Origin of the sequence: Massilia pseudoviolaceinigra, assembly GCF_030846505.1 — a bacterium.
Lineage (GTDB): Bacteria > Pseudomonadota > Gammaproteobacteria > Burkholderiales > Burkholderiaceae_D > Telluria_A > Telluria_A violaceinigra.
The window spans coordinates 1-57671 of record NZ_JAVCWL010000039.1 but is presented as its reverse complement, the minus strand read 5'-3'; the positions used below and the strand labels follow the sequence as shown (position 1 = coordinate 57671).

General features: G+C 64.6%; 42 protein-coding genes and 1 pseudogene (1 of these 43 running past the window's edge). 24 read left to right on the top strand and 19 right to left on the bottom strand.

The annotated features are described in order from the left end of the window. Nucleotides 1-397: the 5' portion of a porin gene (locus RBA40_RS28635; RefSeq protein WP_306651893.1), read on the bottom strand. It extends 668 nt beyond the left edge of the window; 397 of the gene's 1065 nt are visible here — the first part of the coding sequence; its start codon is at nucleotides 395-397; its stop codon lies off the left edge, out of view. Nucleotides 398-550: 153 nt separating this feature from the next. Here RBA40_RS28635 and RBA40_RS28630 point away from each other — a divergent pair, with 153 nt between their 5' ends. The 3 genes from RBA40_RS28630 to RBA40_RS28620 all read left to right on the top strand — a co-directional run bounded on the left by RBA40_RS28630 (nucleotide 551) and on the right by RBA40_RS28620 (nucleotide 3989). Continuing rightward, nucleotides 551-1246, top strand: a complete 696-nt coding sequence (locus tag RBA40_RS28630) for a response regulator (RefSeq protein ID WP_306651891.1) — start codon at nucleotides 551-553, stop codon at nucleotides 1244-1246. 1 nt (nucleotide 1247) lies between these two features. Further along, nucleotides 1248-2690 (top strand): sensor histidine kinase, encoded by a 1443-nt coding sequence (locus RBA40_RS28625; protein ID WP_306651890.1) that lies wholly within the window; start codon nucleotides 1248-1250, stop codon nucleotides 2688-2690. Nucleotides 2691-2804: 114 nt separating this feature from the next. After that, nucleotides 2805-3989 (top strand): DUF3103 family protein, encoded by a 1185-nt coding sequence (locus RBA40_RS28620; RefSeq protein ID WP_306651889.1) that lies wholly within the window; start codon nucleotides 2805-2807, stop codon nucleotides 3987-3989. A 9-nt stretch (nucleotides 3990-3998) separates the two neighbouring features. Here the strand turns inward: RBA40_RS28620 and RBA40_RS28615 are convergent, their stop codons facing one another. Continuing rightward, nucleotides 3999-7319: a two-component regulator propeller domain-containing protein gene (locus RBA40_RS28615; protein WP_306651887.1), complete on the bottom strand. Its 3321-nt coding sequence runs from the start codon at nucleotides 7317-7319 to the stop codon at nucleotides 3999-4001. A 260-nt stretch (nucleotides 7320-7579) separates the two neighbouring features. Here RBA40_RS28615 and RBA40_RS28610 point away from each other — a divergent pair, with 260 nt between their 5' ends. Beyond that, nucleotides 7580-9055 carry a hypothetical protein gene (locus RBA40_RS28610; protein WP_306651885.1) on the top strand — a complete coding sequence of 492 codons (1476 nt, stop codon included), beginning with the start codon at nucleotides 7580-7582 and terminating at the stop codon, nucleotides 9053-9055. A 61-nt stretch (nucleotides 9056-9116) separates the two neighbouring features. Here the strand turns inward: RBA40_RS28610 and RBA40_RS28605 are convergent, their stop codons facing one another. Then, entirely contained in the window at nucleotides 9117-10076 is a 960-nt protein-coding gene (locus RBA40_RS28605; RefSeq protein ID WP_306651884.1) for a GlxA family transcriptional regulator, read from the bottom strand. A 110-nt stretch (nucleotides 10077-10186) separates the two neighbouring features. Here RBA40_RS28605 and RBA40_RS28600 point away from each other — a divergent pair, with 110 nt between their 5' ends. Beyond that, entirely contained in the window at nucleotides 10187-10498 is a 312-nt protein-coding gene (locus RBA40_RS28600; RefSeq protein WP_306651882.1) for a putative quinol monooxygenase, read from the top strand. Between the two features lie 59 nt (nucleotides 10499-10557). Then, nucleotides 10558-11004, top strand: a complete 447-nt coding sequence (locus RBA40_RS28595) for a thioesterase family protein (protein ID WP_306651880.1) — start codon at nucleotides 10558-10560, stop codon at nucleotides 11002-11004. A 71-nt stretch (nucleotides 11005-11075) separates the two neighbouring features. Here the strand turns inward: RBA40_RS28595 and RBA40_RS28590 are convergent, their stop codons facing one another. The 3 genes from RBA40_RS28590 to RBA40_RS28580 all read right to left on the bottom strand — a co-directional run bounded on the left by RBA40_RS28590 (nucleotide 11076) and on the right by RBA40_RS28580 (nucleotide 17894). Next, on the bottom strand, nucleotides 11076-12452 hold the full coding sequence (locus tag RBA40_RS28590) for a DUF1501 domain-containing protein (protein ID WP_306651878.1): 1377 nt from the start codon (nucleotides 12450-12452) through the stop codon (nucleotides 11076-11078). A gap of 28 nt (nucleotides 12453-12480) precedes the next feature. After that, nucleotides 12481-14340 carry a DUF1800 domain-containing protein gene (locus tag RBA40_RS28585; protein WP_306651876.1) on the bottom strand — a complete coding sequence of 620 codons (1860 nt, stop codon included), beginning with the start codon at nucleotides 14338-14340 and terminating at the stop codon, nucleotides 12481-12483. 371 nt (nucleotides 14341-14711) lie between these two features. Next, nucleotides 14712-17894: an AfsR/SARP family transcriptional regulator gene (locus RBA40_RS28580; protein WP_306651874.1), complete on the bottom strand. Its 3183-nt coding sequence runs from the start codon at nucleotides 17892-17894 to the stop codon at nucleotides 14712-14714. A gap of 116 nt (nucleotides 17895-18010) precedes the next feature. Here RBA40_RS28580 and RBA40_RS28575 point away from each other — a divergent pair, with 116 nt between their 5' ends. Next, nucleotides 18011-18598, top strand: a complete 588-nt coding sequence (locus tag RBA40_RS28575; protein WP_306651872.1) for a response regulator — start codon at nucleotides 18011-18013, stop codon at nucleotides 18596-18598. Nucleotides 18599-18661: 63 nt separating this feature from the next. Beyond that, on the top strand, nucleotides 18662-21160 hold the full coding sequence (locus tag RBA40_RS28570; RefSeq protein WP_306651871.1) for a glycoside hydrolase family 9 protein: 2499 nt from the start codon (nucleotides 18662-18664) through the stop codon (nucleotides 21158-21160). A 63-nt stretch (nucleotides 21161-21223) separates the two neighbouring features. Here RBA40_RS28570 and RBA40_RS28565 read toward each other — a convergent pair whose 3' ends face one another. Continuing rightward, on the bottom strand, nucleotides 21224-22546 hold the full coding sequence (locus RBA40_RS28565) for a homoserine dehydrogenase (protein WP_306651870.1): 1323 nt from the start codon (nucleotides 22544-22546) through the stop codon (nucleotides 21224-21226). A gap of 22 nt (nucleotides 22547-22568) precedes the next feature. After that, nucleotides 22569-23798: a pyridoxal phosphate-dependent aminotransferase gene (locus RBA40_RS28560; RefSeq protein WP_306651868.1), complete on the bottom strand. Its 1230-nt coding sequence runs from the start codon at nucleotides 23796-23798 to the stop codon at nucleotides 22569-22571. 226 nt (nucleotides 23799-24024) lie between these two features. Here RBA40_RS28560 and RBA40_RS28555 point away from each other — a divergent pair, with 226 nt between their 5' ends. The 4 genes from RBA40_RS28555 to RBA40_RS28540 all read left to right on the top strand — a co-directional run bounded on the left by RBA40_RS28555 (nucleotide 24025) and on the right by RBA40_RS28540 (nucleotide 30556). Then, entirely contained in the window at nucleotides 24025-24405 is a 381-nt protein-coding gene (locus tag RBA40_RS28555) for an Mth938-like domain-containing protein (protein ID WP_306651867.1), read from the top strand. 229 nt (nucleotides 24406-24634) lie between these two features. Next, nucleotides 24635-25105, top strand: a complete 471-nt coding sequence (locus RBA40_RS28550; protein WP_306651865.1) for a peroxiredoxin — start codon at nucleotides 24635-24637, stop codon at nucleotides 25103-25105. A gap of 248 nt (nucleotides 25106-25353) precedes the next feature. Next, entirely contained in the window at nucleotides 25354-27159 is a 1806-nt protein-coding gene (locus RBA40_RS28545) for a PhoH family protein (RefSeq protein WP_306651864.1), read from the top strand. A gap of 100 nt (nucleotides 27160-27259) precedes the next feature. Next, complete coding sequence (locus RBA40_RS28540; protein WP_306651862.1) at nucleotides 27260-30556, top strand: ATP-binding protein; 3297 nt, start codon at nucleotides 27260-27262, stop codon at nucleotides 30554-30556. Here the strand turns inward: RBA40_RS28540 and RBA40_RS28535 are convergent. Further along, nucleotides 30553-31536 (bottom strand): AraC family transcriptional regulator, encoded by a 984-nt coding sequence (locus RBA40_RS28535; protein ID WP_306651860.1) that lies wholly within the window; start codon nucleotides 31534-31536, stop codon nucleotides 30553-30555. The genes RBA40_RS28540 and RBA40_RS28535 overlap by 4 nt on opposite strands. Nucleotides 31537-31908: 372 nt before the next feature. On the opposite strand from RBA40_RS28535, the gene RBA40_RS28530 reads away from it, so the two are divergent. From RBA40_RS28530 to RBA40_RS28520, 3 genes are read left to right on the top strand one after another with little or no spacing between them, the layout of a single operon-like run. Further along, a complete protein-coding gene (locus tag RBA40_RS28530; protein WP_306651858.1) occupies nucleotides 31909-32556 on the top strand; it encodes an esterase/lipase family protein in 648 nt (215 codons plus the stop codon). 27 nt (nucleotides 32557-32583) lie between these two features. Then, nucleotides 32584-33474 carry a peptidylprolyl isomerase gene (locus RBA40_RS28525; protein WP_306651856.1) on the top strand — a complete coding sequence of 297 codons (891 nt, stop codon included), beginning with the start codon at nucleotides 32584-32586 and terminating at the stop codon, nucleotides 33472-33474. Next, on the top strand, nucleotides 33471-34394 hold the full coding sequence (locus tag RBA40_RS28520; RefSeq protein WP_306651855.1) for a lipase secretion chaperone: 924 nt from the start codon (nucleotides 33471-33473) through the stop codon (nucleotides 34392-34394). The genes RBA40_RS28525 and RBA40_RS28520 overlap by 4 nt, the downstream gene beginning before the upstream one ends. A gap of 22 nt (nucleotides 34395-34416) precedes the next feature. Here RBA40_RS28520 and RBA40_RS28515 read toward each other — a convergent pair whose 3' ends face one another. The 4 genes from RBA40_RS28515 to RBA40_RS28500 form a co-directional block, all read right to left on the bottom strand. Next, nucleotides 34417-35166, bottom strand: coding sequence for a FecR family protein (locus RBA40_RS28515; RefSeq protein ID WP_306651853.1), 750 nt, complete (start codon nucleotides 35164-35166; stop codon nucleotides 34417-34419). Continuing rightward, complete coding sequence (locus RBA40_RS28510) at nucleotides 35135-39709, bottom strand: two-partner secretion domain-containing protein (protein WP_306651852.1); 4575 nt, start codon at nucleotides 39707-39709, stop codon at nucleotides 35135-35137. Before RBA40_RS28510 ends, RBA40_RS28515 begins: the two co-directional genes overlap by 32 nt. 11 nt (nucleotides 39710-39720) lie before the next feature. Beyond that, on the bottom strand, nucleotides 39721-41304 hold the full coding sequence (locus tag RBA40_RS28505; RefSeq protein WP_306651850.1) for a ShlB/FhaC/HecB family hemolysin secretion/activation protein: 1584 nt from the start codon (nucleotides 41302-41304) through the stop codon (nucleotides 39721-39723). A 221-nt stretch (nucleotides 41305-41525) separates the two neighbouring features. Further along, nucleotides 41526-43790, bottom strand: a complete 2265-nt coding sequence (locus RBA40_RS28500; RefSeq protein WP_306651849.1) for a CHASE2 domain-containing protein — start codon at nucleotides 43788-43790, stop codon at nucleotides 41526-41528. Between the two features lie 249 nt (nucleotides 43791-44039). Here RBA40_RS28500 and RBA40_RS28495 point away from each other — a divergent pair, with 249 nt between their 5' ends. Next, nucleotides 44040-44930: an MBL fold metallo-hydrolase gene (locus RBA40_RS28495; protein ID WP_306651912.1), complete on the top strand. Its 891-nt coding sequence runs from the start codon at nucleotides 44040-44042 to the stop codon at nucleotides 44928-44930. Between the two features lie 34 nt (nucleotides 44931-44964). After that, the gene (locus RBA40_RS28490; protein ID WP_306651847.1) at nucleotides 44965-47334 is read left to right on the top strand and encodes a GspE/PulE family protein; all 2370 of its coding nucleotides are present in this window, start codon (nucleotides 44965-44967) and stop codon (nucleotides 47332-47334) included. Nucleotides 47335-47354: 20 nt separating this feature from the next. Here the strand turns inward: RBA40_RS28490 and lepB are convergent, their stop codons facing one another. Beyond that, on the bottom strand, nucleotides 47355-48275 hold the full coding sequence (gene lepB / locus RBA40_RS28485; RefSeq protein ID WP_306651845.1) for a signal peptidase I: 921 nt from the start codon (nucleotides 48273-48275) through the stop codon (nucleotides 47355-47357). A 108-nt stretch (nucleotides 48276-48383) separates the two neighbouring features. On the opposite strand from lepB, the gene RBA40_RS28480 reads away from it, so the two are divergent. From RBA40_RS28480 to RBA40_RS28465, 4 genes are all read left to right on the top strand, one after another. Beyond that, a complete protein-coding gene (locus RBA40_RS28480; protein WP_306651844.1) occupies nucleotides 48384-48716 on the top strand; it encodes an antibiotic biosynthesis monooxygenase family protein in 333 nt (110 codons plus the stop codon). 280 nt (nucleotides 48717-48996) lie between these two features. Next, the gene (locus RBA40_RS28475; protein WP_306651842.1) at nucleotides 48997-49386 is read left to right on the top strand and encodes a hypothetical protein; all 390 of its coding nucleotides are present in this window, start codon (nucleotides 48997-48999) and stop codon (nucleotides 49384-49386) included. Nucleotides 49387-49669: 283 nt separating this feature from the next. Continuing rightward, on the top strand, nucleotides 49670-50023 hold the full coding sequence (locus RBA40_RS28470) for a hypothetical protein (protein WP_306651840.1): 354 nt from the start codon (nucleotides 49670-49672) through the stop codon (nucleotides 50021-50023). A gap of 134 nt (nucleotides 50024-50157) precedes the next feature. Further along, a complete protein-coding gene (locus RBA40_RS28465) occupies nucleotides 50158-50286 on the top strand; it encodes a hypothetical protein (RefSeq protein WP_306651839.1) in 129 nt (42 codons plus the stop codon). 220 nt (nucleotides 50287-50506) lie between these two features. Here RBA40_RS28465 and RBA40_RS28460 read toward each other — a convergent pair whose 3' ends face one another. Then, complete coding sequence (locus tag RBA40_RS28460; RefSeq protein ID WP_306651837.1) at nucleotides 50507-51427, bottom strand: hypothetical protein; 921 nt, start codon at nucleotides 51425-51427, stop codon at nucleotides 50507-50509. Nucleotides 51428-52326: 899 nt separating this feature from the next. Here RBA40_RS28460 and tnpA point away from each other — a divergent pair. The 3 genes and pseudogenes from tnpA to tnpC all read left to right on the top strand — a co-directional run bounded on the left by tnpA (nucleotide 52327) and on the right by tnpC (nucleotide 54620). Further along, nucleotides 52327-52707: an IS66-like element accessory protein TnpA gene (tnpA, locus tag RBA40_RS28455; RefSeq protein WP_306651836.1), complete on the top strand. Its 381-nt coding sequence runs from the start codon at nucleotides 52327-52329 to the stop codon at nucleotides 52705-52707. Then, nucleotides 52704-53051: an IS66 family insertion sequence element accessory protein TnpB gene (gene tnpB / locus RBA40_RS28450; RefSeq protein WP_306651835.1), complete on the top strand. Its 348-nt coding sequence runs from the start codon at nucleotides 52704-52706 to the stop codon at nucleotides 53049-53051. The genes tnpA and tnpB overlap by 4 nt, the downstream gene beginning before the upstream one ends. Nucleotides 53052-53080: 29 nt before the next feature. After that, nucleotides 53081-54620, top strand: a pseudogene (gene tnpC, locus RBA40_RS28445) (IS66 family transposase). Between the two features lie 92 nt (nucleotides 54621-54712). On the opposite strand, the gene RBA40_RS28440 reads toward tnpC, so the two are convergent. From RBA40_RS28440 to RBA40_RS28425, 4 genes are all read right to left on the bottom strand, one after another. After that, nucleotides 54713-55318 carry a hypothetical protein gene (locus RBA40_RS28440; protein WP_306651834.1) on the bottom strand — a complete coding sequence of 202 codons (606 nt, stop codon included), beginning with the start codon at nucleotides 55316-55318 and terminating at the stop codon, nucleotides 54713-54715. A gap of 149 nt (nucleotides 55319-55467) precedes the next feature. After that, a complete protein-coding gene (locus RBA40_RS28435; protein WP_306651832.1) occupies nucleotides 55468-56625 on the bottom strand; it encodes a hypothetical protein in 1158 nt (385 codons plus the stop codon). 75 nt (nucleotides 56626-56700) lie between these two features. Beyond that, complete coding sequence (locus tag RBA40_RS28430) at nucleotides 56701-56859, bottom strand: hypothetical protein (protein ID WP_306651831.1); 159 nt, start codon at nucleotides 56857-56859, stop codon at nucleotides 56701-56703. 97 nt (nucleotides 56860-56956) lie between these two features. Then, nucleotides 56957-57268, bottom strand: coding sequence for a hypothetical protein (locus tag RBA40_RS28425; RefSeq protein ID WP_306651830.1), 312 nt, complete (start codon nucleotides 57266-57268; stop codon nucleotides 56957-56959). Between the last annotated feature and the right edge of the window lie 403 nt (nucleotides 57269-57671).

Below are 57671 nucleotides of genomic sequence, written 5' to 3'. Positions count from 1 at the left end.
CATAGCCGAGCGGGTCGAACAGGATCACGAAGTCGTAGGTGGTGGTGAACGAGCGTCCTACCACCACGCGTCCGAAGCTGCCGTCCAGGCCCACGAACGCCTGGCGCTTGAACAGCGCGCCGTCGGCCGCGCCGGTATCCATCAGGATTCCGCCTTCCAGGCCAAAAACGGCTTTCAGGCCGCCACCCAGGTCTTCGTTGCCACGCAAGCCCCAGCGCGAGGTGTTTTTGCCGCCCGAGATGACACGGGTGGCATTGTCACCGGCGGCGTTGGTGTTGGTGGTGTAATCGACGCCAGCGTCGATCAGGCCATAGATTTGCACGCTGGACTGGGCCTGGGCGGCGCCGGCTGCCGACAGGGCGGCCGCCAGCGCGAGCGTAAGCACGGATGGTTTCATTCTTGTCTCCTGAGTTTTTATGTTTTATGTATGACGGGTGCTTCGGGTCCCACTATATGTTCGCCATCCTTTCAATTGGCTTTCAGTGCTCATCTGTACCGGCCGGACCACACCGGCCGAGCTTTTTTGCGCGCTTAGGGCTACACTGCCCCGATGCGAATACTCCTGGTTGAAGACCACATCGAACTGTCGCACTGGCTCTCCAAGGCCCTGCGCGACGCCCACCTGAGCGTCGAATGCGCCGTCAACGGCGCCGACGCCGACGCCCTGCTGCACACGCAGGACTACGCGCTCGTCATCCTCGACCTGACCTTGCCCAAGATGGACGGCCTCGATGTGCTGCGCCGCCTGCGCGCCCGGGGCGGCGCGCGCGCCAAGACCCCGGTGATGATCCTCACCGCGCGCGGCGGCCTGGAAGAGCGGGTCCAGGGCCTGAACCTGGGCGCCGACGACTATCTGGCCAAGCCGTTCGAACTGACCGAACTCGAAGCGCGGGTCAAGGCCCTGCTGCGCCGCAGCCAGGGCAGCGAAGCTCTGGTGCACCAGTGCGGCGCGCTCAGTTTCGACACCGTGACGCGCATGTTTTCGTACGGCGGCGCGGCGCTGGCCCTCACCCCGCGCGAGCACGCGGTGCTCGAAGCCCTGATCACCCGGCCGGGCCGCGCGGTATCGAAGGAAAAACTGTTCGACGAAGTCTTTGCCCTCGAAGACGACGCCAATCTCGACGCCATCGAGCTGTACATCCACCGCGTGCGCAAGAAGCTCGAACGCGCCCACGACGGCGCCGCCGCCATCACCACCCTGCGCGGCATCGGCTACCTGCTGCAGCCACGCGACGCCGCCTCCTGAAATGGCCCCGCTGTACGCCACCATGCGCAGCAAGTTCGGCGCCGCGCCGCTGGGCAGCCTGCGCAGCCAGTTGCTGCGCTGGCTGCTCATTCCCCTGGCGCTGCTGGTCGCCCTGAACGCGGTATCGGTATACGACAACGCCCTCGACGCGGCCGACATGGCCTACGACCGCTCGCTGCTGGCGTCCACCCGCGCGCTGGCCGAGCGGGTCGCCATCAAGGATGGCAAGGTGGTGGCCGACGTGCCCTACGTCGCCCTCGACAGCTTCGAGACCGATACCCTGGGCCGCATCTATTACAAGGTCAGCGGCATCGACGGCGAAACCGTGTCCGGTTTCGACGACCTGCCGCCGGTGCCGGCCAATGTGCCGCGTTCGGAAGCCTATCCGGCATTGGTGCGCTTCTACCACGCCGACTACAACGGCGAGCAGGTTCGCATCGCCGCCCTGCTGCAGCCGGTGTACGACGATTCGATGCGCGGCATCGCCCTGATCCAGGTCGGCGAAACGCTCGACGCGCGCCGCGGCCTGTCGCGCAAGATCCTGCTCGACACCCTGCTGCGCCAGGCCGTGATGGTGCTGGCGGTCGCCTCGCTGGTGTGGTTTGCGGTACGCCTGGTCTTGCGGCCGCTTATGCGTCTGAAAATCGAAGTCGAGAACCGCGCCCTGAACGACCTGTCCGACGTCGACCAGGCGCTGGTGCACAAGGAAGTGCGCCCGCTGGTGGCTGCCATGAACGGCACCATGTCGCGCATGCACAACCTGATCGCCAGCCAGCGCCGCTTCATCGCCGACGCTTCGCACCAGTTGCGCACCCCGCTCACGGTGCTCAAGACCCAGGCCGAACTGGCCCTGCGCGAAAACGACCCGGCCGCCATGCGCGAGATCGTCCGCTCGATCGCCGCCACCACCGACGCCACCGTCCACCTGGCCAACCGCCTGCTCACGCTGGCGCGCGTCGAACATGGCAGCGAGGCGGCCGGCATGGCGCCGGTCTCGCTTACCGCCATCGTGCGCCAGGTCGGGCTGGAAATGGCGCTGCCGGCCGTGCAAAAACAGATCGACCTGTCGCTCGACGCCGCCGACGACGCGCTGGTCGACGGCCAGGAACTCATGCTGCATGAACTGGTGACCAATCTGGTCGACAATGCGATCCGCTACACGCCGGCGGGCGGCAAGGTAGCGCTGCGGGTCAGGGTCGATGGCGCCAGGGTGCAGCTCGACGTCGAGGACAGCGGCTGCGGCATCGCCGACGACGAGCGCGAAAAGGTCTTCACGCCCTTTTACCGCTCGTCTGGCGCGCTCGAAACCAACCCTGGGGGCACCGGCCTTGGCCTGTCCATCGTGCGCGAGGTAGCGGCCCAGCACCGCGCCGACGTTTCACTGGCAAGCGCCAGCGCTGGACCTGGCCTCAGGGTCGTGATTTGTTTCGATTCGGCCGCCTGAGCTTACGGATCAAATACAGACGGAAAAAACTGCGCGTCAGCCAGCGCGTCCGATGCTAATGTTGTCGATGCTGTATTTACAGCATCCTTCAACAACAAGAAACGGAGAGCAGGCATGCAGTTTATTCAAAAAGCATTACTCACCATCGTCCTGGCGGGAAGCGCAAGCGCGCCCGTCATCGCGGCCGACCGCTTGAGCGCGGACTACCACGAACCGCGCGGCGGCCAGACCGCACTGGTCGACCAGGCCAAGCGTTTCAGCGCCTGGAACGTGGCGCGCATGCTGGGCGACCCCCAGTTCGCGAGGGCATTGGACAAGCGTCTCGCCGGCGAAGACAAGGCGGTCATGCTCGACACCCTGCTCGACGACGTGCGCCAGCCGAGCGCACAGACCAGGGCCAGCGCCGACAAGCTGCGCTTTCTCGACCAGCGCGTGCGCGAGCACAAGGCCATCGCGCGCGACTCCAAAAACCTGCTCGAAGTGCGGCTCTACGTGCCACGCGGCCAGGACGCCGCCGCGCGGCCCGACATGAGCAAGCTGCTGGTCGCCTACGCGCCGGCAGGCAAGCGCTCCGAATGGAGCGACGTCGAAGCCTTCGACCAACTGGGCCAGGTGCAGCTGCTCGATGCGCGTACCCCGCCCGCCATGCCGGTCCTGATCGTCGGCATCAACGCGCGCGAAGACATGCGCGCCGGGATGGCCTACGTGAACCGCAGCCTGCGCGCCGCCGGCCTGCAATCGGCCCCGCCTAAAATCGCGCCCAAGACCGCTTCCAGCATGGCCACCGGCGATATCGACACCACCCGCCTCGACCGCGTCAGCCTGGCCAACAGCCAGGAGAGCTGGGTTTCGGGGGCGGCCGAAGTCTTTGCCATCGTCTCCGGCGTGCAGCCCGACCAGGCCAAGGCCGAATTGAGCGTGGTCGACATGCCCTACCTCGACTACGCCGGCACCGCCTACACGCCGAACCAGATCATGGTCTTCTGGAGCAGCTACCGCTACGGCGCGGCCAACATCCAGCTGTTCGAGCATGACGACAACACCAACTACAAGGACCTGGCGGTGGCCCTGTCGCAAAGCGTCAGTGCGATCCTCGGCGTGTTTGCACCTTCGTACGCGGTGATCGGCCAGGTCGCCACGGCGATCCTGCAAGCCATGCCCGCGGGCTGGTTCAGCAACGATGACGACTACGTCGACTCGTTCTACACCATCGAACGTGGCCGCATCTATGAAAACCATCGCGGCGCCGCCAACAATGCCACGGTGACGCTCTCGCCGTATCTGCTGCGCGCGCAGTAAGCGCCGGCATCACGCGGGCAGCGGCAGCCTGACCGTGAAGCAGCTGCCCTGTCCCGGCGTTGAGCGCACCGTCAAGCTGCCGCCATGGCGCTCCACGATGCCGAACGAAATCGACAGGCCAAGACCGGTGCCCTGCCCGGTCGGCTTGGTGGTGAAAAACGGCTCGTAGATATGGTCGATGACGGCCGGGTCGATGCCGCTGCCGCTATCGTCGAAGTCGACGTACAGCCACGCCGCGTCGGCCCGGCTGCTGATGGCCAGCACGCCGGGCGTGAAGTCGCCGCTGCGCTGCTGCTTGTCTTCGATGGCGTGGCAGGCGTTGACGATCAGGTTCATGAACACCTGGTTCAGCTGCGCCGGCCAGCACGCCAGCGGCGGGTCGGCCGCCAGCACGCAGGTAATATCGGCCACGCTGGCATACAGGGTGCGCACCAGGTGCACCGTTGCCAGCAGATTGGGGCCGACGGGCGCGGTCGTCATCGCCCCTTCGTCGGGCCGTGCGAACGTGCCAAGGTCGCGCACCAGGTCGCGGATGCGCGAGGTGCCTTCCAGGATGGTCGCGCTCTGGCGAATCAGCGCATCGACGCGGGCATTCAGGCTATCGGTCACCGCGGCGTCGGCGTCGGCCCCGGCCAGCGCCAGCAGGAACGCGCGGAAACGCTCCAGCTCCGTCGCCAGCACCTGCGCACCGGCATGGGCGAAGTTGCTGGGGTTATTGATTTCGTGCGCGATGCCGGCACTCAGGGTGCCCAGCGACGCCATTTTTTCATGCAGCACCAGCTGCTGCTGCGCGTTCTGCAAACCCTGCAGCGACGCGGCCACCTGGCGCGCCAGTTCACGTTTTTGTCCAAGCAGAACACGCACCCGGATGCGGTGCACCGCGTAGGCGCCCGCCAGCACGAACAAGCCTGCCGCCAGCCGGAACCACCAGGTTTTCCAGAACGGCGGCGTGATCGTGATCGCCAGCGCCACGCCGGCCTCGTTCCATACGCCGTCCTTGTTGCTGGCCTTGACCCGGAAAACGTAATTGCCCGGATCCAGATTGGTGTATGTGGCAAAGCGCTTGCCCGCGTCCGTCGCCACCCAGGAGCGGTCGACGCCTTCAAGCTGGTAGGCGTACCGGTTGCTCTGGGGGTCGGCGAAATGCAGGGCCGCGAACTCGAACGAAAACACCGACTGCGTGTGCGACAGCACCACCCGGCGCGCACGGTGGATGGGCGCATCGAGCACGAAGCCGTTTGGGGCCGGGCCGCTGCGCACCGACTGGTTATAGATCTGGATATCGGTAATCACGACCGGCGGCGCGCGGTCGTTGCCGCGTACCTCGCGCGGATCGAACATCGTGAAACCGTTATTGAAGCTGCCGAAGAACATGGTGCCATCCGGCTGGCGCCATGCCGCGCCGACGAAATAGTCGCCCTCGGCCATGCCGTCGCGGCTGGTGTAGTTGCGGAACGTCTCCTTGCGCGGAGCGAAGTCGGCAATGCCGCCGTCGTTGCTGATCCACAGATGGCCATTGTCGTCTTCCAGAATCCCGTCCACCGCCGGATTGGCCAGCCCTAGTTGCCGCGCGTAGGATTTGAACTGCAGCTTGCCGCCGCTGTCCGCCACCAGCCGGCTCAGGCCACCGCCGGTGCCGACCCACAGCGTGCCGTCGGCCGCTTCGTGCAGGAAGGAGACGCGATTGTGAATCAGGCTGGCCGCGTCACGGCTATCGTGGCGCGCATGGCGAAAGCGTCCGCTGGCCGGGTCGAACAGGTCAAGCCCGTTCGACGTTCCCACCCACAGGCGGCCGCGCGTGTCTTCGAGGATCGCCCAGATGAAGTTATCCGAGACACTGGTCTCGCTGGCGGCATCGTGGCGGAAGGTCGTGGCCCGGTTGGTACGCGGGTCTAGCCGGTGCAGGCCGCCGCGCGATGCAATCCAAAGCATGCCCGCGCGGTCCGGCACGATCGCCTGAATGAAGTCGCTCAAGGCATCCCCGGTTGCGAACGCGCGTGGCGTAAAGCGCCCGCTGGCTGGATCGAAGCGGCTCAAGCCGCCGTTGCGGGTACCGACCCATAACTGGCCCTGGTGGTCGCGTCCCAGCGCGGTGACCATGTTGTCGTTCAGGCTGTGCGACACGCGCGCATCGTGACGATACACCGTGGTCTGGCCGCTTTGCAGATCGTAGCGATTGACACCGCCGCCATGCGTGGCCAGCCACACCGAGCCCGGACCGTCCCCGAGGATGGCGCTGATCTTGTTATTGCTCAAAGCGCCCGAGAGTACATGGCGAAAGCCGCCTGCGTTCAGGTCGACCCGGCTGGCGCCGCCGAACCAGGTGCCGACCCACAGGATGCCGGCGCGGTCTTCGAACAGGCTGGCGACGTAGTTATCGGCCAGGCTGGCCGGGTTGCCGCTCTGGTGAACAAACGCGGCAAAGCGTCCGGCCCCGGCATCCCAGCGTTTCAGGCCGTCGGTCTGGGTCCCCGCCCACAAGGTCCCGTGGCTATCCTCGAACAGGGCGGTGACGGCGCCCGGGTTGATGCCCTCGGCGCTGCCGAAGCGGCGCCGCGCGGTGGGGGCGCCGGCCGCGATCCGCCAGGCTTCCAGGCCGAGTGCGGTGCCGACCCACAGCGTGCCGGCGCGGTCGATTCTCAGCGTACGCACCGCGTTGCGCTTGAGTGCATCCACGGCGCTGTCGTCGATGCGAAAGTGGGTGAAATGGCGCGTACCCGGCGCCAGATAGTCGACGCCCTGCTGGGTGCCGATCCACAGGCCGCCGCCGGCGTCGAACGCCAGACCGGTGACATCGTCCGCGCCCAGCGCGTGCGGATTGGCCGGATCGTGACGCTCGGTCGCAAGCTCGCCGGTGGCGCCGTCCAGGCGCACCAGCCCCGAACGCGTGGTGATCCACAGGATGCCCTTGCCATCGCTGGCGATGGTGCGCACGTCGAGATAATCGGCTTTGCTGCCGCGCGGTGGGTAGGCGCTGAAGTTTTCGCTGCGCGGATTGAAGCGCTGCAGGCCGTTGCGCGTGCCAACCCACAGCTGGCCGGCGCGGTCCTCGTGCAGCGCCTGCACCGAATTATCCGAGATGCTGGTCGCATCGGTCGGGTCGTGGCGAAAGGTGAGAAAACGGTAGCCGTCGTAGCGGGTCAGGCCGCCCTGCCCGGCAAACCACATGAAGCCGTCGCGGTCTTGCAGCATGGCGGTGACCGACGATTGCGGCAAGCCGAGCGCGGGGTTGAGCTGCTCGAAGCGCAGCCGCTCCGGCGCCGCCGCCCATGCAACGGGGCACAGCAGGCAAAGCAGGAAGGCTGCGAGCGACAAGCGCAACGAAGACATAAGGGGACCGGCAAGAGGGGCTAGCGCGCCAGTATCGCAGTCTTGCCCTGTTCTGTACAGGCAGTCAATAGGCGTGCCAAAACAACAACGAAATGGATATTGGTAATCGATACGTAATGACGCGTGAACTATCGTGGGCGCGCCCTCGCCGTTCCTACGCCCTCCTTATTCCCGCCTGCGCGGGCACGACGAAGGCGTTGGCCGGAATGGCGAGATTGGGCACGAGGACCTTGTGCCTTTACTTTTCAACTGGAGAATCCATGCAATTAACTCACACACTCGCCTGGGGCGGTCTTTGCAGCGTGCTGCTGGCCGCACCCGGCTTCGCTTCCACGGTCACCATTGAACACAATGGCAAAAACCCCTTCCCTCTCGGCGGCAAGGTCTGGTTCGTCGGTAAGCTCGATGGCGTCGGCAAGTCGATGGCCTTTTCGGTCAACGGCATCCCCGGCGGTAACGCGACGGTCGGCACCATCAACTCCCAGAACGGCGAATACCTCGCCCCGCTGGCAACGCCGCCGAACAACGCGGTGACCGTCACGGCCACCTACCGCAGCGATCCACCGGCATCGGCGAGCACCATGCTGACCTTCCGCAGCAGCACCACGCCAACGCCGACGCCGACGCCGACGCCGACCCCAACACCCACACCGACCCCAACGCCAACACCAACACCAACACCAACACCAACACCGACACCAACGGCCGGCCCCTCCATCGCCGGCTGCGAGATGTTCCCCGCCACCGCCGTCTTCAACACCCGCATCGACGACCTGGTACGCTACCCCACCCATGCCCGCAGCGACGCCTGGATCAACAGCGTCGGCAACACGCGCGCGCTGCACATGGATTTCGGCCGCAACGTCAACCAGGCCGACTATTCCACCTACTACGGCATTCCCTACAACGTGGTCGACGCCGGCACCACCACCTGGCCGCGCGTCTCGTTTGCGATCACCGATCCCAACTCGGGCAACGGCGACGGCGTGCCGGACGAAAGCGACTGCGCCGCGCCCGACGCCGCCCACACGCTCACGCGCGGCTGCAGCGCGCTACCCACCGCGAGCCAGCGCTTCCCCTACCCGAACGACAACGTGGTGAAGGCCGAATACGGCAACTGCAACGATCCGCAGCAGTGCGGCGACCGCCACGTGCTGGTGGTCGAAAAGAACGCCTGCCGCCTGTGGGAGAGCTACTTCACCTACAAGGTCAAGGGCCAGTGGCACGCCTACTCGACCGCCGCGTGGAACCTCAAATCGAATCAGATGCGCCCGCAAACCTGGACCTCGGCCGATGCCGCCGGCCTGCCGATCCTGCCGCTGCTGATGCGCGCCGATGAAGCGTCGAGCGGCGAGGTGCGCCACGCCCTGCGCGTCACCTTCGCCGACCGCGTGCTGGCCAGATCGTTCGTCTGGCCAGCCACCCACTACGCCGGTGGCGCGACCGCGAACGGCATTCCGTTCGGCGCGCTGATGCGCCTGCGCAGCGACTTCGTGATTCCGGCCAGCTGGAACACCCAGGCACGCGCGATCGCCACGGCGATGAAGCGGTATGGCGTGTACGTGGCCGACATCGGCAGCAATGCCTTCGTCACCGGTGAACCAAGCGCAAACTGGAGCCCGGACACCATTTCGCAGCTGCAGCGCATTCAAATGGGTTCCTTCGAATTCGTCGATACCCGCACCATCACGGGCAATCCGAAGTTCAACGTCAACTCCTTCCAGGCCAGCTGGTAAGGATGCCGCCCCGGCCACGCCGGGGCTCTTCACCACCGCGCATGCCGCAGCGCGCCACCGGTCAGGCCGCTCGCAGTTCCCGTATCCCCTTTCCCAACCGCCGCCTCAGCAAGGTGCGCAAGGTCACGCCGTCGGCGTAGCCGACCATCCCCGCGATCCGTTCGACACTGGTGCTGCTGGTCTTGAGCAGATGTACCGCGCTTTCGATGCGCAGGTCCTGCACATACGCCACCGGCGTCTTGCCCAGCACATCGTGCAGGCGACGCGCCAGCGTGCGCTTGCTGGTGGAAAGGTCGCTGGCCGCCAGCTCCAGGCTGAAGCGCTGGTCGAGGCGGGCGCGCACCCAGCGGTCGAAGCGCTCCACCAGCGGGTCGGCATGGGCCAGGTGGTCGGTGATGATGTAGGCCGACTGCGACGGACGGCTGTCGACGACCAGATAGCGCGCCACCAGCGCAGCCAGTTCGGGGCTGCTCTGGCGGATCAGCCAGAGCGCCATGTCGAGGTGGCTGAGGGCCGCGCCGGCGGTCAGGAACTGGCCGGAGCTGACGACCATGCGGCCGGTGTCGAGCCGCACGCCGGGATAGCGCTGGCGGAAGAACGGTGTCAGCCACCAGGTCGTCGTCGCTTCGTGGCCGTCCAGCAGGGCACTCTCGGCCAGCACGAAGGTGCCGATGCAGGCCGCCGCGATGCGCGCGCCGCCGCCCGCCCAGCGCCGCAGCGCGAGGCAGGCATCGGCCACGTCGGGACGTGCCAGTGCCGCCCCCAGCGGCTCGGGCATCTTGTATCCCAGCGCCGGCACGATCACCAGGTCCGGCACCGGGCAAGCGGCACTGGCCAGCACCGGAATGCCGAAACCCTGGGCGCTGGTCACCTGGGGCCGCATGCCGACCAGCGTGACCCGGAACGGCGGCGCCGCCACCGCCCGCAGGGCAGCGAGCTCGTTGGCGGTGGTGAAGGCGTCGAGCACGGTGGCAAGACCAGTATCGAAGACGCCTTCGAGAACAAGCACGCAAATATTCATGGCAGGATCGATACTAAAGATGTCAATCGAGCCAGTATCGCCGTGCCGGTCCCGTCTGTAAAGTCTGTTCATCGCACTTCGCGACCAACCTGACAAAAAGGAATTCCATTATGATCAAGCACGCGCTGTTGGCCCGTTTCGAAGCACGTCCGGGCAAGGAAGCGGAAGTCGCCCAATTTCTCAGCGCGGCCCTGGACATGGCAAATCAGGAGGCAAGTACGCCGCTCTGGTTTGCCCTGAAATTGTCGGAGCGCGTATTCGGCGTGTTCGACGCGTTCGAAACGGAAGCGGCGCGCCAGGCCCACCTGGGCGGCCCGATTGCCAAGGCCCTGATGGCGAACGCCGACGCACTGTTCGTGCGCCAGCCGCAGATTGAAGCGGTCGAGGTGCTCGGCCTGAAGATCGCGGCGCTGGCCAGCTAGCGCCCGAGCGGGCCGGCCCCGGCCGGCCCTGCAACGTAGATTCACACAAGGAGCATCGCATGTACCAAAAAACGCTGGTCGCCGGATGGGGCGACATGGACTTCAACGCCCACATGCGCAACACGGCCTACCTGGACAAATCGGCCGATGTGCGCATGATGTTCTTCGCCGACCACGGCTTTCCCATGGCCGAGTTCATGCGCCTGAAAATCGGCCCGGTGGTGATGAAGGATGAAGTCACCTACTTCCGCGAATTCCACCTGCTCGACGAGGTCGGCGTGACGATGGCGCTGGCCGGCCGGTCGGACGATGGCAGCCGCATGATCATCCGCAACGAGTTCTTCCGAAAAGGGACGCTGGCGGCCCGGGTCAGTTCAACAGTCGGCTGGCTCGACCTGGCATCGCGCAAGCTGGTGCGTCCGCCCGAGGCGCTGTTTCAGGTGATGCAGGGCCTGGATCGCTGCGACGACTTTGCCGACCTTCCCGACAGCCGTTCGCAGGGTTGAGCGCAGCAAAAAAAGCCGCGCGAACATCCGCGCGGCAAAGACAGAGCCGGTACTGACATCAACCCCTGCGATCAGCCCATGAAGCCCAGATCGCTGACCGCAAATTTCGCCAACTCGTCCTTGAATACTTTACTGGCGAGCATCTCCGGATTGGCCCCAAACCACCTGCCCAGCGTCGCGCCCACCTGCTGGTTCGAGAACTGCGGAATCCACACACCGCGCCCGGTCGCGTCATCCGGCCCGCCCAAGGTAAAGTCGGGGAATTTGCCGTACACGCCGCCCTTGACCGCCGCCCCGATCACCAGATGGTGGTTGCCCCAACCATGATCGGTGCCGCCGGAATTTGCCGTGAGCGTACGTCCGAAATCCGACATCGTGAAGGTCGTCACGCTCTGCTTGTGGCCGATTTCGCCGAGCGCCTGCTGGAACGCGGCCACCGACTGCGACACCTGGCGCAGCACGTTCCACTGCTGGTACACCTGCCCGCCGTGCGTATCGAAGCCGCCGATCGACACAAAGAACACTTGCCGTCCGGGTCCCTGCGCCGCGCGCTGGCGAATCAGCTGCGCCACCGTGTGCAGCTGCGTGGCCAGGGCAAAACCGGGGAACACCGTGTTCAACGGCGTGGCCGCATTCGCCTTGGCCAGGTCGTCCACCAAGACCATCCCCTGCAGCAGCGCCTTGTTGGCGGCGTTGGCCATCAGGTTCGGATTCTCGCTGGCCAGGATCTGGCGCAAGGCATCGCGCCGCGTATCGGCCTGGGCCTGCGGCCAGAAATTCATGCCGGCCAGGCCCAGTTCACCGGATTCGGGCAGCCGGTTGCCGTGCACGCTGGCGCCTTCCACGAACAGGCCGCCCGCGCCGACCGAGACCGCGTCAAGCCGTCCCGTGCTGCCCAGCACATCGAGCAGACGCCCGCCCCAGCCCGTGCCGGCGCCGGCCGGCGTGCCGGCCTGGTTCTGCAAGGTCTGGTCGGGATGCGAAAACAGCTGCGACGGATTGGCCGTGCCGGCCACGTACTGGGCCTTGGTCAGCGGCTGGCGCAAACTGCCGACGTTGAGTACCGCCGCCACTTCGCCCTGGCCGAACAGTGCATCGATTTCCGGCATGCCGTAGTGAAAGCCGAACGATTGCGCCAGCGCATCGGGCACCGCCTGCAGGGTCGCCGTGCGCGGCGACAGCAGGGTCTTGGCCGAGGTCGACAAGGCCAGCCCGGCCGCGCTGCGCGCCGCGGAATACTTGGCGTAGTGGGCCGCGTCGAGCGGCACGATCATATTGTTGCCGTCATTGCCGCCGAACATATACAGGCACACAAGGGCCTTGTAGTCGGTGACGGCGGCCTGTGCGGGTGCCGCGCCCAGCAAGCCCATGCCCGACAGGGTGCCCAGCAGGCTGGCCTGGGCGCTACCGCGCAAGAATCCCCGGCGCGAGGTCGAAACTGTATCCATCTTGAATCCTTTGTATGGTGAAGGCCGCTTACAGGTGCACGGCGAAATCGGAAACCGCGCTCAGATACAGCGCCGTGATCGCGCGCTGGCGCGGATCGCTGATGGCCTGGATCGTCACGCCGAGCTGGGTACGGGTAGCCGGACGCATGCGGCCGGCCAGCAGGTTGGTGTCCACCAGATTGATCAGCTTGGCCGGATCGGCCGCGACGTTCACGTATGGGGTGATATCGATTTTCACCATGCTGCTCAGGTTGCCCGCGATCAGGTTATAGGCCAGGTTGGCGCGCGTTACCGCCAGGCTCGGCGAATAGATCTGGAATTCCGGACCGTACAAGGCCGGCGAACCGGGCAGACGGGTCATCGGCGAGTAGAAATTGAACACGCTTGGCGACTTGAGCAGCTCCTGGCCGACGCCGTGGTAACTCCAGAACAGATTGGTCGGGTCCAGCACCTGCCCATTGAGCGCGCGCACCAGGCCGAGCGTGTGCATGATCGGATCCTTGAGCTGGCCGTGGGCGGCGCCCGGCGTGGCCGGACGCGCTTCGACATCGGTCAGCACCGCGCGCAAGGTGGCGGCCAGGTCGCCCCGGCCGGCCGGGCCTTGGGCGAACACATCGGCCACGCGCTTGATGTAGGCCGGGCTCGGATTACTCGTCACGAACGCGCGGATCAGGCGTGTGGCGATGAACGGCGGCAGGTTCGGATGCTGGAACAGGTTCTGCATCACCGCGTCGTAGTCCTGCACCGTGTTTTGCCCGGCGGGCAGATGCGTACCGTTGAGCAAGGTCTTGGCGCCCTTGTCGTGATAAGCGTCGCGCGGCTGCAAGGGGCCGGTGAAATTTTCCCAGTTGATGCCGGTGGCGTTGGTGCCGGCGTAGGTCCAGCCGCTCAGCGCGCGCGAGAATTCGCCGATGTCAGCCTGGGTGTAGGCGGGAATGGTGTCGCCGTTGCGGTCGAGCTGGGCGCTGCCATCCTGGTTCAGCATGGTTGTGCCGATGGTAAACAGCTGCATCACTTCGCGCGCGTAGTTTTCGTTGGGCGACGGCATGACGCTGTTGCCCAGGTCGAGATACTTGCCCATGGCCGGATTCAAGGTCATCTCGCGCAGCAGGCCGTTGAAGTTGCCGAAGGCGTGCTTCTGCAAGGTCATCAGCCAGGGTTGCATTTCGTTGGGGTAGGGATTCTTGTCCGCCGAAACGACGAAGATTTGCGACAGCGCGAAAATCATGCGCTGGCGCAGCTGGTCCTTGCCGGTTGCCATGTTGCGGTACCAGTTGGTGGCCAGCTGGTTCAGGCTGCTTGCGACCGGCATCGGGCTGGCGGGCGTGGCAAACTGCTGGGTCAGCCAAGCGTTCTGGCCGATGGTTTGCAACTGCGCTACCTCGGCTGCGGTGGCACCGAAGCTGGCCTGTTCCAGGAAGCGTACCGCGGCCACCTTGGCTGCGTCTGGAACCGGGATCGGAGTTGGCGTTGGCGTGGGCGTGGGCGTGGGCGTTGGCGTGGGCGTGGGCGTCGGAGTTGGGGTCGGCGTTGGCGTTGGCGTTGCGACAGCGGTACGCAACGGCAGCACGATCGATCCGGACACTGGCGCGGTCCCATACGTCTTTGCGGAAATGGTTACCGCTTTATTGGCCGGCATCACCATCGGTGCAACGTACTTGCCGTTTTGCGAATTGACCGTGCCCACGGCGGCGTTACCGCCCGGAACGCCGTTGACGGAAAACTCCATGCTGCGTCCCACGCCATCGAGCTTGCCGAGCAGCCACACCGTGCTACCCAGCGCAAACGGCGCCTTGCCGCTGTATTCGACCGTCACTGTCGCGGCAAACGCCGGCGCGGCCACCATCAGGCACACGGGCGCCCACATCCACACTCTGCTACCTTGCATTTCAACCTCCCTGTTGTCGTTGTCGTATCCGCGCCTTGGTCGAAGCGACAAAGACAGGCCGAACAGCGAACATCATCAGGGAGGGCGAATTACGAATGGATTACAGAAGACCAATTTACTGCATTTTTGACAAGAATCACACAGCGACGTTGCCTTATCGAGGTCTGCCCCTAATGCCGCTAACTTAAGCTCCGTCATTCCCGCGCAGGCGGGAATCCAATTCCGTAGCGCAGTCACAGGCGGCTCGACGAACTTGGATTCCCGCCTTCCCGGGAATGACGGTTTCGAAGTTGGTGATCAAATAACGGCCTGACTTAACGCCATTAAGGTCTGACCCCGGTCAGGAAATATTGCCGACTGGAAGTGATCCTTTATCTGAGGCCGAGCGCGACGGCCAGCTTTTCGGTGTCGTACGAGGGCGATACGCCAAGTACGATCGAGAGGGTGTCGCGGCAGCGCCTGTAGGCGCCGAAGGCGGCCGCTGCGCCATCCTGCGCGTGGGCGCAGCGCATCCAGCCGCGGTAGTTCGCCTCCGACAGCGGCTCGGCCGCCAGCGCGCGCTGGTACAGGCTCAGGGCGCAGCCCCATTCCTGCATCGCTTCGAGCAGCCGCCCAAGCTGGCCGACCGCGGCCAGGAAAAGGTTGCGCGCGCGCTCGCGCACCGGCAGTATCCAGGTGTCGTCGGCACCGTCGCAGAACGGGCCACGGTACAAATCGAGCAGCGCGGCGCTGCAGCGCCCCACTTCCGCCACCTCGGCGTGCGCCGGCAGGCTGGCAATGGACGCGCACAGGTCGGCCAGCGCGCTCACGTCGGTCCAGACACGCTGTTCGGCCAGGCGCGTCCTGCCGCCGGAAACGACCACCGCCTCGTCGCTGAGCAGCAGCTTGCGCAGGCGGTGCACCGTTACGTTCAGCGCCGATTTGGCGACGTCGGTGCTGCCCCACAGCTGCGCGACCAGCGCCGCCTGGGCCTTGCCGCCCTCGCCCGCCGCCACCAGATTCCTGAGCAGGGCCAGTGGGCGCTGCTGCGCCTTGCCGGTGGCAACCACCGGGGCGCCGTGCAAGGTCAGCTCGAATTTTCCGAGCGTGCGTACCGCGACCGGCCATGGCCAGCCTTGCACGCAGCGGGTCGGCGCGGCGAGCCGCTGACGCATGACGATGGCGCCGACATGGGCCGCATCGATGCCGTTTTCCAGCGCCAGCGCCGCCACCCGCGCGGCCAGCGCCGGCACCGTCGCAAACAGGGCGTTGGTCTGGCGCCGCCGGTGGCTGGCCATCGCCGCGTCCATCAGCGCTGCCGCGCGCGCGCCCTCGCCGCTCGCCGCGCTGGCGCAGGCGTCGATGAAGTCGCGTTCTTCGCCCAGCAGCAGCGCTTGCACGCCAAATGCGGCGGCCACCGCCTGGCCATAGCACTCCAGCGCCGGGGCATACGCGCCGGCCCACGCATGGCAGGCGCCGAGGAAAGCGTCGAAACGGGCCCGCTCGCGCGCCGGCACGCCGGCGTCGACGGCCAGGCGCAGCGTCTCCCGCGCGGCGTTCAGCGCGCCAGCCAGGTCGCCAGCCAGCGCCAGGCACTGCGCATCGAGGGCGTTCAGCTCGACCAGTTGCAAGGGGCTCGACGCCGGCAGCGTCGCGCGCATCTGGTCCAGCAGGCTGCGCGCCGCATCCACCGCGCCGGTGCCGAGCAGGTGATGCACTTCGAGCGACTGGAACAGCACCGGATCGAGGCCGGCATCGATGACGATGCGGCGGGCCTCGCCCGTGATGCGCTGCGCCTGCCCCAGGTCGCCCTCCTTGTTGTACCAGCGCGCCACCCGGCCGTACCAGCGCACCCGGTGCGATGCGCCGACAGCGGCATCGTCGGCGCACGCGCCAAGCTGCGCCACCAGCGCGTTGGCGCGGCCGGCGTTGTCCATCGAGTCGAAGTAGCGCAGCAGGCAGGCGCCCGCTTCCAACCGTGCGAGCGGATCGTCGACCTGGTCGAGCGCCAGCCGGGCGCGCTGCACGCACGCCGCCAGCAAAGGCGATTGCGGCGCCACGTACAGCAGCGCACAGGCCATGCGCGAATGCAGCCGCAGGTCGAGCGCGGGATCGAGCACCACCGGATCGAGCGCCTGCACCCCCTCGGTCAACACCGCCAGCCAGCGCGGCAAGGCGCTGAAGTCGGCCCATTCGGCGTCGTAGGTGTCGATGATGGCGCTCACCGCCTGCAGGCGCGCCGGCAGGTCGCCGGCCTGCTCAAAAGCGCGCTCGGCGCGGATCAGGATGCGCCGCGCGTGCAGCGGCTGCACATCGGCCAGCGAAACGCCGTGCCAGTAGGCGAGCCAGGGCCGGGTGTCGGCCATGTCCGCCGGCAGGCAGCTCATCCAGAGGCGCAACGACTGGCCGCGGCCACTGGCCACCATGCCGGCGGCGCGGCGCAGCAGGAAGGCCGCCAGAGCCTGATGCGCCTGCGCCTCGATGTACAGGCTTGCCGCTTCATCGATGCGGCCGTGCGCATCGGCGATGGCTGCGGCCTGGGCGGTCAACGCCAGGCGCTGCGCGGGATCGAGCAGTTCGCGGGCCTGCCGGCGCAGAAACGCGCCGAACAGCCCGTGGAAAGCGTAGCTGTCGCCGCGCCGCTCGACGAACAGGCGGCGCCGGTACAAGCGTTCGAGCAGCAGCGGCGCGCCAGGGTCGCCCGTGAGCGTGTGCGCATCGGCGCCGGACATGGCCGGCAAACAGGCCAGCATCAGCAGCAGGTGCTGCGATTGGGCGGGCAGGCGCCCGACAATCTCGCCTGCGAAATAGCGGAACAGCGCTTCGCGTCCTTCCGCCAGACCGGCGCGGGGCTGTCCAGGGACACTGCGCAGCAGCGCAACGCCCGCGGCCCAGCCATCGACCAGATCGAGCCACTGCGCCACCTCCTGATCGGCCAGGTCGTCTGCCTGCGCCAGCGCGCGCGTCTCGGCCGCGTCCAGGCGCAGCGCGTCCCAACCGATCATGCCCAGCCGCCCGTCGAGCTCCATGCGCGCCAGGCACGTGGGCGGTGCTTCGCGGCTGACGGCCAGCAGCGTCACCCCGGCCGGCACTTCCGCGCATGCCGCTTCGAGCAGGTAGCCGGCGTTGTTCCAGTCGACGTCGTGCACGTTGTCGAGTACGACAAGAGCGCCTTGCGGCAGGTGGGCATAGAACTGGCGGAAGAACAGTCGCGCGTGTTGTGCCGCGTCGCCCGCCACTTGCGGCACGTGCCAGGGCGAGTCGCCGTCGAGGGTGCGCAGGGCGTCGGCCAGGAAGAACAGCAGCGTGGCCGGATCGGCGTCGCCCTGATCGAGCTGGCACCACAGCACCGGCGCCTCGCACTGGAGCGCATAGCTGGCGGCCAGCGTGGTCTTGCCGGCGCCCGGCGGGGAGGAAATCCACAGCACCGCATGCCGGCCGCGCAAGCGGTCGATCAGCGAGAACAGACGCGTGCGCTGGAGCGGCTCGAAAAGGCGGGGAAGCGTCAGCTTGGCGTAGGCCGGAACAGCATGCGGCCGTGGGTGAGTGCGTGTTCCGATTGCGCGTGTAGCCATGGTCTCTCTGTCGTTCAGGGCCCGAAGGCGTATACAATACACGAGCGCACAGCGCCACTGCCGTATTTTTCCTTACCGCCCGGCCGGCCGGACCGGATGTCCATTCTCTCAAAACTATGGCAATTTTCAAAACAGAAAACCTGGCCCTGTTCGATCGGCAGCACGCTTTGTCGGACGCGCGCCACACCGTCATGCTGGTCGATGACATGGACGCCAACGTTTCCGTCATGGCCGCGATCCTGCGCCCGCACTTTCATCTGATCGAAGCGCGCGACGGCCAGGAAGCCCTGCGCCTGATCGGCGAACTGCCGCCATCGCAGGAGCTGGCGTGCATCGTGAGCGACCACCGCATGCCGCGCATGAGCGGCGTGCAGCTGTTCGAGCGCACCTCGCTCATGCTGCCCGATACGCTGCGCATCCTGGTGACGGCCTACCTCGATCTCGACGCCATCGTCGACGCGGTCAACGCCGGCCACATCTACCGCTTCATCGCCAAGCCGTTCGACGCCGGCGGTTTCCTGCTGGCGGTGCAGTGCGCGGTAGCCGCTTTCGAGCATCGCCGCCTGCTGGGCGCTTATCATCGGGCGCTGGAAGAGTCGCTGCCGGTGCTGCCGGCGGCAGCGGCGCTGCGCGAGCAGGCCCGAGCCGCCCATGCAAGCCTGACGGCGCTGGAAGCCCGGGTACGGGCCACGCTGCCCACATGACATATCGGTAATCGATCGGTAACTCCTGGCGGCCTAGAATCTGCCCACAACAAAAGGAGACCGATGAATACCGTTACTTTATCAATCGTGGCCGGCATTGGCGCGTCTGTGCTGGGTGTGTCCTTCGCCCAGACGGCGGGCGCCATCGTCAGCGTCCACGCGGCAGCGCCGCAGGTGATCGTGGTCGAACTGCAGACCGCCACCACCAACGAGGCCGGCGGAACAGCCACCAGACCCGATGCGCTCGACCTGGCCCTGACCAGATGGACGGTCAACGGCCAGGCACCGCTGGGGATCAGCCGCATGTCGACCCCGTACGACGAGCAAAAGGCGCTGGCCACGACGAGCCCCAACCTGTTCCCGGTGACGGTGCGCCACAAGATCTACCTGCGGCTTGACAAACCGCTGGCCCAGGGCCAGCCGTACACCATCGCCACGCCCTACGGCGCGACACGGCTGGCCTTCGACAACCGCGCCACCTGGTGCGAATCGATCAAGGTCAACCAGACCGGCTACAGCAAGCTTGCCAGCTCGCGCTTCGCCAACTTCGGCGCCTACCTGGGCAACGCCGGCTCGCTCAAGCTGCCGGCCGGATCTCGCTACGAGGTGATCGACGAGCGCAGCGGCAGGACGGTGCTCGGCGGCGAGCCGCAATATATCAAGGACGATACCGCAACCGCCAGCGCCAGCTCGGGCGAGCATGTGTACCGCCTGCGGCTCGACCAGTTGCCCGAGGGCGGTCCCTACTTCGTCTCCGTGCCGGGTTGCGGGCGTTCGCGCTCGTTCGCGGTGGGTAACGACGCCAGCCGCAAGATCGCCTATGTGTTGGCGCGCGGCCTGTATCACCAGCGCTGCGGCACGGCGCTCAAGCAGCCCTACACCCGCCACACGCGCGAAATGTGCCACGCCACCGTGGCCGATACGCGCACGCCATGGGTATCGACGCCAAAGCTGTCGGTGCCGGACAACGCGGTCATGCACCCGCTGATCGGCGGCCACCACGACGCGGGCGACTTCGACCGCCGCCCGATGCACACCATCATTCCGATCCTGATGCTGTCCTACTTCGATGCCTTTCCCACGCACTTCGTCGACCGTCAATACAATATTCCGGAGTCCGGCAACGGGATTCCCGATTTCGTCGATGAAGCCCTGTGGGCCGTCCTGTCGTGGGAGAACCTGCAGGTGATGGACTCGCACGATCCGCAGTTCGGCGGCGTGCGCGCCGGCACCGAGATGAACCGCCATCCAGCCTACGGCGTGCATAGCGCGGCCAGCGATCCGGGACGTTACGGCACCTGGGCTGTGAGCGAAGAAGTCACGGCGCTGTCGGCCGGGATCTTCGCCCACGCAGCGCGCGTGATCCGCCCGCACGACCCCGTACGCGCCAACGCCCTGGTGCAACGCGCCAGGCTGGCCTGGCGGTACCTCGAAAAGACCGCGACACCGGAGGCCACGAAAGCGCGCTTCATGTATGGCGCGCTGCAGCTGTACCTGGCCACCGGCGAGGCGCGCTATCACTCGCTGTTCAAGAATGCCGCGCAGGCCATCGTCATCAAGAACGGAACATGGCCCGAGCAGTATTTGCCGGGCAATGCCAGCGCCGCAGTGCAGAGCGCGCATTTTGTCAGCTACCTGACGGCGCACGGCCGCGCGGTCGATCCGGCATTGGCGCAGGCGCTCAAGGACCGCATCGTCTACTTCGCCGATCGCGGCGGCTATGTCGGGCCGCCTCCGGAAAGCCAGGCCTATCCGCAGGGCGCGACCGCGTTCCTGGCGTGGGGCGCCACCACCACGCAAGGGAAATACGCCGACGTGTATGCGTTCGCGTCGCTGTTCGCGGCGAACGCTGGCAAGAAGCAGGCTTACATCAATGCGGTCAGCCAGTATGCCGACTTCTCGCTGGGGCTCAATCCGTTGGGACGCTCATTCGTGACCGGACTGGGAACGGACACGCCGCAAAGCCCGGCCCATCTCGATTCGTACTTCACCAAGTACGGGCTCGCCGATGGCGCCGGCGCCAACCCGCACGTCAAGGCCATCGGCAATGTGCCGGGCATCGTGGTGTACGGACCGACCGAGGGACGCAGCGGCGCGGCCTACCAGACGGCGGTGAGCAACAAGCTGTATCCGGCGTGGGACAAGCTGCCCGGCCTGCGGCGCTGGGGCGACGGCTGGTCTCTCATTAACAGCAATGAGTTCAGTACCTGGGAGACGATGGTGTGGAACGCGGCGATGCACGGCTTTCTGTACAACGCCAGCCAGGACCCGGAGGCGACCAGCATTGCGCCCGATTGCGATGGCGCGACCTGTCCGCCAACCAAGCCGAATGCCTGCGTGATCGAGCCTACGACAGGCGCGCTGGTGTTGAGCGGCCTGGCGACCAATATCGTGTGCGTGCAGCGTACCGATAACTGGGCGCAGCAGCCTGTGGTGAACGGAAAGGCGCGATTTGCCACGCCAAGAGCTGTGCCGGGAACGCGCGTGTATGGCTTTAGCGGCATGAACAGCTATGGAGCATGCACCACGAAAGTGGTGCAGCTGACCTGCGAGACGCCGTAAGCATCAGCGCGAACCCCTCGCCCGCGCGCCGAGGCAATCCTCGGCGCGGGGGTAACGCTATCATCAGCTCAGGTTTTCAAGGCGGATCTTGACGACCTTGCCCACCACCGCACCAAGTGCTTCGATCTTGCCGATCGCCGCATCGATGTTCTTTTCCTGCGTCTGGTGCGTCAGCATGATGATGTCGGTGCGCGTTTCGCCCTCACCCGGTTCCTTCTGCAGCACCGCGTCGATCGAGATCCTGGCGTCGGCCAGAATGCGCGTCAGGTCGGCCATCACGCCCAGCTGATCCTTCACATACACCCGCAGGTAGTAGCTGGTGGTGATCTCGGACATCGGCAGAATGGCCACGTTGGTCATCTGATTCGGCTGGAACGCCAGATGCGGCACGCGGTATTCCGGATCGGCCGTCGCCAGGCGGGTGATGTCGACCAGATCGGCAATCACCGACGACGCCGTCGGCTCCGCGCCCGCGCCCTTGCCGTAATAAAGCGTGGCGCCAACCGCATCGGCCTGCACCAGCACCGCGTTCATCGCCCCTTCCACGTTGGCGATCAGGCGCTTGGCGGGAATCAGGGTCGGGTGCACGCGCAGCTCAATCCCTTCCACGCCATCGACCACGGTACGCTTGGTGATTCCCAGCAGCTTGATACGGTAGCCCAGCTGCTCGGCGTAGCGGATATCGATCGCCTGCAGGCTGCTGATGCCTTCCACGTGCGCTTTGTCGAACTGCACCGGGATGCCGAACGCAATCGCGGCGATGATGGTCGCCTTGTGCGCGGCGTCCACGCCTTCGATGTCGAAAGTCGGATCGGCTTCGGCGTAACCCAGCTCCTGCGCCTGTTTCAGCACGGTGGCGAAGTCCAGCCCCTTGTCGCGCATCTCGGACAAAATGAAGTTGGTGGTGCCGTTGATGATGCCGGCCACCGATTCGATACGGTTCGCGGTCAGGCCTTCGCGCAGCGCCTTGATGATCGGGATGCCGCCGGCTACCGCCGCCTCGAACGCCACCATCACGCCCTTGGCCTGGGCCGCGGCGAAGATCTCGTTACCGTGCAGCGCCAGCAGCGCCTTGTTGGCGGTGACGACGTGCTTGCCGTTGCCGATTGCCTTGAGCACCAGCTTCTTGGCCGTGTCGTAGCCGCCGATCAGTTCGACCACGATATCGATGTCGGGATGGTTGACCACCAGTTCAGGGTCGGTCACCAGCTCGCAGTCGGTGCCCACGATGGCGCGCGCGCGATCCAGGTTACGTACCGCGACCATCGCAATCTCGATGCCGCGGCCGGCGCGGCGCCGGATTTCTTCCTGGTTGCGTTTGAGGACGTTAAAGGTGCCGGCACCAACTACGCCGAGGCCGATCAGGCCGATTTTGATGGGTTTCATAGTTCTTTATCTGGTAGGGGTATCAGCCGCGCCCATGGCGGCGTCGGTAGCCGTCAAGGAAGCGCGCAATGCGGCCGCAAGCGTCGGTCAGGTCGTCGGAATTGGGCAGGAACACGAGACGGAAGTGATCCGGCGCGATCCAGTTGAAGCCCGTTCCCTGCACCACCAGGACTTTTTCTTCGGCCAGCAGGTCGTAGGCAAACTGCTGATCATCCGCGATCGGGTACATCACGGGGTCGAGGCGCGGGAACATGTACAGCGCAGCTTTTGGCTTCACGCAGGTCACGCCCGGAATGTCGGTTAAGAGTTTGTGCGCCATGTCGCGCTGGCGCAGCAGGCGTCCGCCCGGGCCAACCAGGTCGTTGATACTCTGGTAGCCGCCCAGCGCCGTCTGGATCGCGAACTGGCCCGGCGCATTGGCGCACAGGCGCATCGATGCCAGCATGTTCAGGCCATCGATGTAATCCCTGGCATGGCGTTTTTCGCCCGACACCACCATCCAGCCGGCGCGGTAGCCGCACGAACGGTAGTTTTTCGACAGGCCGTTCAGGGTAATGAACAGCACATCGTCGGCCAGCGACGCGATCGAGTCGTGCTGCTCGCCGTCGTACAGGACCTTGTCGTAGATTTCGTCGGCCAGGATGATCAGCTGGTGCTGGCGCGCCAATTCGATGATCTCGAGCAGGATTTCGCGCGGATACAACGCGCCGGTCGGGTTGTTCGGGTTGATCACCACGATCGCCTTGGTGTTGCTGGTGATCTTGCGGCGCATGTCGTCGATGTCGGGAAACCAGCCAGCCTGCTCGTCGCAGACGTAGTGCACGGGGTTACCGCCCGACAGGCTCACGGCCGCGGTCCACAGCGGGTAATCCGGGGCTGGAACCAGCACTTCGTCGCCGTTGTTCAACAGACCGTTCATGGCCATGACGATCAGTTCCGAGGCGCCATTGCCGAGGTAAATGTCTTCGATGGTCACGCCATTGATGCGCTTGCTCTGCGTGTAGTGCATGACGGCCTTGCGCGGCGCGAACATGCCTTTCGAATCGGTGTAGCCGGCGGCGCCGTGCATGTTGAGGATCATGTCTTGCACGATCTCGTCGGGCGGGTCGAAACCGAACACGGCCAGGTTGCCGATATTGAGTTTGATGATCTTGTGGCCTTCTTCCTCCATCTGCTTGGATTTTTCCAGCGCGGGGCCGCGGATTTCGTAGCAGACGTCGTCGAGCTTGTTCGATTTCAGAATCGGTCGCAAAATATTTCCCTGTTCAGTGGCTTTGTTGCAGTGCGAAAAATACCCATTCTGCCGAAAGGAGGCGATTTAATCAACCGGAGGTTTCGCCAACATTCGGCAAAAACACGCGAAATGATATCGCTTTGACGTCCGTTTCGCGAAAATTCGCGGTTTACTGGACTTTGTGGCATGCTAACGCCACGCGCAGCGCCGAAGTGCCCTGCATCACCTTTTCAGTGCCCATGCCATGAAGCTCCATTCCAGTACCACCCAACAATACCAGACCGTGACCGGTTACGACGAAACCGGGGTCGAAATCAACGCCCAGCGCTTCGACTACAGCCTGCTCGTGATGCCCGAAACGCCACCGCGCGCCTGGGACGTCCCCACTTTCGAGGCCCTGACGGCCGACCATTTCGAGAAAATCGAACAGGACAAGCCGGATGTGGTCATTCTCGGCACCGGCGACCGGCAACGGTTCGTCCATCCGAAGCTGATCGCCGCGCTGCTGGAGCGGCGTATCGGCTGCGAGTGCATGGATAACAAGGCGGCCTGCCGGACGTACAACATTCTGATGGGCGAGGGGCGCAGGGTGACGCTGGCGCTGATTTTGGGCGAGGCTCGATAGAGCGCGCATTTGCACAGACCACCAGCTTCACAACTGTCGTTCCCGCGCCAAGGCGGCACTCGGCGGGAACGACGGGTTATCGATTAACCGGAGTTTGGGTGGAAGCAAGAGAATTAACTTGCAATCCCGCACCGCGCCCCCATATCTGCTGCGCCCAAACACGTTTCCCCCTCCCCTGTTGCGCTGCGGGGTATAAAATCAGCGCTGACTCACCTTCAGGAGAGAACCTGTGGCTGATAGCCAAACTGCAGCACCTTATACCGACTTCTCCGCCGTCATGACGGGAGACAAGCCGTTCCAGCTGTCCGGCCGCCCTGCCCGCTACACCGTACTGTACTTTTATCCAAAAGACAATACGCCCGGCTGCACCACCGAAAGCATCGCTTTCCGCGACCTGCACGAGCAGTTCCAAGAGGCCGGCACCGAAATCTACGGCATCAGCCGCGATTCGCTGCGCTCGCACGAAGGCTTCAAATCCAAGCTCGGCCTGCCGTTCGAACTCATTTCCGACCCCGAGGAAGCCATGTGCCTTCAGTTCGGTGTGATGAAAATGAAGAATATGTACGGTAAGCAAGTGCGCGGGGTCGAACGCAGCACGTTTGTAATTGACGCTGATGGTAAATTGATGAAAGAATGGAGAGGCGTGAAAGTCCCTAATCACGCCGAGGACGTGCTGGAATTTGTAAAGAGCCAACCTTGAGCAGGACGGCTCGAAGCCAGGGGACCCTGTCGATCAACCCGCAGCAGAACCGATTGCACCAGCCATTTTGAGTCACACCTTCCGTATTCCGCATCATCCCAATCTGGCGGCCTGCCGGCCCGGCCACTATGCCGGGCCCGACCACCACCCCCTTAGTTCGCACAGCCGCATCGAGCCCGCCGCCACAAGCGCCGCCTGCGCCGACGCCACCGGGCTATCCTCCTGCACCTTTTTAGATTGAGACTCTGATGCCACTGCCAAAAATCCCCACCAAGCCAGCCACCCTGCTGCTGGCCGAAGATTATCCGAAAGCCGACCGCACCAAGCCCGCCTCCGTACAGGCGGTGCCGGTCGCCAAACCAAAACTGAGCGCGGTCGCCGAAATCGCGGCCGAACCGGTCGCCAAAGCGCCGGCCAAAACCACGCGCGCCAAGGCGCCAGCCAAGCAGGCTGCCCTGGTCGCTGCATCGCCGGCGCCCGCGCCACTGGTCTCCTCGCCGCTGGTGATGGAAACCCCGATTGCAAAACCTTCCGGCCGCGGCAAGGAAAAGCAGCCGGTCGACCTGGAAGCGCCGCACCCGGCCAAGCACAAGGCCGTCGAGATGACGGTCAAGTCGTCCACCAGCCGCAATGCCGACCAGACCGGCAAGACCAAGATGTTCGTGCTCGACACCAACGTGCTGATGCACGACCCTTCGTCGCTGTTCCGCTTCGAAGAGCACGATGTCTACCTGCCGATGATGACCTTGGAAGAGCTCGACGACCACAAGAAGGGCATGTCCGAAGTGGCGCGCAATGCACGCCAGGTTTCGCGCACGCTCGACGCGCTGGTCGGCAGCATCGACGATGGCGCGATCGAAAACGGCATCCCGCTGGCCAAGCTGGGCAACAAGGACGCCAAGGGCCGCCTGTTCTTCCAGACGCGCCTGCAAAACGGCCCGACCCTGCCTGAAGGCCTGCCGGTCGGCAAAGCCGACAACCAGATCCTGGGCGTCGTGCGCAACCTGGAAGCGGAGCAGCCGGGCCGTGCCATCGTGCTGGTGTCGAAGGACATCAACATGCGCATCAAGGCGCGCGCGCTGGGCTTGCCTGCCGAAGACTACTTCAACGACCACGTGCTGGAAGACAGCGACCTGCTGTACTCGGGCATCGTGCAGTTGCCGGACGACTTCTGGAACAAGAACGGCAAGGACATGGAGTCCTGGCAGGAAAACAAGAACGGCGTCTCGTCGACCTTCTACCGCGTCACCGGCCCGACCATGCTGACCTTGCTGGTGAACCAGTTCGTGTACCTGGAACCAAAGAATGGCGAAGCGCCGTTCTACGGCCAGGTCAAGCAGCTCAACGGCAAAACCGCCGTGATCCAGACCCTGCGCGACTTCAGCCACAACAAGAACAATGTGTGGGGGGTCACCGCGCGCAACCGCGAGCAGAACTTTGCGCTGAACCTGCTGATGAATCCGGAATGCGATTTCGTCACCCTGCTCGGCCAGGCCGGTACCGGCAAGACCCTGCTGGCCCTGGCGGCCGGCCTGGCGCAGGTGCTCGAGACCAAGCTGTACAACGAAATCATCGTCACCCGCGTCACGGTGCCGGTGGGCGAAGACATCGGCTTCCTGCCGGGTACCGAGGAAGAGAAGATGGGGCCGTGGATGGGCGCCTTCGACGACAACCTCGAAGTGCTCAACAAGTCCGATTCGGATGGCGGCGAGTGGGGTCGCGCGGCAACGCAAGACCTGATCCGCTCGCGCATCAAGATCAAGTCGCTCAACTTCATGCGCGGCCGCACCTTCGTGAACAAGTTCCTGATCATCGATGAAGCGCAGAACCTGACGCCGAAACAGATCAAGACCCTGGTCACGCGCGCTGGTCCCGGCACCAAGATTCTGTGCCTGGGCAATATCGCGCAGATCGACACGCCGTACCTGACCGAAGGTTCGAGCGGCCTGACCTACGTGGTGGACCGCTTCAAGGGCTGGTCGCACAGCGGCCACGTGACCCTGGCGCGCGGCGAGCGTTCGCGCCTGGCCGACCACGCGAGCGAAGTGCTGTAACACGCCGCGTTCCCACAGACTAGTACAGTCGAAACGGCCTCTCTCCAGTCATCTGGACAGAGGCCGTTTTCTTTTTGCCGCCCGCTTTGCGAAGGACAATATGGACACACTGCCGCATGGCCAATCCGCGCCGCTGACCGGCCGCGCCGCCGAGATCGGCGCGCTGCACAGCGCCTTTGCCGCAGGCGGCGGCTTGCTCGTTGCCGGTGCGGCCGGCGCCGGCAAGTCCGCCCTGCTCGCCCAGCTGGCAGGCATGGCGGCCGATCGGGGCGGCTGGTTCGTCAGCGGCAAGTTCGACCAGTACCGGCACGATGCGCCATCGGCCATCGTGCAGGCCATGCGCGCGCTCGGCCGCCTGCTGCTGGCCGAACCCGACGCGGCGCTGGTCCAGCAGCGCGAGCGCATCCTGGCGGCGCTCGACAGCAACGCCGGCCTGATCGCCGCCGCCCTGCCCGAATTCTCCCTGCTGCTTGGCTGCAACGACGCCACCTGCACCGACCCGGCCCTGCACCAGGCCAGGATGCGCAATGCCGTCCTCGACCTGCTGCGCGCCGTGGTGTCGCCCGCACGCCCGCTGGTGATCGTGATCGACGACTTGCAATGGGCCGGTCCCGCCGCGCTGGCCGCGTTCGACGTCCTGCTGCGGGACGCGACCCTGCAAGGCCTGTTCCTCGTGGGCGCCTACCGCAACGAGGAAGTCGACGACGCGCACCCGCTGCATCCCATGCTGGTGCGCTGGCGCGCGTGCGCGACGCTGGAGGTGAACAACCTGGCGGCGGCGGACCTGGCGGCCTTCCTGGGCGCCCTGCTGCACATGGAGCCGGCGTTCTGCGCCGGCCTGGCCGCGCTGATCGGCGAGCGCACGCACGGCAACCCCTTCGAAACGATCGAGCTGGTCGAGGCCCTGCGCAAGCAAGGGTTGCTTGGCGCCCCTGATGACACGGCCCGCGTCCGTGCCTTCATCGCCGCGCGCGACGTGACCGACCTGCTCGCGCTGCGGGTCGACAGCCTGCCAGCGGACGCGCGTCGCATGCTGCAAGTGCTTGCCTGCCTGGGCGGCGCGGTCGATGCGCAGGTGCTGGCGCTTGCCGCCGGTCTCGATGCGCGCAGCCTGGCACCGGCACTTGCCGATGGCCTGGTGCTGGAGGCGCAGCGCGGGCTGCGTTTATGCCACGACCGCGTGCAGGAAGTGATTTACGAAAGCATGCCGCCGGACGAGCGCCAGGCGCTGCACCTGGCAATCGGCCGCCGCCTGCTGGGGCGCGCGGGCCAGGAAGCCGGCGCGTCCGAACAATATCTTGCGCTCGGCGACAGCGTGCCGGACCCGCAAGAGCGCCTGCGTGTCGCCACGCTGTTCGGGCGGGCGGCAGCCGGTGCGAGAAGCCAGGCCGACTACACCCTGGAAGAGCGCTTCCTGGGCGCCGCCGTGCGCCTGCTGGACAGCGATGGCGCCCTGCCCGCGCTCATGCGCGCCTGGCACGCCTGCCTGTGCAGCCTCGGGCGCCATGCCGAGGCGGATGACGTCTACGCGCGCATCGCCGCGCAGGAAAGCGACTTGACCAGCCTGATCGAAGCGAGTTCGGTACAGATCGGCAGTTTGACCGGCCGCCGCCTGCTGCCCCAGGCGATCGATCTCGGCATGGCCCTGCTGGTCCGGGCCGGCATCGTGTTCGCCGACAGCGCGCCTGACAACGGCGCGCCCGGGCTCGACGCCATCACCGCATGGGCCTACAGCGGCGCGCTGGACGCCGATCTGCGGCGCGCCGCGCCGACCGATCCACACGTGCTCGCGGTCGGCACCCTGCTGCACCTGACCACCATGGCGACCTACTACGCCGACGACAGGCGCCTGCTCGGGCTGCTGGTGCGCTACCAGCAGATGTGGATCGAGCATGGCCCCTGCGCGGCGCTGCTCAAGACCTTCGGTACCCTGCCGATCCTGTTCAAGCAGCGCGGCGACTACCGCACCGGCCACGCGGTGCTGATCAAGGCCCAGGCGATCGGCAAGGCGCGCGGCTACGATTACGAGGCGGCGTGGCTGCAGCACGTGTTTGCGCTGGCCTCGCTGCACTGGGTCGAGCCGCTGGAAAACGCCGTCGCCCACGCGCGCCAGGCGCGCCAGGTGCTGCTGCAAAGCGGCGACCTGCAATATGCGGCCCACACCTATCACGTCGAGATCGTGGCGCAGCTCGAATGCGCGCCGACCCTGGCCATCGTCGCCGCGATCCTGGAGGAGGCGCAAGCGGGCACGCCGCGTGGCGGCAATGTCACCGCAAGCCGCATTCAGCGCAGCTATCGCTACCTGCTCGACGTGGCGCGCGGCGATATCGATATCCATTTCCCGGCGCTGGCGGGGGACCCGGACACGCTGACCGCACGCCTGGCGCGCGCCCATGCCGCCCTGCTGTTCGGCGACGACGACGCGCTCCTGCGCCACTCCGCGGCCGCCATGCCCTTGCTGGCCTCCTTTGCCGGAATCTATCCGGCCGCGCTGGGCTATCTGTTCCGGGCCCTGGCGCTGGCAGGCGGTGCGCATGCCGACGCGGGCGTCCTGCCCGAACTGGATGCCTGCCGCGACTGGATGGCGCTGCGCGCAGCCGACGCGCCGCGCAATTTCGCCCATCTGGTGACCTGGATCGACGCCGAACGCGCCTGGGCCACAGGCGACGGCGCCGCTGCGGCCAGCTTGTTCGACCAGGGCCTGCTGGCCATGCGCGCGCACCGGCGGCCATGGCACCGCGCACTGATGACCGAGCGCGCCGGCCTGTGTTATCTGGCGCAGGGCTTGCATTACGTGGGCTCGTCGCTGCTCGCCGAAGCGCTGCGCCATTACGAGGCGTGGGGCGCCCCGGCCAAGGCCCGCGCCATGCGCGCGAACCACGCCTTCCTGCGCACCGCCACCGCCCCGGCACGGCGCGCGGCCGATGCAGCCAACGCCCCGCTGGACAAGGTCGACCTGCTGGCCGTGCTGCGGGCGTCCCAAGCCCTGAGCGCGGAAACCACGCTGGCGCGCCTGCAGACGCGCGCCAGCGAGCTGCTTTGTTCGCTCGCGGGTGCTACCGGCGTCAAGCTGCCGATCCTGCCGATCGCCGACGCGCAGCGCGCCCCTGCCCTGCCCATGTCGGTCTTGCGCCACGTCGAACGCGCGCGCGACGTGCTGCTGCTCGACGACGCGCTGCAGGACGACCGTTTTGCACCCGATCCGTATTTTTCAGGCTGGAGTCAATGTTCGCTGCTGGCGGTGCCGATATTCACGCGCCACCTGCTGCACGCCGTGCTGCTGCTCGAGAACAGCGCCACCCGCAACGCTTTTACCGCCGACCGGGTCGAGACGGTGATGCTGATCGCCGGCCAGCTGACCATCTCGCTGGTCAACCTCGGCGAAGGAAGAGATTAACCAGTCTCCACCCCGGGCCGGTGGCGTTCGCGATAACGCCCCGGCGACACATTGAACCAGCGTTTGCATGCCCGGAACAAGGTGCCCTGGTTGGCGAAACCGAGCCGGTAGCTGATTTCGGTGAAGCACAAACTGGTTTGATCCAGATAATGCGCGGCCTGCTCGCGCCGCACCGCATCGACCAGCTGTACGTACGACGTGCCCTCGTCCTGCAGCCGGCGCTGCAAGGTCCGTTCGCTCATGCACAGTGCCCGGGCGACGTCGCCGCGCGCCGGTTCGCCGTCGGCCAGGCAATCGAGCACCAGTTCGCGCACGCGCCGGGTGGTGCGCGCGTCGCCCAGGCGCGCCAGGCGCTCGTTGGCGAAACGCTCGTGCAGTTCGGTCAGCAGGGGATTGCCGGTCATGAGCGGCAACCCCAGGTCGGCCGGCGAAAAACTCAGGCGGTACCGCCTGGCGCCGAAATGGCAGGGACAGCCGAAGGCCGCCAGGTAGGGCAACAGGTTGGCCGGCCGCGCGTGGGCCAGTTCCACCGACTGCGGCCGCAGATCGCGTCCGGTCAGCCAGCGGCACAGGTTGGCGATCATCAGCAGCGCGAAGTCATGGCGGTCGCCCGGCGCGCCGTCGCCCAGCGTGAGCGTCAGGCCGCAGCCCTGGCTGTCTTGCGTCAGGATGAAGCGGGCGGCGCTGCTGATAATGGGGACGTACTGCGCCATGCGGCGCAGTGCGGTTCCCAGGTCGGGACTGGACATCATCACGTGCAGCACCACGCCGAAGCAGGCCGGCTTGGCGGCGCCTCCGAGCGCCACGCCCGGATGCGGGTGGCCGGACTGCTGCGCCGCCAGCGACCACAAGGCAGAGACGGCGGCGCTGTCGAAGCGGCCGTCGGCGTCGTCGAGTTCGTCCAGCGGCATGCCGGCTTCCTCGAGCAGGGCCAGCGGCTCAAGACCGAGCTCGCCGATCAGCTCGACGATCCCTTTCACCCATGCTGCTGACACGGTCGGTCTGGATATCGTCACGGTAATGGGAACCTCGTCTTTCTGGCCTGCGGAAACGGCTGCGGCGCGCCTTGGCGCTGTGCCGCCTTGCCAACATGATACTACGGATTCATTGTCACGAAAACAACTCTTTTGGTTTGTTGTCATCGGTACCACAGCCGCGCCGCATGGCCGCTAAAGCGAGCGAATTGGCCTGTCCGGAGTATGCGTGGTCTGACCACCCCGCTTATAGTGGGCAACAACGTTGTCGGAAGAACAGCGCAAAGTCAACCAGGTTCCTCCCCGGGTGAAAGCGCGTACCGGTCTTCGCAAGCGCGACAAGCCCCATTTACTGATCTACAACAAACGGAGATATACATGCGACATTCATTCCGCCAGGCCGCCAAATCGGCGCTCGCACTTGGTTTATTCGCAGCAGGCGTCGTACTGTCCGGTGCGGCCATGGCCCAGGAACCCGTGATTTTCGTGCACGGCTACAGCGGCTCGTCCTCGAACTTCGACGCCATGGTCGCGCGCTTTGCCGCCAGCGGCTATCCGCGCTCGAAGCTGTACGGCTTCAACTACAACTCCATGGTGAGCAGCGACCGGACCAGCGCCGCCTCGCTCAACTCCTTCATTAACTCCGTACGCGCCAACAACGGCAACCAGCCTGTGAGCGTGATCGCGCACTCGAACGGCGGCCTGGTGGTGCGCTGGCAGCGCGCCAAGCTGGGCGGCGAGGCCGGCATGCGCCGCTTCATCACCCTGGGCACGCCGCACAAGGGCACCACCAGCGCCTACGGTTGCTATTCCCCGGCGTGCTTCGACATGCGGCCTGGCTCGTCGTTCATCACCCAGCTCGCCGGTGCCGGTTGCGACCGCTCGCTGTGGTCCGCCAACGATGGCGTCATCCTGCCTGCCCGCAATGCGCAGTGCGGCGTGAGCGTGCAGACGGCCAGTGTCGGCCATATTTCGATGTTGACCGACGCCAGCGTGTACAACCAGGTTCGCGCGCAACTGCCGTAACACGCCAGACCAGCACAAGGATCAGCCATGGATTTTCATTTCACATCGGCCAGCCTGGGCCGCCACTGTCTGGTCCTGCTGCTGGCGTTGCCGGGTGCGTATGCCGCTACACCGGCCGCTACCCCGGCCGCGCCGCCGGCACAGGAAACGGTCGCGCAGGTCGGCGACCAGCCTGTACGCAGGGCCTTGCTCGACGCGCTCATGGATGCCAACGCCGGCCGCGCCAATCCCTTCGATGAAGAAAACGCGCATGACCGGCAAGAGCGTGCCAGCGCCCGCGCGGCGCTCGACCGCAAGGCGGTGCTGGGCGAACTGGTGACCCTGGAACTGATGGCGCAGGAAGCGGTCAGACTTGGTTTGCATCAGTCAGCGGACATCGTGGCCGAGGCCGAGCTCGCTTACAAGACCCTGTTGCAGCGCGACCTGGTGCGCCACATGCTATCGACCATTGCCGTCACGGACGAAGACATCGCGCAGCGCTACCAGGGCGTGCCGGCGGAGCGCCAGTTTCAGGTCGCCAGCGTCGATGTGGCCACGCCGGCGGGGGCACACGCCGCGCTGGCGGCACTGCGGCAAGGCAAGCGCTTCGGGCACGTCGCCAGGCGCTGGTCGAACAGCGCCCGCCCGCTTGCGCCGGCCTGGGTGCTGGCATCCCAAATGGACACCGATCTGGCGCCGCGGATAGCCGGCATGGCGAGCGGCCAGGCCATCGAGCGGGCATTGCCGCAAGGCGGTTGGCAGATCGTGCAACTGATTGCCACAAAAGAACTGCCCAAGCCGCCGCTCGATGAGTTGCGTGCCGGCCTGCGCATGCAGATCATGCAGGAACGCCTCGGTCAGCGGATCGAGGCCCTCAAGACGCGCGCCGACATCCGTCTGACTGCCGAGCGCGCGCCGCAAAAGGAATCTGCGCAATGAGCATCAAGGGCCCGCTTGCCTGCACCGCAGCCCTGCTGGCCGCCGGATTCATGCTGTACCGCGAGCCCGACATCGAACCGCCCGCCCCGGCGCGCGAGCGCACCGACCAGGCGGTCGAGCGCAGCTTCACCGTCCTGGCCGAGGCCAGCCCGGTGTTCGGCGCCATCCCGGAGCAGCGTGCCAATCCGCCATCGTTCCCGCTCGCGGCCGATGGCAGCCTGACGATTAACGAACGTACCAGTATCCTGCTCGACGTCTTGCTGGCGGGGCTGCCGCACCATCCTGGCCGGGAGGAAGTGGACCAGATCGAAAAGCGCATGACAGCCGGGCTGCCGGCGCAGGCAGCGCAGCAGCTTGCGCGGCTGCTGCGCTCCTACGTCGCCTACCGCGACGCGGAAACGGAACTGAGCGAGCGCCAGCGCGCCGACGCCGCCCTCACGCCCGAGCTGGCGCTGGACCAGCTGCATGCCCTGCGCGTGGCGCATTTCGGCGAGCAGCTTGCCGGGTCGCTGTATCGGGAAGAAGAAAAGCAGATGCGCGCCGACCTGGCGGCAACGCGCCCGGGCGCGCCGCGCACCGCAGACACGCAGGAGCGCGGCATGGCCGCAGATCCCGCGCTCGACCGCCTGCGCGACGACGTTGCCGCGCTGCGCAAGGCGGGCGCGCCCGAGGCGCGGGTCGCGGCCCTGCGCACGCAGGTGCTCGGAGCGGACCGCGCGCAGCAGCTGCACGACACGGAGCTGGTGCAGTCCGACTGGGAGCAGCGCAGCCGCACCTTCCTCGCCGCCGCGCAGCCGGGCGCCGACATGGAAGAGCTGCTGCATGGGCTGTACTCGGAACAGGAAATGCCGGCCGCGCGCGCCTACAACCTGGAGCGGCTAAACAGCCAGCAAGCCGCCGGCGCGCAGACCAAGCAATAAATCCGCAAGCAGCGGCGGCGTGCTACCTCACTTCGCAGTCGACCGCTGCCGCCTTGCCCGACGCACTGGTGTTTTGCGCACCCGGCCCCGTCTGCATGCTGAACACTGGCGGCGGGGTGAACCTGATGCCCGGATTGACTGGCACCATGACCGGCGGCTTGAGCGTATTCGGGGTATAGCCGAACTGCCCGGCCGAAAAATTCATGCTGCCGCCGGCATTCGACATCGAGATCATCCCATCGATCACCGACACATACAAACCGGGCTGCAGCATTCCCGGCCGCGCCAGCCCCGTTGACCCGGCCCCCATCGGCACATACTGCGCGATAAAGGTGGTGCCGCGAATGCCGATGGTGGCGGTCGGCGTCTTGAGCGAAAACTTTTCCTTGTTACGCTTGCCCAGCAAGCCGGTCAGCGAGCGCAGCCCGCCCTTGATCAGGCTGAAGCTGGCGCTGTCGGCATCGGGCTTGCCCGCCTCGTAGGCGAACGCCTCCACCTTGAACGTGGTCCCTGGCTGCAAGGTAATTTCGCTGTTGTCGATGAAGCGGATCTGGGCATAGGTGTTCTTTTCCGACACCAGGGTATCGCCCTGCTCCACCTCCGACTTCAAGGCCAGCACCTTGACGCTGCCATCGGCCTTCTTGACCATCAAAGGACCGCTCAGGTTGACGATGGTACCGGCCACCTGCGCGCCCCACGCCAGCCCGAAGGACCCTGCCAGCAGGAAACCCGCGAGCGCCTTAGTTGCAGTACGTCTTTTTGCGCAGTTCACTGGCGTCTCCTTTAATGTTGCTCGTATCGGCGGTTTGCGCGCCGGAATCCTTGCCCGCCACTTTTTCCGGCGCCTTGCTGTCGTCCGATGGCGTCACGCTGTTGATGGCGTTGACCGTGTTGACGATGACTTCCTTGACCACGCTGTCGGCGAGCTGCTGCGGCGGCGCCACCACGGCGCATCCCGCCAGGGCCGGATTGGCCACACAGCTATTTACCGGAGGCAGCACCACGCTGCAGCCTTGCAGGCCGGGACTACCCACGCACTGGGCCACGGTCGGCAGCACCACGCTGCAACCGGCGGCGCTTGGGGTGGCCACGCACTGGCTCAGGCCCGGCAGCACGACCGCGCAGCCCGGCGCCGACGGCGTGGCGACGCACTGCGCAATCGGCGGCAAGACCGCCACGCACCCGGCCAGGCCAGGCGCGGCCGTGCACTGCGCCACGCTCGGCAAGACCACGTTGCAGGCCGCCAGCGATGGCGTCACGCTGCACTGTGCCAGGGTCGGCAACACCACCGAGCAACCCGGCGCGCCCGGATTGGCCGCGCAGCTCTGCAAGCTCGGTAGGACGGCGCCGCAACCCGGCAGGCCGGCATTGCCGACGCACTGGTTTATGGTCGGCAGCACCACGTTACAACCCGGCACGGCCGCATTCGCCGCGCACTGCGCCAGGGTCGGCAGCACCACCGAGCATCCGCTGGCGCCCGGATTGGCCACGCACTGGCTCAGCGACGGCAGCACCACCGCGCAGCCCGGCGTGGCCGGATTGGCCACGCAACGGCTCAGTGACGGCAGCACCACGCTGCAACCTGGCAGGCTGGTGGCGGCAATGCACTGGGTCAGGCTCGGCAGCACCACCGCGCAGCCGGCCTGGGTCGGCGCGGCCACGCACTGGGCCACGCTCGGCAGCACCACCGAGCAGCCGGGCAGGCCGGGACTGGCGCTGCAGGCCGCCAGCGACGGCAGCACCACGCTGCAGCCGGCCTGGGTCGGACTGGCCACGCAGGCGGCCAGGGTTGGCAGTACCGCCACGCACCCGGCGCGCGATGGCGTCGCCAGGCAGGCGGCCAGGGTCGGCAGCACCGCCGTGCAGCCATTGGTGGCGGGCGCGGCGATACAGGTGTTCAGGCTCGGCAGCACCTGCGCGCAGCCGGCCTGGGCAGGATTGACGACGCACTGGGCCAGGGTGGGCAGCACCACGCTGCAGCCCGGGGTCGATGGCGCGCTGGTGCACACGGCCAGGGTCGGCAGCACCACGCTGCAGCCGGCCGCGGTGGGCGTGGCGATACAGGCGCTGAGCGACGGCAGCACCGCGCTGCAGCCAGGCGTGGCGGGATTGGCGATACAGGTGCCGATGCTCGGCAGCACGGCGGCGCAATAGCGCAGCGCTGGATTGGCGGTACAGGCGCTCACCGCGTCGGCCAGCACCGTGGCGCAACCGGCCAGGGTCGGCGTGGCGATGCAGGCGTCGATGGTGGGCACGGCCGCCGGCACACCGGTCACCGCGCCGCTGGAACTGGCAATCGTGCCGCTGCCGCTGAGCGAGGCAGCGCTCACCGAAATATTGCCGGACGTGGCGCTGACGCTGCCATCGTTGACGATCGCGCCAGCTACCATGGCGATGTTGCCCGCGCCGGAGGCCACGCTGCCGCTGGTGCCGATGGTCAGGACTCCGCCATTGCCGGCCTGCAAGCCAATCGCGCCGCCATTCGACGCCACGCTGCCGTTGATGGTCAGCGGACTCTGGGTCGACAGAGTGATTGGTCCGCCGAGGCTGCTCACGGTGACCGCGCTGGTCGAGACCGGATCGTCCTTCAGCACTGTCATGCCGCCCTTGTTGACGATCGTGATCGCGCCCGTGTTGTTGCCGCCGCTCTGGGTGACGCTGGCCAGATTGAGCGTGCCGGTATTGCTGATATTGATCGGGCCGTTGCCGGTCTCGGCGGTGTTGTTGGCGGTCAGGTAGGCCGTCTGCGTGTAGAACGGCGTCGATGCCGAGCCGGCCTGCTGCCTGGTCTGGAGCCCGATCGCACCGGCCCGGGCCGGTGCCGTGCTGCTGTTGCCGACGCTCGCGCCGGACAGCACCAAAGCACCCGGTGTGATAAGCGGATCGAGCAGGTTGATGGCGCCGTTGCCGGCGTTGATCGTCAGCTTGCTGGTGGGCAGCAGGCTGGCCGTCAGGTCGAGCGCGCCGTTGACGTCGACCGCGCCGATTTGCGCCAGTTCGCCGCCGATGCTCAGCTGGCGCGCGAAAATCTTGGTCAGCTCGCTTGTATTGAGTCCCAGGCGCCCGGTGGCGTCGAGCGCGTTGTTGCCGATGTGAATATTGGTACTGGGATTGCCGGGGCTGAGCACCACGTGTCCGCCGGCGCTGCCGGTACCGCTGATGTTCGCCCCAATGTTGATATTGTCCGACATGAGCAGCACGTTGTCGGCGCTGAGGGCGCCAGTGGAACCGATATTGATCAGCCCTGTCGTCAGGCCGGCGCGCTCCAGCGCCAGCTTGGTGCCGGTGCCGGGCGCCAGGGTGATGGGCGCGTTCACCTCGATATTGCCCTGGCTACGCAGGCGCAGCACGGTCATCTCGGCCGGGGTCGCTTGGCCGCCCAGCGGTGCGGCGACCAGGATCTTGCCCGTATGCGCAGACGAGCCGATGATCAGTTCCTGCGCGTGGATCGGATTCAGGTCGAACTGCGACAGGCGCAGCAGCGACGCCGTCGGGCCGCCCGTGGCGACGACGATGTCGCGGTAACTGGTGTAGGGAGAAATGCTCACGACAGGACGCTGCGACAGCGCCGGTCCGATCATGCCGCCCATGAGCTGCACGTTGTCGGCCACGATATCGATGTTGCCGCTGCCCTGCAAGGGCGCCACGGAGAACGCCTGGAACGTGTCGGTGGCGACGAACGCCATGTAGCCGCTGCCGGTGTTGACCGGGGCGCTGGCGGTGTTGCCCAGCCTGATGGTATGGCCGCTGAGCATCAGGTTTCCGCCGCCGGTGTTGAGCGCGCCATTGATGGCCACGGTGCCGGTGCCGCTCGCGTACGGGGCGACATTGGCGTTCAAGGTCAGCGCCCCGCCCGAGGTCGTGATGTCGGCATCGACGGAAATGTTATTGCCCGCTTCGACCGACAGGCTGCCCGTGGTGCCGCCGGGGCGGGTGATGGCACCGTTGACCAGCACGTCGTGGCGGGCCTGGATCACGATATTGTCCGCGCCCGCCGCGCCGTCAAGCTTGGACGAATCGATCAAGGTCATCGTGTCGGGCGGGGTATCGGTGAATTCATCGACCGTATCGAGCAGGTCGAGGCTGCCGTTGACGCCGATGGTCACGTCGTACGGGTCCAGCAGCCAGGTGCCGCGCGCGCCGGTGCGTACCCGGATGCCGTTCACGTCCAAGTGGTAGCCCGAGGTTTCCACCAGCCCGCCCCTGGTGCCCGCCGCCGAAATGCTGCCGTAGGCGCGCGTGGCGCCGTCGGACCACAGCACCACGGTGCCGCCGTCGCCGCTGCCGGTGGCGTCGGCCCGGATCGAGGCGGCCTTGCCCATCACCGTCTGGCGCGCGTTGCGCACCAGCGCATTCTTGCCCTGGTAGCCGCCGCCGAGCAGCACCGTGCCGCCGCCGTCCGCGCCGCTGGCGTCGATACGGGCGTCGCCGGTCATGCCGACCCGCTCGCCCTGCACGCTGATCTCGCCGCCCTTGCCGGCCCCGGTCGCGCTGGTGACGCTGCCCGCTTCGAGCAGCGCATCGCCAGTCGCCTTGAACACGATCTTGCCGTTGGCGCCGATCTGGGCGCTGTTGGCGCTGACCAGCCCGCGCTGCTTCACCAGCGCGCCGTAAATGCCGATCTTGCCGCCCTGGGCAATCACCTGCCCCAGGTTGAGCGCGGCGTTGGCGGGAGCCGACACCACCACGTGCAGATCGGGATTGCTTGAATCGACCAGTTGCACGCTGTGGCCAGCCGCCAGCACCACGTCGCCCTGCGGCGAGGTGATGATGCCGCTGTTCTCGACATTGGGCGCGATCAGGAATACCTTGCCGCCGCCGGGCGTGGTGATCGCGCCCTGGTTGACGATGCCGCCGGCCGCGGGCGTTCCGCTGAAGTTGCGCTTGCCGGCCAGAAAATCCGCATTGGTGAGGTTCAGGGTCGAGGCGGTCAGGCTGCCCACGTCGATGCGCGCGTCGCGCCCGAACAGAATGCCGTTCGGATTGATCAGGAATACCTGGCCGTTCGATTGCAGCGCGCCGAGGATGCGGCTCGGGTCCTGCCCGGTGATGCGGTTGAGCACGGCGCTATTGGCATCCTGCTGGATAAACCGCGTGATGTCGCCGGCCCCCACCGAAAAGCTCTGCCAGTTAATGATGGTGTTGGGCGTATTGGTAATTGAAAAGACATTACCCTGCTGCCCGAACGTCGCCTGGCCGGCGACCACCTGCGGCGAGCCGGGCGCGGCGTGGGATGCGGGAGCGCCGCCGAAAGCCAGCAGCAGCGGCAGGCAAAGTCGCTTCAACAAGCGCGGGAAATGGTTCTGGATCGTCATTTGTTTCACCTTTAGTAGGCCAGGCCTACGCGCACATGCACTTTATTCTTGTCGCTCACGCCGGCATCCCGGCGCAGCACGTGGCCGTAATCGATCTGCATGTTGAGCGAATTTCCCATCGAAAAACGCCAGCCCAGGCCGACGCTGGACACCGTGGCGCGTGCCGCTTCGCCCGGCAGCGCCTCGTTGCGGCGGCCGTGGGCGGCGTCCACAAAGCCCAGCACGCGGCACTGCCAGCGCTGGCGCGCGGCGCAGAAATTGGGGCTGTAGAGTTCCAGGTTGGCCAGCAGGCCCGAATCGGTGGACACGGCGCGCTCGTCGAAGCCGCGCACCGAGGAGGCGCCGCCGGCGCCGAACTGCTCGCCCGGAACCAGGGCGTCGCCCGTGATCTGGCCATTTAATAACGCGCGCAGCTGCCAGTCGGCGCCGAAGGCGCGGTTCAAGCCGGCCGCAAAGCGCGCCACGGTGTAGCCAGCCTTGGCGCCGGCGCGGGTGCGCGCGAAGTCGGCGCTGCCGCCACGGCTGCCGCCGGGCAGGTTGCGTACCAGACCGGCCGAGAAATTGATGTCGCCCCCGGCCAGCGGCGTGCTGGCCAGGTACGTCACGCTGAGCGGATGGACGGTGATATCGTTGCCGAAATTCTGGCCTGCGAGCAGCACGCTATTCTTGTACGCCTTGTGGTCGAACCCGTACACCAGGCGCGGATCGAGGCTGCCGCGCCGGGCCAGGGTCTGGTTGTAGCGCACCCCGGCCACCGTGCCCTTGCCGCTGACAGCCAGGTTGAAGATGCCGGCCGTGACCGCGCCCGAATCGATGTCCGAATAGCTGGCGTACAGGTCGACCGAATCGCCCAGCTCATATAAAGGAATGTGATAGCCCGCGCCGTACACGCTGACCTTGCCCGGTTCCTCGACCGTGGTGGTGTACTGCACGCTGCCCACATGGTCGCGCCCCCACAGGTTGGCGTGCTGCAGGACCACACCGGCGTGGGTCTTGCCGGTTTGCCCGGTGCCGGTATTGTCGAGATTGACCATGACCGTCCACGGCTTGTCGTCGACGACCGCCAGGTGGGCGTCGAGTTCGTCGTCGGCGGCGCCGTTCTGCAGGTTCAGGCTGACCTTGCGGGCCGGGTTCTGGTTGGCCATGCGCAGGTTGGCCGAGACGCGGTCCAGGTTGGGCGTGCGGCCCGGCTGCAGGGCCGGCAGGGCGCGCCGCACGTTGGCTTCATCGACCACCTTGTTGCCGCTGACGAGAATACGGCCGATTCTGGTCTGCACCACGTCCAGGCGCACCACGCCGCGGTTCAGTTCCTGCTCGGGCAGGCGCACCGTGACGACCTGGTAGCCGCGCGCGTGGTACAGCGCTTCGAGCGCTTCGAGCGCGCGCTGCACGTCGCCGAAATCGCGCCCGCTGCCGGCGAACGGTTGCAGCGCGGCGTCGATGTCGGACGAGGCGAGCAAGGTGTTGCCGGCCACGTCGAAGCGGCTGATGTCGAAGCGGATGGGATCGGTCGCGGCGGGCTCGTTCGCCCAGGCCGCTCCCACGGCGGCGGCCAGCACGGCGCCGGCGGCGAGGCGGGCAAAAGGTCGTTTCATGAATGAGCTCTACGGTGTGTTTTTATCGTTGGCATAGGTTCAACCCCGGAGGAAAGCATTGACAACACAGCTTGCGCTTTTCTGTCGAGTGTAATCGTGCTGCCTCGTGCGAGTAAGAAATTCCTGTTCGATCCGGCGGATTTCTGCGAAGCGTTGTATGGCGGAGTCAGCCGACGTTAAGAGAATGACAAATGCAAGCAAAAACGACCACGCCAGGCGCGCTATTTCGTGTCGAAAGTGGTAACGCCATCCCACTCCGGCGCGGGCGGGGCGGCGCGGTAAATAGCGATACGGTCGAGGTAAAGCCGGTACAGGGCGCAGTCGGGCTCGGCCGTTTGCAGCTGGCCGAGGATCGCCTCGGCGCCATCCCATTGCTGCGCGCGCACCAGCGCCAGCGCCGCGTGCCAGGTGGCCAGGCGCGCCGCGCCAGCCTCGCCGAGGGAATCGGCCGCGCCGAGCGGCTCGAAGATGGCGACCGGTTCGTGCTTGCCCTTGACCCGCACCAGATCCAGTTCGCGCCAGACGAATTCGGGCGCGGCGTGGCGCGTTGCCTCTCCCGCCGCGATGCCGACCCCGTACACCTTGGTGATGCCTTCCAGGCGCGCGCCGAGGTTGACGGCGTCGCCCATCACCGTATAGGCGCGGCGGATTTTCGAGCCCATGTCGCCCACGTGCATCAAGCCGCTGTTGATGCCGATCCCAACCTTCAGGGGCGGCCAGCCGCGCGCCTGGAATTCAAGATCGAGGCGCGCGGCGCCGGCCTGCATCAGGAGCGCCGTGGCGACCGCGCGCCGGGCATGGTCGGCAAAGGCCACCGGCGCGCCCCAGAAGGCCATGACGGCGTCGCCGATGTATTTGTCGAGCGTGCCGCAGTGGCTGTCGCGGATATCTTCCGACATGGCGGTCAGGTACAGGTTGATGTACTCGCGCAGCGCCTTGGGCGTGAGCTGTTCCGAGATCGTGGTAAAGCCGCGCACATCGATGAACAGCACGGTCAGTTCGCGGCTTTCGCCGTCCATGGTGTACTGCTCGGGATTTTCGGCCATTTCGGCCACCAGCTCGGGCGCCACGTACTCGCGAAAGCGCGATACCAGCGCCTGGCTCTTGCGCACCTCGACAAAGTAGCCGAAACCCAGATTGAGCACGAACAGCGCCAGGATCAGCAGCACCAGCACGGCCGCGTTAAGCACCATGTCAGCTTCATAATAAAGGTAGAAATTGATGCCGATGGCCGCTGCCAGCGCCGCCGTCGTCAGCAGCACCGCCCTGAATGGCGAGAGCAGCGCCGGCACCAGCGCCAGCACCAGGCCGAACGCCAGCACCTGCAGGCACTCGAACAGATAGGCCTCGGCGGGGCGCGCCTTGAAGTCGTTGTCGAGGATCGACTTGAGCAGGTTGGCGTGCACCTCCACCCCCGGGTATTCCGGGTTGACCGGGGTGACGCGCAGGTCGTTGATGCCGGGCGCGGTGGAGCCGACCAGCACCAGCGCGCCCTTTAACTGCGCGGGCGGCACCGCGCCGGTGAGCACGTCGGCCGCCGACACGTAGCGGAACGCGCCGCCAGCCGGCCCGCCGCGCCCGCGAAACTGCACGTAGGTGGTCAGCCCCTCGCCCACCGGAATGCGCAACTGGCCGTGCGGCAGGAACAGCGAGATGAAGGCGGCGCTGCCACTGTCTTTCTCGGCGTCCGACAGTTGTTCGACGGTGGTGTCGAAATACGGCGCGATGGCGCGCGCCTTGAGATATACGGCCGCCGTGGCCAGCGACAGCGACGGGTAATAGGCGTCGCCGATGCGCTGCAGCAGAATGGAGGAGCGGATCACGCCATCGGCATCGGTCGACGCGGTAAAGATGCCGGCGCCGGCGGCGGCTTGCTGCAATCGCGCGATATTGGCCTCGTAGCCGCTTGAGGTGTAGGCCAGCAGCTCGCGCCCGTTCAGGCTCTCCAGGGTGAACGCGGGGGGCGGCAGCACGCCCTTGCGCAGCTTGTCCGACACGTTGTAGCCGAGCACCACGTTCTGGCCGCGCAGGGCCTCGGCCAGCAAGCCGTCGTAATCCATGCCGGCTTTCAGGTCCGCCAGCTGCGCCTTCAGGCCCGCCACCCCGGCCAGTTCGTCGTCGGCGAGGCGTTCGAGCACCGCGTAGCCGGACGAGGTATCCGGCTCCGGAAAAGAGATGTCGAAACCGACCGCGCCGGCCCCGTAGTGGCGCGTGAGCTGCGTGACCAGGTTGGCCTGGATATTGCGGCTCCACGGAAAGCGCCCGATCGCGGCCAGGCTCTTTTCATCGATATCGACGATTACCACGCGCGCGTCCATCACGGGTGCCTCGATGCGCATGCGCAGGCCGGCCACGAAGCCGTCCATGCGCTCGATCGAATCGCTGTGAAAAAAGCCGAGCGTGGACAACGCCGCCGCCACGGTCAGGGCCAGCCCGAGCAGCCAGCGCGGGCCGTACTTGCGCAGCATGCGCGCACGCTTTGTCATCGGTCAGTCGCTTGCATGAGGATGGTTCCGCCCGTCTCAGGATGCCGCCATACCATTACTTCGTGGTAATACGGACGAGTGTAGCGCCGCCCGCCGGCCCTGTACACCGCCGCGCAAAAAGCGTGGGCAAAACGGCACGAAAGCGGGCACGGCCGATTCCGCAGGTAAATTTTGCAGCCATGCGCAGGCAAAACCGCTATGATCGACCGTAATTGCAACATCGACGATTTCGGCCATGAGAGTGACGACATGAAATTGCGCTTCTGGGGCGTGCGCGGCTCGATTCCTTCGCCGGGACCGCGCACCGCCCGCTATGGCGGCAACACCACCTGCATTGAAGTGGGCACCGACGACGGCACCCTGATCATCCTCGACGGCGGCACCGGCATTTTCGCGCTGGCCCAGGACCTGCTCACGCGCCTGCCGGTGAACGCGAATATTTTCATCACCCACAGCCACTGGGACCATATCCACGGCCTGCCTTTCTTCACGCCATTGTTCATCCCCACGAGCCGGGTGCGCCTGCACGGCGCGCGCGACGAAGCGACCGGCCAGGGCATCGAGCACATCATGGGCGTGCAGCTCCAGAACAGTTATTTCCCCGTCGGCGAAGCGCAGATGGCGGCCACCATCGAATACCGCACGCTCGACGTGGGCGTGGCCGTCGCGGTGGGCGACGCGGTGGTCGAGAACGTGGTCATGAACCACCCGGTGGTCAATCTGGGCTACCGCATCAGCTGCAACGGCAAGTCGCTGTTTTTCACGGGCGACCATGAACCCTTCTACAACCTGTATCCGGAGGAAGACGAGCGCCATGCGCCGTACCAGCTGCAGATGGAACAGCGCCAGCGCGACATCGACCGCGCCATGCAGGGCGTCGATGCGCTCATTTTCGACTGTTCGTACACGCGCGACGAATACCCGTCCAAGCGCGGCTGGGGGCACGGCACCTTCGACGCCGCGCTGGCCAGCGCGGTGCGGGTCGGAGCGCGCACCCTGTACTGCACCCACCATGAACCGACCCGGGGCGACGACGAACTCGAAGCCGTCTTCGCCGATGCGCTGGGGCGCCACGGGCCGCTGCCCGCCGGCCTGCGCGTGGTGCTGGCGTACGAAGGTCTCGAAGTCGCACTGAACTGAACCTGGCTCTCACCTGTCGAAAGCGAAAGCACCCATGAACGAAGCGTCAAGCGGCAAGCAAGGTGGTAACGACGAAGACACGGGCGCGCGCCTGGACTTCTCCAGACGGCTGCAGGCGGTCACGAACAAGATTCACGCGACCGCCAACCTCGATGAAATCATGCTCGACCTGGGCATGGATTTTTGCGACCTGTTCGACTGCGACCGCTTCACCCTGTACGCCGTCACGCCCGAGAACGATCATATCGTCTCCAAGGTCAAGACCGGCCTGACAACGTTTCGCGAACTGCGCCTGTCGATTTCGCCGAGCTCGATCGCCGGCTTCGTGGCGATGAGCCGCAAGGCCCTGAACATCCGCGACGCCTACGACGAGGAAGAACTGCAGCGCCTGGCGCCCGGCCTGCATTTCCAGAGCGGGGTGGACCAGCGCACCGGCTATCGCACGCGCGAGATGCTGGTCGCGCCGCTGCTGACGGTGCAGTCGAACGAGCTGCTCGGCGTGATCCAGTTCATCAACAACCGCAAGGGCGGACCGTTTTCCAAGGTGTGCGAGGAAGGTGTGCGCGATCTGTGCGAAACCTTGTCGGTGGCCTTCAGCCAGCGCCTCAAACCGCCGCAGACGGTGCGCACCAAGTACGTGGGGCTGGTGCACGAGGCGGTGCTGTCGGCGCCCGAACTGGAACTGGCGACGCGCTCGGCGCGCAAGAAGAACCTCGATATCGAGGAAGTACTGATCAAGGAGTTCCAGGTGCGCGCGCAGGCGATCGGCGAATCGCTGGCGAAGTTTTTCGCCACGCCGTACGAGCCGTACAAGCCGGACCGGATCAAGCCGGGCGAGCTGCTGCGCAACCTGAAAGCGCAGTACGTTGAAGAAAACCAGTGGCTGCCGCTCGAGGAAACCACCGAGGGCCTGGTGGTGATGGCGCTCGACCCGGAGCGCATCAACACCAGCAAGATCGTCAACCAGATCTTCCCCAAGGCCAAAGTGGTCTACCGCGTGACCACGCGCGAAGACTTCCGGCGCACCGCCGAACAGTTCTTCGGCGCCGCCGTCGATGCCGAAGGCGGCTCGGTGGGCGAACTGCTGTCCGGGATGGACCAGGATGACGTCGATGGCGAGGGCACGCTCGACGTCTCGGCCGCAGTCGAAAATGAGCTGGTCAAGCTGCTCAACAAGGTGATCATGGATGCCTACCGCCAGGGCGTTTCGGACATCCACATCGAGCCGCTGCCGGGCAAGGGCAAGACCGGCATCCGCTTTCGCAAGGATGGCTCGCTGGTGCCGTACATCGAAATCCCGGCCAGCTACCGCAATGCGCTGGTGGCGCGCGTGAAGATCATGTGCGACCTCGATATTTCGGAGCGCCGCAAGCCGCAGGACGGCAAGATCAAGTTCAAAAAATACGGCCCGCTCGACATCGAGCTGCGCGTGGCGACCATTCCATCGTCGGGCGGGGTCGAGGACATCGTGATGCGTATCCTGGCCGCCGGCGAGCCGATCCCGCTCGAGAAGCTGGGCGTGCTGCCGTTTAACCTGGAGCGCCTGCGCGCCGCCATCGAAAAACCGTACGGCCTGTTTTTCGTGTGCGGACCGACCGGTTCGGGCAAGACCACCACCCTCCACTCGGTGCTCAGCCACCTCAACACGCCCGACACCAAGATCTGGACCGCCGAAGACCCGGTCGAAATCACGCAAAAGGGACTGCGCCAGGTGCAGGTCAACCGCAAGGCGGGGCTGGATTTTGCGACGGTAATGCGGGCATTCTTGCGGGCTGACCCGGATGTGATCATGGTCGGCGAAATGCGCGACAAGGAAACGGTCAGCATGGGCATTGAAGCCTCGCTCACCGGCCACCTGGTGCTGGCGACCCTGCACACCAACAGCGCGCCCGAATCGATCGTGCGCCTGCTCGACATGGGCATGGACCCGTTCAACTTTGCCGATGCGCTGCTGGGCATCCTGGCGCAGCGCCTGGCCAAGCGCCTGTGCTCCTCGTGCAAAGTGGCTTACCATCCCGATGCGGCCGAGGTGGAGCTGATGCTCACCGAATTTTGCACGGAACTGCTCTCGACCGAGGCCTTCATCACCGACCCGGACGCCGGCCGCGCGCAGGTGCTGGCCGGCTGGCGCCAGCGCTATGCCAACGCGGACGGCAAATTTACCTTGTACCGGGCGGTCGGCTGCGCCGAGTGCAACAAGGGCTACCGTGGGCGGGTCGGCCTGCACGAACTGATGATCGGCACCGACAAGGTCAAGAAGCTGCTGCAGGAGCACAGCCGCGTGGCCGCCCTGCTCGCGGCGGCGCTGGAGGATGGCATGATGACGCTGAAAATGGATGGCATCGAAAAGGTGCTCTCCGGGATCACCGATATCAAGATGGTGCGCCAGGTGTGCATCAAGTAAGGCGAACCTGAGGCGGCGCCTTACTGCATGATGCGCACCACCTTGCCGACCACCTGGTTGGCGCGGACAAAGCCCCAATAGCGGCTGTCGTAACTGTTATCGCGATTGTCGCCCATGACGAAGTAATGACCGGGCGGGACCTCGCATTGCATCGCCATGGCTTCGTAGACGCAGTTTTCTTTGAATGCGAAATCATCGGGCTCTTTGATACTGCGGGCCTCGTCCGTGCGCAGCAAGATTTGAAAGCGCACATTGCCGAGTTGCTCTTCGAAGCGCTGGAAGGTCACCAGCTGTTCCGGTTCCACGTATGCTTCGAGCTCGCGCACCCGTGTGGCAGCGCCGTTGACGAAGAGCTGGCGGTCGCGGTATGCGACTTTGTCGCCCGGCAGACCCACCAGGCGCTTGATGAATTGCTGGCTCGGATCACGCGGAAACTCGAACACGATCAGATCGCCCCGCATCATTGGCGCGGAAATCGGACGCGATGCGAAGGTGATCCCGAAGGAGCTGGCATGCCCGTAGCCCCATTTCTGCACGAGCAGATGGGCGCCCGATTCAATGGCGGGCGCCATCGACGTGAACGGCACGTGAAAGGTCTCGTAAAAGAAGGCGCGCAGGCCGACGACGGTTGTGAAATACGTCAGCATGATCGCCAGCAGGACATACCAACGCGTGGACGCGGGCCTGACTGCGCGCACCGGCGCGCGCGCGGCGATCCGGTAGGCGCAAGTCATGCACACCACCGCCAGCGCCACCTGGAACGCCACCATGACGGTAGCGGAAAGGGATCCCGGCAGCAGGAAGAAAATGGCGAACATAAGCAGCATGGCACCGCCGAACACCAGCGCGGCCAGACGCGGCGCGCCGGCGTAGACCAAGCCGAGCGGGGAGAAAAAGATGTTCAGGGCAGTGGCGATCCACTTGTTCGGCTTCCAGTTCACGGCATTCCTTCACGACAATGTGCGGCATTCTCTCACGCAATTATGATTGGCCAGCAATATCGATACCAACATGGCACAATCGCAGCTCACTCATTCACCATCAAGGCCATGTACTCCTCCACTTTTATCTTCGGCACCAAACATCTCGACGAAGAATTCCACCAGCTCGACAAACTCATCGCCGACGCCGCCAAGGCGCTGCCCGGCTATCTGGGTGAGGAGGCGTGGGAGAACCGCGCGACCGGCCTGTTTTCGAACGTGTATTACTGGGAGAGCCTGGAAGCGCTGCAGGCACTGATGCAACACCCGGCGCATCTGCAAGCCAAGGCGGCCCAGGCCAGATGGCTCGATGGGTATCACGTGGTAATTTCGGAGGTGGTGCGCACGTACGGGAATGCGGAACTCGGCCACCGCGTGAACGTACCAGCTATCGAAGTTTGAAGTCAATACATGGGCGGGCGACTTGAGTTCAGCCAGCACAAGAGGGAACCCGATTCCTTGAGTCGCGACAATCCCTGCGCTCGTAAGGATTGACGCGGGATGCCTGGCATGACAATGCCCGACAAGGTCAAGTCGCATTCGATGTTTTGCCTGCTGGCGCTGACAACTCAGATTGGGCAAATTCTTGGCAAAAAATGCCTATTCAGGCGCTCATCTCTGCTCGCCACGTCAGGAATGTTGCAAGTAGCTCGGAATACTTTACGAAATTATTAGCCCAAATATGCTTTCTTTATCAGAGTCCAAGAAGGACGTCGTCTACTCACTTTTGAAAGTCGCCATCGGCATTATTGTCGTTCCGGGTGCAGCCCTGGCTTTCGTCTGGTATTCGAACTGGTCCGCTGAAAGGTCGGCGCGGGTCTATTGTGACGGAATCCAGTTGGGCTCTGATATCTCAGTGCAGATCGAAAAATTTGAAAAAAGTATTGGCTACAAAAAAGAACCTGGCGGCAAAGTCTCTGTTCGACACTATGGCTTTCCTCAAGAACGTTTTCCGATGGGGCAACACACCTTTCTATTTTACGGCTTCATGTTTGACAAAGCGTACTGTGATGTCTCCCTCAGCCCTGATGGAAAAGTCACCGCAAAAAATTCGTTCATCCACTACGACTAAAAAAACAGGGGAACTGCGTAGCGTAACGCTAATAGAAATATAACCGGTTCCTCTTCCCCTTTCAAGGATGGCCGATTCTGGCCCAAGCTGATGCGTTTCGTCCGGCAGGTCGCCGGACCAGACATGCGCACCAGCTAAAGACGCGATCACGGGCGGCGATTGACAGCCCCACCGCTCCAGCGCTACCCTGTGATTCCGCCGTGCCCCACCGCTGCTGCGATTGATGACGATGCTCCAGGCATTTCCCTTCCCGATCCGAACAGAGTGTCCTCCTGGTGCCTGCGTGTGCAAGCGCGAGACCTTGCTGGCCGATGCCGACAGCGACACGCGCATCCTGCGCCTGACGCGCGACGAAGAAAAGAAGCTGCTCGCGCACATCGAAAATATCGCCAGCTACGAGGACCTGAACAAGCTGGCCGAGCGCCTGTACGGCCAGCTCGGCGTGGTGCTGCACATCACGCCCAGCAACAATGAAGTGCGCAGCGCGCGCGGCCTGAGCATCGTGCTCGCCGAACGGCCGGGCCTGTGCCGCAAGACCCGCCAGGCGGTCCCGACCGCTATCCGGCGCTGCCTCGACCGGCATCCGGAAATCATCTACGCCATCCTCGATGCGCACGACTTGCTTGGTCCTGACTGACACGGCGCTGCCGCATCGGCTCCGCCGGCTCAAGCACCGCCTCAATCTTGAGCATGTTTCCGGCCTGTCCCAGCAGGCCGTGGTACAAGATGTCGCCGCCAAAATCATGTGCGGCAATTTGCAGACCCTGGTCGTTGACCGCCCATGAGCAAGCGACCCTGCGCGAAATCGACCGCATCAACCATGCCTACGCGCACACTGCGCGCAAACCCGTGATGCCGGCCCTGCTGCTGGGGAACATGGTCGCCAAGCGCTTGCGTTAGGTGCTGAACCTGATTGCGAAACAGACCTGCCTCCATCGAGAAAACCTGTCAAAGGCGCGTAAATCCAAACCTCATAAACACCTGGCTCAAAAGCCATGTTGAGCACGGACGAAATCCTTAACTTGGGTGGATTGGGGTCGTGGCCAGTGCTATGCTGGCATGGCCCTTCAGGGGAACATCTAACGGGATATGTTGAGTTGCGGACAGGGTCCTGAATGAGCTATTCTTGTGTGATAGCTTTCGCGGAAGAAAAAGTGATTCCCAACCCTTTATACACCTTATCCACATTTTCATCGGATGGCCATCCTGAAAATTTGGACTCCAGCTTACCATCGCGGAAAAACAAAAAAAGAGGCGATACCCAATGGGACACTTCAGGCCATTCCTCGCGACTATGCGTTAAGACAAGAGGAAGTAGCAGGTGCACTTGGTTCCAGCGAGCATATTTATCGTAAAAGAAATTGAAATCCTGCATTACCATAACCGTTACCTTCTGACGTAGCAAAGGTGCTAGCGTGGAATCACTCTCAATTGCCGACAGAGCCTTGATTGCGAAGTGACAATATGGGGAGACAATAATAACAAGATGCCTCCCGGAATTCAAATCCAAATCTAGCCGAGTTAAGCGGCGGTTATCCCCCAAAACCCAGCCGGTTCGCGGCGCCGACGGGCTTGTCAGGTCGTTTATCTCAATGGTTTCTCGCGAGGAGCGCTTTTGACCATATCGCTTTAAAAAAGCGTTTGCTTTTTCGAACTCGCGAAGAGCGTAATATATCTGCAATAACTGTCCGTATTGTTCCGATGTTGCCTTACCTGTGTCAACCAAGCGAGCGAACATTCTTTCAAATGAAGGTAATTGGGACTTGTCCAGCGTATAGAACATCATATGCTGCGTTGCCTCGAAAAATTCGGCTAGCTCGTCATCACGTATAGCCGCCGCATCAGCCGCGAAATTCTTCATGTACTCCGCATGGACTAATTTAGCTCTTTCCGCAGTCGGTTTGCCACTTGTTGAAATCGCATCGGTTTTCGCGATAAACCTGTGTAGCCGCTGTGGTGCAGGAGTTCCTGCATAACTCAGCGAACAGCATACGAACAGCGATAGCAAGGCAACAATTTTTGCTAAAATTAACGTTTTCATAGTTCCCCCCTGAATTGAGAGTGGGTTACAGCGCGTCGCATACCGTTTCCCGAATCAATAAATTCCGAATTGGCGTTTGTCAGCTAGGGTCAGTCTAGTTAAATGGTGAGAGCGTTATTGAATAATCACTCTCATTCTTAACGCTGCATTGGGTTAGCAGAGATTTGGCAGTATCCAGTTCAGCCCTTGAAAGCTGCGAATGTAGATATCCGGCACGGTGGCGATTTTCCGTGCTTTCCGAACGCCCCCACGCTTGAGCAATCGCATATGCACTGGGGGCGTCTTTTCGCCCAAATGTGCCACTGAGGTAACTGTGCGCAAGCCAAGCCATAGCACTCTCGGACCCAGCGCGAGCCGCATCTAGGCCGTGGCGTTCGGCGCTGGTTCTAGGGTTGGAACGTTCCTGCTCCCTTCTTTCATAATATAAATTCTTTCATCGCTAGATTTGTATTTCTCCAACATGGGCAATGCCTACAAAGCGACTATAATAGAAATTAATTGATACAATTTCTTTCGAAAAGCACTTCATTCGCTTGCATCTTAAAAACATTACCCAAACGTAAATTACATTCAAAGTGTAGGCTTCTTGGAATACATTCACCTCCAGTCTTTGGATGCCTTACGTATATGCGGCTTGTCGTGCGGCGGAGTTAATGCTACTAGCTGAATGTACGCCTGTCCAATAGAACCAAGGACAAAAAAACCCAAAAATGAGGTTTTTTTTGTTTATTTAACTTGAGCTAGCCTTAATTAACGGAAGAATTTTTTCTAGTAAAATTTATACCTAGAAATTAGTGGTCCCGAGGTAAGCGTCTTCCCACTGACATCTTTACCGCCTGATCCGTCAGCGCCATGATTGAAGGCGGGGTACAAATTCAATTGTGCCCACAATTTCGATTATGGACACAAAAATTCAACCACTCACCACACCTCGCAAGCGCGGTCCCTACAGACAGCACAGCACGGAATTCAAGCGAGAAGTCGTCGCCAGATCTCTTGTCGCGGGCACGTCGGTGTCGCGCCTGGCTCAAGAGTTCAACATCAATGCCAACCAGGTCTTCACCTGGCGCAGACAATTCGCCGACCTGCACGGCGCGGTGAACGCGGCACCGGCCGCGCTGATGCCGGTCACCGTTCTGGATTCGCCAGACGTGGCTGCCAAGCCTGCACTATCGGCTTCGGGCGTCATGCTGCTGACGGTGGGCCGTGCGCAGCTGCGACTCGAAGGTGGCGTTGATGCGGTGGCGCTGGCCCAAGTGCTGGCGCGCCTGCTGCCATGATCGGGCTGCCCGCAGGCACGCGCATCTGGCTGGCAGCCGGCATCACCGACATGCGCGCCGGTATGAACGGCCTGGCGGCAAAGGTGGACAGTGCGCTCAAGGAGAATCCGTACAGCGGCCACGTGTTCGTGTTCCGTGGCCGGCGCGGCGACATGATCAAAGTGCTGTGGTGGACCGGCGATGGCCTGTGCCTGCTGGCCAAGCGGCTTGAGAATGGCCGTTTCGTCTGGCCGCAAGCGAGCAGCGGCAGCGTAACGCTAAGCCAGGCGCAGCTGTCGATGCTGCTGGAGGGAATTGACTGGCGGCGCCCGGAACGGACGTGGCAGCCAACGTCGGCCTTGTAAACATGAAACGGGTCGCGTAAACTCGGCACATGCTCAACACCGCCGACCTGCCCAACGACATCGAAGCCTTGAAGGCTTTGCTGTTGGCCCGCGATGAGCAGATCCTGGGCCTGGAAGCGCAGCTGAACACGCGGGCCGCAGAGATCGAACATCTGAAACTGATGATTGCCAAACTGCGGCGCATGCAGTTCGGCCGCAAGTCGGAAAAGCTCGACCGCCAGATTGAGCAGCTCGAATTGCAACTGGAAGACCTGCAGGCAGACGAGGCCGAAGCAGAGCGGGAAATGCCCGAAGCGGATCGGGCGCCGCGCAGGAAATCGGTGCGCAGGCCGCTGCCCGAGCACCTGCCGCGCGATGAAAAGGTCTATCCGCCCGGCGCCAACGCGTGTCCGGCCTGCGGAGGTGGCTTGCGCCACCTGGGCGAAGACGTGGCTGAACAACTGGAATATGTGCCGGCGAGCCGTGATCCGCCATGTGCGTCCAAAGCTGGCATGCAGCTGCTGCGACGCCATCGTGCAGGCGCCGGCGCCGAGCCGGCCGATCGAGCGGGGCATCGCCGGGCCGGGCTTGCTGGCGCACGTGCTGGTGGCCAAGTTCGCCGACCATCTGCCGCTGTACCGGCAGGCAGTCATGTATGCTCGCGACGGTGTCGATCTGGATCGCGCGTTGCTCGCCAGCTGGGTCGGTGCTGCCAGCGCGCTGTTGCGTCCCTTGGTCGACGCGATCCGGCGCCATGTGCTCGCCGGTGCCAAGCTGCACGCGGACGACACCCCGGTTCCGGTGCTGGCACCAGGCAATGGGAAGACAAAGACGGCGCGTCTGTGGACCTACGTGCGCGACGACAGGCCGAGCGGCGACACCACGCCACCGGCCGTGTGGTTTGCCTATACGCCCGACCGCAAAGGCATCCATCCGCAAACCCACCTTGCCAACTATAAGGGCGTGCTCCAGGCCGATGCCTACGCAGGCTTTAACGCGCTTTACGAGGACGGCACGATCCAGGAGGCGGCCTGCTGGGCGCATGCGCGCCGCAAATTCTACGACTTGCATGAAGCCAGACCCTCTGCACTGACGAGCGAAGCCTTGCGCCGCATCGGTGAGCTGTACGCGATCGAAGCGAAGATCCGCGGCAAGCCCCCGAACGAGCGACGCCAGGCACGACAAGCCGAGGCCAAACCGCTGATCGACGATCTGGAGCGATGGTTGCGAGGCATGCTTGAAAAACTCTCACGCAAGTCCGATACGTCGGCGGCGATCCTGTACGCCCTCAATCTGTGGCCGGCGCTGGCGCGCTATTGCGATGACGGCCTGATCGAGATCGACAACTCCGCCGCAGAACGCGCTCTGCGCGGGGTTGCCATCGGTCGCCGTAACTATCTGTTTGCCGGCGCCGACACGGGCGGCGAACGCGCTGCCGCCATCTACTCGCTGATCGGGACGGCCAAGCTCAACGGTGTCGACCCCGAAGCCTGGTTGCGCCATGTGCTAGCCCACATCGCCGATCATCCCGTCAACCGTGTTGACGAGTTTCTGCCCTGGCATTGCGCCGGGCAGTTGGCACCTGCCTAACAACACGCCGCTTCCCAGCGGTGTGACGCTATCATCAATCAATTCGACAGCTGGCTCAAGACGGCGCTGGGCCGACGCTTACCTCGTTCTCACTACTGCACAACACACTGCTGAAGCATGTTCGCAGCAGGATTGGCAGTTCCACCATTGAAATTGAAGAAAGTGCCCGTCGGGATAGGAATCATTGTCGTGCTGCCTGGAGTCGGTGGATAGTTGTTTGGCTCCAACACTGCGATGCCCAGCGTGAGATCGGCCCCACCGGCCATGTCCGCGGTGCTCCAGATTTCAACCGCAGTGCCTGGCACCACAAATTGTTCCAGGACACACGCTACGTGAAAGGCAGGCGTCCCGGTATTTGTGAACGTTGCACCCAGTGCGACATATCCTGGCGGCGCCGTGGGAACATACAGGTAGCCGTTTTCTCCGCCCGTCAAGCCTGTGGTATCCCATACCTTGGACCATCCGGACGAGGGGACGACATTGACGCCGTCAACGGCGGCCACCAGGAACAAGGATGCAGGTATTGCGTCGGTGATGGGCATGGAGCCGAACTGCAGGAAACCATACGGCAAATTGCCGTCCGGATTTACAAACGATCCATTTGCACCGCCTGGTATCCCTCCGGTGTTCCAGCCGTCCTGGGATCCACTGTAATAGGCCAGGTTGATCATGCTGACGGTTTGAGTTGCGTTGCTCATTCTAAACTCCTTCGAGGTTGGTTGATTGCAGACACTCTGCAGAAAGGTATGACATTGTGCGGCGTGCGCCGGACCATGGCGCGTCCAGCAACGGGCCCTTTTCAGCCTTCAGGCAAATGCCGCCTGCGCGCCACCGCAGGCGCCGCTGGCTATTTCCCGCGGCGTGGCGGCGTGGGCGAACTTGCCCATACCACGACGGAAAAATCCTTCTTCGAGCCGCTATCGGGAAGGTGCGACAGTGGCACGACATTACGGTCGGTCGCGTAGATTTCCATGCTGGCGGCGGAGGTGATCGACAAGCCTTTACCCCACCGAAACGAGCTGTTGAGCAAATTGCTGCCCAGTTTCAGAAGGCCACCCAGCACGGGGCCCCACAAGGGCTGTGCATCCAGATAAGCTTCCAGGATCGTCAGCGAATCACTCATCCCCGGAATGTTCATCTCCTTCTTCAGCAAGGGTATGCAGGCGGGAGGCGTGGCATCCAGGTCCAGTTTGAACAGGCCAATGCGGGAATTAGCCCCGTCGTCATCGGCGTTGAGCGACACCAGGAACACGCCGCCGTGCGTCTGTGTAATGAGCGCAAGGCCGGCGCCCGACTCCGGAAAGTCGCACACCTTGAGCACCTGGACAAACTTGGTCGCACCCCATGGCACAAGCGTCGATGTCGTGGATCGATACACCGTCAGTACCCTCCCGTTGACGCCTGCAATCAGGTATTTGCCGTCGGGACCGGCCTCCTTGGTCATGCCGACTCCGTTGATGCCGTCTTCGGGTCGTTCTATCGTTCCTAGCACGGTGATGGGTTGACCAAGCAGGCAATCGCGTAGATCGTAGACCTGGATTTCGGAGGCGTCCGAACCGCTGCCGCTCGCCGATTTCTGAATGCCCATGGCCATGAAACTGCCACAGGCCTGCGCGGCGCAGGGGTGAGGCCAAGCGGAGGGCGCTGTATCGCCGACCTCGTCGATCTCGCCCTGGCCGCCCGAACCGACGATGTCTCCGATCAGGTATTTGCCGTCTGCGCTGGGAGCACTGGGGTCCCAGCAAGGATCCAGGTTCGTGTGGGTAAAAATCAGTTTGTCCGCGAAGCTGGCCACGCCCTTGAAATGCGATTCAAGGAGGCCGGCGGGGTCGGTGGGCGGCGTGGGACAGGCGTAATATTGACGGCTCCCTTGTTCAGGCATCGCCAGGAACGCCGTCTGAACATCGTCCATCTGGAGATTGGCCGGTATTACCGGCAGGACGACATTTCCAGACGCGGCGGCGTTGAGGTTCGGCGTTAAATGATCGACGTTAATTTGGTTCATGGAAATCCTCGCTGGTGGATTCAATCAAGCGCGACCGACGTGTTGGCGGCGCCCTGGAATTCGACTACCTTGAGGTCAGCGTAAAGCTTCGTGGACGGCCTCGTAAGTATCTTCACGTAACACCTGGAGGGCTTTGCGATGGGCGGTGCCTTGCTTGAGCTGGGCGATCAGCTTTTCCGCGACGGGTTCGTGAAACGGTTTTTTCTCGCTTTCCATGGGGGCAACTTTTTGCATTGCGTCGTCATCGACTTTGCGGGCTCCCGCGTTTCTCGCGTCCGGTTGGACCATGTGGGAACCAGGCCTGGCGCTACGCGGTGGATAAGACCACACGCTATTTCTTCAACAGGGTTGGCGCAATCAGGCCGGCATCGGTGCCTGTGCGCGGTTGCGCGCAAACAAACGAGTCGTGCGCGCTGGCCAATGCATCGGCCTCGCTCAACGCGTCTTCGTCGGAAGCGCCGGCAAGGTAGGCCTCGGCCGGGTCGAACTCGACCTGATAGCCTGGCCTGAGTGCATCCTGCAGCTTGTCGACGATGGTGCTGGCGCCTGTACCTGCACCGGCGGGGGCAATCCGCTCAAGTACCGTCTTGTTCCTGTCGCCTTCGGTCTGGAAGGCAATGATGGTGGTCTCACGTTCGGTCATGACGTTTTCCTCGAAAAATGATTCACGTTGCTGCGGCGGTCTTCGGTTTGCTGCAGTCGGGTTTGCCCTTCACATCGTTGTAGGCCTGCTTGCAGGCTGGGTAGTCGCTGCACGACCACCAGAACGCGCCCTTCTTTTTCAGACTCGGCCGACGCGACAAGGCTGGACGAACTACTTCAATGTAGGGACCGTCAGCCGTGCATATCGCGCGCTCGACAGCTACACGGCAACGCGTTGCGCCGGTGGTTGCGCAACAAGCGCTTGAATTCCGTGCTGTGCTGTCTGTAGGGACCGCGCTTGCGAGGTGTGGTGAGTGGTTGAATTTTTGTGTCCATAATCGAAGTTGTGGGCACAATTGAATTTGTACCCCGCCTTCAATCATGGCGCTGACGGATCAGCCGGT

What these genes read in the sequence shown, in the direction of transcription:
- RBA40_RS28615 (WP_306651887.1), bottom strand. Translation starts at nt 7,319, where the DNA reads ATGTCTTCGTTGCGCTTGTCGCTCGCAGCCTTCCTGCTTTGCCTGCTG.
- tnpA (WP_306651836.1), top strand. Translation starts at nt 52,327, where the DNA reads ATGGACACAAAAATTCAACCACTCACCACACCTCGCAAGCGCGGTCCC.
- RBA40_RS28505 (WP_306651850.1), bottom strand. Translation starts at nt 41,304, where the DNA reads ATGAAACGACCTTTTGCCCGCCTCGCCGCCGGCGCCGTGCTGGCCGCC.
- RBA40_RS28620 (WP_306651889.1), top strand. Translation starts at nt 2,805, where the DNA reads ATGCAGTTTATTCAAAAAGCATTACTCACCATCGTCCTGGCGGGAAGC.
- RBA40_RS28555 (WP_306651867.1), top strand. Translation starts at nt 24,025, where the DNA reads ATGAAGCTCCATTCCAGTACCACCCAACAATACCAGACCGTGACCGGT.
- RBA40_RS28575 (WP_306651872.1), top strand. Translation starts at nt 18,011, where the DNA reads ATGGCAATTTTCAAAACAGAAAACCTGGCCCTGTTCGATCGGCAGCAC.
- tnpB (WP_306651835.1), top strand. Translation starts at nt 52,704, where the DNA reads ATGATCGGGCTGCCCGCAGGCACGCGCATCTGGCTGGCAGCCGGCATC.
- RBA40_RS28425 (WP_306651830.1), bottom strand. Translation starts at nt 57,268, where the DNA reads ATGACCGAACGTGAGACCACCATCATTGCCTTCCAGACCGAAGGCGAC.
- RBA40_RS28625 (WP_306651890.1), top strand. Translation starts at nt 1,248, where the DNA reads ATGGCCCCGCTGTACGCCACCATGCGCAGCAAGTTCGGCGCCGCGCCG.
- RBA40_RS28590 (WP_306651878.1), bottom strand. Translation starts at nt 12,452, where the DNA reads ATGGATACAGTTTCGACCTCGCGCCGGGGATTCTTGCGCGGTAGCGCC.
- RBA40_RS28600 (WP_306651882.1), top strand. Translation starts at nt 10,187, where the DNA reads ATGATCAAGCACGCGCTGTTGGCCCGTTTCGAAGCACGTCCGGGCAAG.
- RBA40_RS28460 (WP_306651837.1), bottom strand. Translation starts at nt 51,427, where the DNA reads ATGAAAACGTTAATTTTAGCAAAAATTGTTGCCTTGCTATCGCTGTTC.
- RBA40_RS28580 (WP_306651874.1), bottom strand. Translation starts at nt 17,894, where the DNA reads ATGGCTACACGCGCAATCGGAACACGCACTCACCCACGGCCGCATGCT.
- RBA40_RS28430 (WP_306651831.1), bottom strand. Translation starts at nt 56,859, where the DNA reads ATGCAAAAAGTTGCCCCCATGGAAAGCGAGAAAAAACCGTTTCACGAA.
- RBA40_RS28585 (WP_306651876.1), bottom strand. Translation starts at nt 14,340, where the DNA reads ATGCAAGGTAGCAGAGTGTGGATGTGGGCGCCCGTGTGCCTGATGGTG.
- RBA40_RS28490 (WP_306651847.1), top strand. Translation starts at nt 44,965, where the DNA reads ATGAACGAAGCGTCAAGCGGCAAGCAAGGTGGTAACGACGAAGACACG.
- RBA40_RS28595 (WP_306651880.1), top strand. Translation starts at nt 10,558, where the DNA reads ATGTACCAAAAAACGCTGGTCGCCGGATGGGGCGACATGGACTTCAAC.
- RBA40_RS28630 (WP_306651891.1), top strand. Translation starts at nt 551, where the DNA reads ATGCGAATACTCCTGGTTGAAGACCACATCGAACTGTCGCACTGGCTC.
- RBA40_RS28525 (WP_306651856.1), top strand. Translation starts at nt 32,584, where the DNA reads ATGGATTTTCATTTCACATCGGCCAGCCTGGGCCGCCACTGTCTGGTC.
- RBA40_RS28605 (WP_306651884.1), bottom strand. Translation starts at nt 10,076, where the DNA reads ATGAATATTTGCGTGCTTGTTCTCGAAGGCGTCTTCGATACTGGTCTT.
- RBA40_RS28475 (WP_306651842.1), top strand. Translation starts at nt 48,997, where the DNA reads ATGCTTTCTTTATCAGAGTCCAAGAAGGACGTCGTCTACTCACTTTTG.
- RBA40_RS28495 (WP_306651912.1), top strand. Translation starts at nt 44,040, where the DNA reads ATGAAATTGCGCTTCTGGGGCGTGCGCGGCTCGATTCCTTCGCCGGGA.
- RBA40_RS28530 (WP_306651858.1), top strand. Translation starts at nt 31,909, where the DNA reads ATGCGACATTCATTCCGCCAGGCCGCCAAATCGGCGCTCGCACTTGGT.
- RBA40_RS28540 (WP_306651862.1), top strand. Translation starts at nt 27,260, where the DNA reads ATGGACACACTGCCGCATGGCCAATCCGCGCCGCTGACCGGCCGCGCC.
- RBA40_RS28510 (WP_306651852.1), bottom strand. Translation starts at nt 39,709, where the DNA reads ATGACGATCCAGAACCATTTCCCGCGCTTGTTGAAGCGACTTTGCCTG.
- RBA40_RS28570 (WP_306651871.1), top strand. Translation starts at nt 18,662, where the DNA reads ATGAATACCGTTACTTTATCAATCGTGGCCGGCATTGGCGCGTCTGTG.
- RBA40_RS28435 (WP_306651832.1), bottom strand. Translation starts at nt 56,625, where the DNA reads ATGAACCAAATTAACGTCGATCATTTAACGCCGAACCTCAACGCCGCC.
- RBA40_RS28480 (WP_306651844.1), top strand. Translation starts at nt 48,384, where the DNA reads ATGTACTCCTCCACTTTTATCTTCGGCACCAAACATCTCGACGAAGAA.
- RBA40_RS28520 (WP_306651855.1), top strand. Translation starts at nt 33,471, where the DNA reads ATGAGCATCAAGGGCCCGCTTGCCTGCACCGCAGCCCTGCTGGCCGCC.
- RBA40_RS28440 (WP_306651834.1), bottom strand. Translation starts at nt 55,318, where the DNA reads ATGAGCAACGCAACTCAAACCGTCAGCATGATCAACCTGGCCTATTAC.
- RBA40_RS28545 (WP_306651864.1), top strand. Translation starts at nt 25,354, where the DNA reads ATGCCACTGCCAAAAATCCCCACCAAGCCAGCCACCCTGCTGCTGGCC.
- RBA40_RS28610 (WP_306651885.1), top strand. Translation starts at nt 7,580, where the DNA reads ATGCAATTAACTCACACACTCGCCTGGGGCGGTCTTTGCAGCGTGCTG.
- RBA40_RS28500 (WP_306651849.1), bottom strand. Translation starts at nt 43,790, where the DNA reads ATGACAAAGCGTGCGCGCATGCTGCGCAAGTACGGCCCGCGCTGGCTG.
- RBA40_RS28565 (WP_306651870.1), bottom strand. Translation starts at nt 22,546, where the DNA reads ATGAAACCCATCAAAATCGGCCTGATCGGCCTCGGCGTAGTTGGTGCC.